Source organism: Nitrospirillum amazonense, assembly GCF_007828045.1.
GTDB lineage: Bacteria > Pseudomonadota > Alphaproteobacteria > Azospirillales > Azospirillaceae > Nitrospirillum > Nitrospirillum amazonense_C.
Genome location: NZ_VITN01000007.1, coordinates 230,686 through 277,971, shown reverse-complemented (window position 1 = coordinate 277,971; position 47,286 = coordinate 230,686). Strand labels below are relative to the sequence as shown.

Here is a 47,286-nt window from a genome sequence, read left to right as displayed (position 1 = left end):
GGGGGGCACAGCGAGGACAAGCCTAGGCGGACGGATGTCCGCCGCCCGGCGACTGAGGGAGCATTTGAACGGTCACGTCCAAATGCCGCGCGTATAATCAGCTCAGGCGCATGTAGCTGCCCATGTCGGCCTTGATGCCCCACTGGGCCAGGAAGGCGCCCGGGTTGAAATCCTGGCGCCGGTATTCCTCCGCCGCGCGGGCCTTGGCCGCGGCCATCGCCTCTTCGCTTTCCCACTGCACCAGGGTGACGACGCCGTAATCGCCGTCGTCCAGCCGCCATTCATAAAGGCCGTGTTGCAGGCAGCCGGGCTGGCCGTGCAGGAATCCGTCGATGAAACGGATGCGCGCGATGAAGGCGTCGCGCGCATCCGCCGGCACGGTGAACTTGTCGATGCGATAGCGGTGGCTGGCGTCCGCGCACGGGGGATTGGGGGTCTGGGCGTTCATGGCGTCTTTCTCCGACAGGCCATTCAGAAGCCCCCGCACGCTAAAACCTCAATATAAGTTGAGATCAAGCAAAAACGGACCGCCCACATCCGGCTTTAAGCGGCCTTGACCTCCAGCAGCTTGACCAGGGCCAGCAGCGCCCGGTTGGCCGGCGTGGGGATGCCCAGGACCCCGCCCCGGCGCACGACGTGGCCGTTCAGGTAATCGATCTCGCTCCGCTTGCCCCGCGCCAGATCCTGGGCGGTGGAGGAGAATTGGTTGGGCATGGCCGCAGCCAGGGCCATGACCCGGTCCAGGATGTCGTCGCCCACGGCGATGTCGCCGGCCCGCGCCACGGCCACGGCCTCCGCCACCACGTCGGCCATGACGGCGCGCACCTCGGGCACGGTCACCATGGTGCCGTAGGTCACCTGTGCCACCGCCGACATGGCGTTGTAGGCGCAGTTGATGATCAGCTTGTCCCACAGGGCGGCGGTGACGCCGGCTGATACCGTGGCTGGAATGTTGGCCGCCCGCAGCATCTCTGCCACCCGTTCACTGTCCGGGCCCGTGCCCAGGATCAGGTCGCCCCGGCCATGGTGGCGCACATGGGCGGGCCCGGCCATGTCGGTCGCGACATATACCACCACCGGCACCACCGGCCGGCCCAGCACGGCGGCCAGCCGTTCGGCGTTGTCGACGCCGTTCTGCATCGCCAGCACCACGGCACCCGGCTTCAAATGAGGCAGCATGGCGCGCCCTGTCGCCTCGGTATCCGCGGACTTTACGCAGAACAGCACCAGGTCGGCATCGGCCAGCGCCTCCGGCCCGGTGGCGGCGCCGATGGCGACCTGCCCGTCGAACCCATCCTTCATCTGCAGCCGCAGGCCATGCGCGCGCACCGCGTCCACCAGGGTCGGCCGGCCCACCAGGGTGACGGCATGGCCGGCGCGGGCCAGCAGCCCGCCGAAGAAACAGCCGACCGCGCCGGCCCCCATGACACCGATGTTCATCCTGAGTTTCTCCCATGTGGTGGCGCGTCTTTCGCTACGCGGCGTTGCGGTTAAGGTGCGGGGGACCGGGGAGCGGCGCAACGGCCCATCGCTCATCCCTCCCCCGCCGAAAGCGCATCCGCCTGACCGGATCCCGCCCTTCACCGTCCCCGCCGGCCGGGCTATCCTTTCGCCCCATGCCGTCCACCCTACCCCACGCCGCCCCCCACGCCGCCCCGGCCCAAAGCGCCCCCTGGCCACCCCAGGCGCTGGCGGGGATGGAGCTGTTCCGGGGTCTTGAGGTGCCCGGCCTGGCGGAGGTGATGGCCGTGGCCCTCATCCGCACCGTGCCCCGCCATACGCCGCTGTTCCATCAGGGCGACCCGGCCCAGCACTGCCACGCCCTGCTGAGCGGCGGGGTGCGCATCAGCCAGACCAATGCCGCCGGCGCCCAGGTGGCGTTGCGCTTCATCGGCGCCGGCGAGATGTTCGGCAGCGTGCCGCTGTTCACCGACCGCCTCTATCCGGCCGACGCCGAAACCGTGGCCGACAGCGTGGAGATCCGCTGGACCGAGGCGTCCCTGCGCCAGCTGATCACCCGCCACCCGGCCATCGCCCTGAACCTGGTGACGGTCATCGGCCGCCGGCTGATGGAGGTGCAGGATCGCCTGCGCGAGGTTACCACCGGCAGGGTGGAGCAGCGCCTGGCCCGCGCCCTGCTGCGCTTGGCGGCCCGCGGCAAGACATCCGACACCGGGACCGCGCTGGCCTTCCCCCTGACCCGCAAGGATTTGGCGGAACTGTCCGGCACCACCTTGCACACCGCCAGCCGCACCCTGGCAGCGTGGGAAAAGCGAGGCTGGCTGTCCAGCGGCCGCGCCCAGGGACGGTCCCGCATCACCCTGCACGACCTGGCGGCCCTCACGGCCGTGGCGGAAGAGGGGCGGGAGTAAGCCCCAGAATCCCCTACCCGCCCGGCCGCACCGCCGCCTATAACGGTCCACCCTGCCCCCTTGCCGGAGGTTTCCCATGCCGCGTACCAGGAAAGCCGTGGCGCTGCGCCATGTGGCGTTCGAGGATCTGGGCCTGCTGGCGCCCGTGCTGGCCGCCGGCGGCTGGGATGTCGACTATCGCGAGGCGCCGGTGGATGACCTGGCCGACCCGGCCATCGCCGATGCCGACCTGCTGGTGGTGCTGGGCGGCCCCATTGGCGTTTATGAGGAAGCGGAACATCCCTTCCTGACCCGGGAGATCGCGCTGCTGGAACGGCGGCTGGCAGTTGGGCGGCCGGTGCTGGGCATCTGCCTGGGCGCCCAGCTGATGGCCCGCGCCCTGGGATCCCGCGTCTATGCCGGTCCCGCCAAGGAGATCGGCTGGGGTGCCTTGGACCTGACCGAGGCCGGGCACGCGTCCTGCCTGGCGCCATTGGGGGAGCCGGGGGCCCAGGTGCTGCACTGGCACGGCGACACCTTTGACCTGCCGCCGGGCGCCACCCGCCTGGCCGGCAACGGCCTTTATCCCAACCAGGCCTACAGCCATGGCACAAACGCCCTGGCCCTGCAGTTTCATATCGAGGCCGATCCGGCGCGCCTGGACCTGTGGTATGTCGGCCATGCGGCGGAACTGTCGGCCGCGCGCCTGTCGGTGCCGGAGTTGCGCGCCGCCGGAACTGTGATGGCCGCCCGCGCCGCCGACCAGGCGTCGCGTATATTCACCCCCTGGCTGGCGCGGCTGGACTGAGCCAGCGCCATCATTCGCCCCCGAGGACGCCTTCCCATGTTCCAAGCCCGCACCAGCGACATCCCGCGCGACAAGGCCACGCTGTACAGCGACCTGAAATCCGACCTGACCGGTCTGCTGACCGATGAGCGCGACGCCATCGCCAACGCCGCCAACCTGTCGGCGCTGCTGTTCACCACCCTGCCCGACCTGAACTGGGCCGGCTTCTACTTCATGCGCAACGCCGCGCCCAAGACCCTGGATGGGGGCAACCTGGGCGGCACGCGCGAGCTGGTGCTGGGCCCGTTCCAGGGCAAGCCGGCCTGCGTGCGCATCGCCGTGGGCCGGGGCGTCTGCGGCACCGCCGTGGAACGGCGCCAGTCCGTGCTGGTGGAGGATGTGCACGCCTTCCCCGGCCACATCGCCTGCGACGCGGCCTCGCGCTCCGAATTGGTGGTGCCGCTGATCCTGGATGGCCAGGTGCTGGGCGTCATCGACCTGGACAGCCCCAACCCGGCCCGGTTCGACGCGCAAGACCAGGCCGGCATTGAGGCCCTGGCGGAGCTTTTCGTCACCGGCAGCGACTGGCCTTTGTAAGTTGGCCCTGCGGGCGCGGGCATCCGCCCGCTTGCCATCCTCGTTTTCCAGTCCGCTGACGCTCCCCGGAAAACTCCGGGGCCTGCGGTCGCAGGCCTGGGGGGGCTTTGATGGGAAACGGCGTTCTTCAGTGGCAGACGTGGGGTTTGCGCCAGCACAACGATGGCCGTCGGTGGAAAGCCCATCCTGAGCAGGATCGCGCCGGGTTCGGCGCTCTTGTCCGGAGGGTTTTGCCATGGCCACCGCGCCCCGTCCTTATGCCGGCCCCATGCTGCTGGCCGAGGGGTTTCGTCCTTTCTTCCTGGCGGCGGCGGTGTGGGCCGCCGTCGCGCTGGGCCTGTGGGTGGCGCTTCTGAGCGGCGCCATCGTCGGGCCCCGTGTCCTGGATCCGCTGGCTTGGCACATCCATGAGATGCTGTTCGGCTTCGTCATGGCGGGGGTGGCGGGCTTCATCCTGACAGCCATTCCCAACTGGACCGGCCGGCCGGCCTTGCGCGGCAGGCCCTTGGGGGCCCTGGTCGCCCTGTGGCTGGCGGGGCGGCTGCTGGCGCTCGCCGCGCTGGTCTCCACACCGCCGGCCATCCTGGTGGGCGCCGTCGACGCCGGCCTACCTCTGGCGCTGGCCGCCTACGCCGCGCCCCAGGTGGTGGCCGCGCGCAACTGGCGCAACCTGGTGATGACGGTGCCCCTGTTGGTGCTGACCATCGCCGATGGGCTGATGGTCGCGGAGGGCGCAGGTGTCGCCGTGCCCAACGGCCTGGGCTGGCGCCTGGGCCTGGCCGCCGTCATCATCCTGATCTCCGCCATCGGCGGACGCATCATCCCGGCCTTCACCCGCAACTGGCTGGTGAAGCGGGGCGCCACCGCCCTGCCCCCGGCCAGCACCGGCCCAGTCGATCGACTGGCACTGGCCAGCCTGCACACCGGCCTGCTGGCCTGGACCTTCCTGGCCAACGGCCGTGGGTTGGGCACCGCCCTCGCCGGTGGCCTGTTGCTGCTGGCCAGCGCCGCCAACCTGGCGCGCCTGGTCCGCTGGCGGGGCTGGACCACGCTGGCCGAGCCGCTGCTGACCGTCCTGCACCTGGGCTATCTGTGGGTGGTGGTGGGGGCGGCCCTGCTGGCCGGCACGCTGCTGAGCGCCGCGGTGCCGACCGCCGCCGCCATCCACGCCCTGACCGCCGGATCCATCGGCACCATGATGCTGGCGGTCATGAGCCGGGCGTCGCTGGGCCACACCGGCCGGGCGCTGACGGCCGACCGCGTGACGGTCGGGATCTATCTGATGGTCAACGGCGCCGCGCTATCCCGCATCGTCGCCAGCCTGATGGGCGGCCTGCCCATGCTGTTGCTGGGTCTGTCGGCCCTGTTGTGGATCACGGCCTTCGTCCTGTTCGCCGGCCGCTACGCCCCCTATTGGTGCCGACCCCGCGTGACGGCCTGAGCGGGTTGACGGGACCGGCGCGGGGGCCGGTCCCGCCGCCGCTTCAATGATAGCCCGCGTCCGCCTTAACCTTGCCGCGGAAGACCCAATAGGACCAGCCGCTATACAGCAGGATGATGGGCAGCAGGAACAGCGTGCCCACCAGCAGGAAGGCCTGGGTGCTTTCCGAGCTGGCGGCGTCCCACAGCGAATACCTGTGGGGCACGATGTTGGGCCACAGGCTGATGGCCAGGCCCAGGTAGGCGGTGATGAACAGGCCGATGCCATAAACGAAGGGCCAGGCGTGATGGTCCCGACCCAGGCTGCGCCAGGTGGCCCAGGCCAGCACCGCGCTGGCGAGGGGCACCGGCGCCAGGAAGACGATGTTGGGCCAGGTGAACCAGCGCTGGGCAATGTCGGGCTCGGCGTAGGGCGTCCACAGGCTGACGATGCCAATGCCAACCAGCACCAGGATCAGCGCCCGCCGCCCCTGCACCCGCGCCCAGTCCTGCAGGCCCCCCTCGGTCTTCAGGATCAGCCAGCCGGCGCCCAGCAGGGTGTAGCCCGCCATCAGGGCCACGCCCGTCATGACGGAAAACGGCGTCAGCCAATCGAAGGAGCCGCCGGTAAACTGCCGCCCCTCCACCTGGAAGCCCTGGATGAAGGCGCCCAGCACCGTACCCTGGGCGAAGGTGGCGACGGCGGAACCGTAGGCGAAGGCGTTGTCCCAGAAGCCCCGGTGCTCCTTGTCCTTGAAGCGGAACTCGAAGGCCACGCCACGAAAGATAAGGGCCAGCAGCATCAGCAGCACGGGGAAATACAAGGCCGGGATGATGATGGCGAAGGCCAGGGGAAAGGCCGCCAGCAGGGCCAAGCCGCCCAGGATCAGCCAGGTCTCGTTACCGTCCCAGATGGGGGCGATGGAGTTCATGATGATGCCGCGCGACGTGCTGTCGGGGTTCAGGCCGTAGAGCATGCCCACGCCCAGGTCGAACCCATCCAGCAGCACGTAGAAGAAGACGCCGGCGCCCAGGATCACCGTCCAGACGCCGACCAGGTCGAGCATGGGGCCGTTCATGGCGTATGTCCCTCCGCAGCATGTCCCTCGGGAAGTTGGGCCAGCGGCAGGGCTGCCACCGGCTGGGCCGGCCGGCCGCTTTCCACCGGCGTGTCGTTCTCCACATCATGATCCAGCGGCCCGTTGCGCACGATACGGCGCAGGAGCAGCAGACCCGTGGGGTAGATCAGCAGGTAGACCGCCATGTACATCAGCAATGACAGGATGACGTCCCCGCCGGTCAGGGATGGCGTCACCGAGTCCGCCGTGCGCATCAGGCCGTAGACGGTCCAGGGCTGGCGCCCCACCTCCGTCGTGGTCCAGCCGGCCAGCACGGCGATGAAGCCAAGAGGCCCCGCCCATTGCAGACCGCGCAGGTACCACCCCGCCGTGTAAAGCCGCCCGGACCAGCGCAGCAGCCAGCCCACGCCGACGATGGCCAGCATGGCCAAGCCCACCCCCACCATGACGCGGAAGGCCCAGTAGACGACGATCACCGGCGGCCGTTGGTCGGCGGGGAAATCCTTCAGCCCCTTCACCGCCCCATCCCAATGGTGGGTGAGGTACAGGCTGCCCAGCTTGGGCACGGTGATTTCGAAATGGTTGGTTTCCGCCTTCTGGTCGGGGAAACCGAACAGCGAAGCCGGGACGCCCTGCCCGCCCTCCCACAGCCCTTCCATGGCGGCCAGCTTGGCCGGCTGATGTTCCAGGGTGTTCAGGCCATGCATGTCGCCCAGCACGATCTGCAGCGGCACGAACAGGGTGAGGAAGCCCAGCGCCATGCGCATCATCACCCGTCCCTCATCCGGGAAACGGCCCTTGCGCAGGGTATAGGCCGCCACCGCCAGCACGACAAAGGCGGTGGTGACATAGAAGCCGCTGACCACGTGGGCCAGGCGGTAGGGGAAGCTGGGGCTGAAGATGATATCCACCCAGCTGGCGGGGAAGAAGCGCCCATCGACGATGGTATAGCCCTGGGGCGTCTGCATCCAGCTGTTCACCGCCAGGATCCAGAAGGTGGACAGCAGGGTGCCCAGGGCCACCATGCTGGCCGCCACGAAATGGGCCCAGGGCGGCACCAGCTTGCGCCCGAACAGCAGCACGCCCAGGAAGGCGGCCTCCAGAAAGAACGCCGTCAGGCCTTCATAGGCGAACAGCGGCCCCACCACGTTGGAGGCGGCGTCGGTGAAACGGCTCCAGTTCGTGCCGAACTGAAAGGGCATGACGATGCCGCTGACCACGCCCATGCCGAAGGTGACGGCGAACAGGCGGATCCAGAACTTGGAAATCCTCAGGTAGACGGGATTCTTGGTCCAGGCGTGCAGCCCTTCCAGCATGGCGATGTAAGAGGCGATCCCCACGGTGAAGGCCGGCAGCAGGATGTGCCAGGCCACCACCCAGACGAATTGCAACCGGGACAGGATCAGGGGATCCAACAGGCGGTCGGTGGACATGGGACTGGTCTCCCTCTCAAAGGCCGCCGGGGGGTGGAGCCTGTCCGCGGTTGAAAATGCCCCTGGCGTTCAGAAGCGCTCAAGATCCGCTTGATCGGGCGAACCGTCCAGCGGTCGAATTGTCTAAGGCACTGAGCCTGGAAATGATTGGTGATTTTTGCGGTAACTTGTCGGAACCGGTTGGCATCGTCCAATTCCGGTCGTCACGATCAGCACCACATGACACCCATAACAAAACCGGCGAACATGACCCTGTGTATGGGGTATAGATGTATTCTTCATGCTGTTTTGAGGGTGCCCATGCGGCTGTCGAGCTATACGGATTACGCGTTGCGCACGCTGGTGTTCCTGGCGCTGAAGTCCGACGGCCTGGCCACCATCAACGACATCGCCCAGACCTACGACATCTCGAAAAACCACCTGATGAAGGTGGTGCATCAGCTGAGCCAGCTGGGATACGTCGAGGCCGTGCGCGGACGGGGCGGCGGGCTGCGCCTGGGCCGCAACGCGGAAGACATCCGCCTGGGCGAGGTCGTCCGCGCCACGGAGCAGGAACTGGACATCCTGGAGTGCTTCTCCAGCGCCTCACCCGCCCTGTGCCGCCTGAATCCCACCTGCGTGCTGAAGTCCGCCTTGAAGGAGGCGCTGCAGGCCTTCCTGGCCGTGCTGGACGACTATACCCTGGCCGACCTGGTGAAACCCCGCCGCACCCTGGCCGGCTTGCTGGATTTGCCGCTGCCCGCCAGCCTGGCCGGGACCGCCTGAACACCCGCCACGCCCTGGCGTCCCGATCCGCGCAGGGTCGCCCCGATGGCAACGATGGTGACAGGGGAACGCCCAGCCCTTACCGTCGGTTTCACCCCACCCGCATCCTTGCCGGATGTCATTCGCGATGCTGAACCGACTGCGCGCCGCCCTCAGGCCGGCCCAGGCCCGTCCCGACCGGACGGCGCCCCGGGCGCCGGATGGGCATGTCCTCTATGCCGTGGGCGACGTCCACGGTGAACTGGGATTGCTGCGCCGCTTGCTTGACGCCATCGCCCGGGACCACGCCCAGATGGTGGAGTGCCACGGCCCCCTGACGGCCGTGCTGATCATGCTGGGCGATTATGTCGACCGGGGTCCGGACAGTCGCGGGGTCGTCGACCTGCTGCACGGCGGCGCCGACCCGGCCGGCCGCACCCTGGACGACATGTTGCCCGGCTTCACCCGCCATTGCCTGCGCGGCAACCACGAACAAACCATGCTGGACTTCCTGGACGACCCCATGGCCGCCCTGCGCTGGCTGGACTTCGGCGGCCCGGCCACCTTGCGCAGCTATGGCCTGCCCGTGGTGCTGGAAGGGCCGGCGGTGCTGCAGGCCATGGCGCTGAGCGAGGCGCTGGCCGCCCAGCTGCCCCCGTCGCACCGCCGCTTTCTGGACAACCTGGCTTATCAAGTCGTCTACGGCGATTATGCCTTCGTCCACGCCGGCATACGCCCCGGCCGGCCCTTGGCCGAACAGACGCCGGAAGACATGCTGTGGATCCGCGCCCCCTTCATGCTGGCCGAGGGGCCGCACGAGAAGGTCATCGTCCACGGCCACACCATCGTGCCGGACGTCGATATCCTGCCGCAGCGCATCGCGGTGGACACTGGTGCCTACCGCAGCGGCCGCCTGTCCGCCGTGGTCCTGCACGGACCTGACATCCGTGTCCTGGATGCCCAGCGGGCCGTATCGTTGTAATTGCCCTATTCGACCCTATCGCCCGTATCCAGCGTCACCGTGCCGGTGGCGCGGGAAACGCAGACGCACATCTGGCGGCCCTCCGCCTTTTGCCGGTCGCTGAGGAAGACGTCGCGGTGGTCCAAGGTGCCGCCGGCCACATCCACCACGTCCAAGGCGCAGAGTCCGCACTCCCCGCGGCGGCAGTCGTACATCAGGTCCGCGCCGGCCTCCCGCAGGGCCGACAGCAGGGTCTGGTCGGGGCGCACGGTCACCGTCAGGTTCAGGCGCGGCACCCGGGCGATGAAGGGCTGGGCTGGCGCGGCGCCGCCGGCGCCAAACGTCTCAAGCCGGAAATCGGACGGCGGGCGGCCCAGGGCGGCCCACGCCTGGCGCGCCACCGCCATCATGGGCGCAGGGCCGCAGATATAGACCTCACCCCCCGGCGCCACGCGCGCCAGCTCGGCCCTGAAGTCGATGGCCTGGCCCTCGGCGTCCAGAAAGACCTGCAGCCGGTCTCCGAGCAGCGTCCGCAATTCCTCCGCGAAGGCCAGGTCCATGGCGCGGCGGGCGGCGTAGAGCAGGCGGACGGCGGCGTCCCGGCGCACCAGCGCGCGCGCCATCGCCAGGATGGGGGTGATGCCGATGCCACCGGCGATCAGCAGGTGATCGGGCCGGCCGGCCGACAGCTGGAAATGGTTCAGGGGCGCGCTGATGGTCAGGCGCGCGCCCGGCGTCAGGCCCCACATGTAGGCGGAACCGCCCCGGCTGTCCGGCAGCCGCTTCACCGCGATGCGCAGGATGCCGTCGCCCGGCTCCCCCACCAGGGAATAGTGGCGCACGTCCGGCCGGCCGCCGATCAGCACCTGAACCTGGATGTGCGATCCAGGGCCGTAGGCCGGCACCGGCCCCTCCGGCTGGATGTCGAATTGGCGGATGCCATCCGCCAGTTCGCGGGTGGCCAGCAGACGCGCCGACCCCCATTCCGCCTTGAATCCCATAGGTCGTTTTCCTCCCGTAATGTCTCAGCGCCGCGCCACGGTCACGGCCACGCCGCCGCCAGTCGCAGCAACGATCCGCCGGGCAGGCCGGTCAGCTTGTCCCGGTCGCTCAGGGCGGCGCGCAACCGGCGCTGGGCCACGCGGGCATGCTCGGCGGCCAGCGCCTCGGCCCGCGCCCCTTCGCCCCGGCTGATGGCCTCCAGCAGTCGGCGGTGCTGTTCCTGGGCCACCACCAGGGTGTCGCGGCCCGCCGCCTCGGTGGCGTGCAGTTGCACGAAGGCGGAAGGGCCGGCGAAGGGCTGGGCCGCCGCCTGCTCCACCGCGCGGGCCACGACGCCGCTGCCGGCCAGGCGCACCAGTTCCTCATGGAAAAAGGCATTGAGGCGGACGTACTCGTCAAAGTCCGCTTCGCTCAGCACGGGCTGGGCCACCACCCGGTCCAGCGCCGCCACACAGTCGCGCAAAGGCCCGAGGGCACCGGCGGTGGGCCGGCGCTCCGCCGCCAGGCGGGCGGCCAGGCCCTCCAGCGTGCCGCGCACCTCGATGGCGTCGGCAAGATCAGCGGCGGTGAAGGCGCGCACGATGAAGCCGCCGCTGGCCCCGGGCGCCACCAGCCCTTCCTGCGCCAACCGCTCCAGGGCCAGGCGCACCGGCGTGCGCGACACGCCGAGCCGCTCGACCATGGCCGGTTCGGACACGCGCTTGCCGGGCGGCAGCTCACCCGCCAGGATCAGCTCACGCAGGCCCTGCTGCGCGCGCGCCACCTGCATGCCCCTGCCCTCTTCCTCCGCCACCATCGCCTTCATTCCGCCGCCATCCGCTGGGGCCGCTCGGCCGCGATCATGCGGTCGATCAGGCGGCGGGCCCACATGCCACCGGCATCGATGTTCAGATTGTAGAAGCGGCGGTCCGGATGGCTTTCGATGGCGCGCTGCTGCGCCTCCAGCACCTCTTCATCCTCACCGAAGATGCGGTGTACGCCTTCACGCAGCTCATGGGTCAGGCGCTGTTCGGTCACGCGGTAGTTACGGCAGAAGGCCCAGAAGTAATGGCAGCTGCCATCCGTCTCAGGCGTGATGGTGTTCAGCACATAGCCGTTGACACCCTGGCTGCGGTCGCCCTCCGGCGCGCCGGTGCCGGCGGGGGCCACGCCCACGTCGATGGCGATGGTGCAGGGCGCCTCGAAGGTGATGATCTGCCAGCGGTCGACCTTGCCCGGCTTGCCCAGTTGGGCCGCCCAGAAGGGCGGCGGGTCGATACCGTGCATCCAGCGGGTGACGGTGGCGGTCTTGTCGGTATGGGTCACCTGGAAGGGCGCCTCGGCCACCGCGTCGTTGCCGATGCTGGAGCCGTGCACGAAGGTTTCGTGCGTCAGGTCCATCAGGTTGTCCAGCACCAGGCGGTAGTCGCACTTCACCGTGATCAGGCGGCCGTCGCCGGCCCACTCGGGGTCATGGTTCCAATGCAGGTCGGGGACCAGGGCGGGGTCGGCCAGGGCCGGGTCACCCATCCACACCCACAGGAAGCGGTGGCGTTCCACCACCGGATAGGACCGCACGCAGGCCGCCGGGTTCAGCGTTTCCTGGCTGGGCATGTGGGTGCAGCGGCCGTTGGCGGCGTATTCCAGGCCGTGATAGCCGCAGCGCACGCCATCGCCGACCAACCGGCCCTTGGACAGGGGCACCAGGCGGTGCCAGCAGGCGTCGGCCAGAGCCACCGGCGTGCGGTCCAGCTGACGGTAGAACACCAGTTGCGTGCCGCAGATGGTACGCGGGAACAGCGCCCGTCCCACCTCATGGTCCCAGGCCGCCGCGTACCAGGCGTTGTCCGGCCAGGCCTTCGCCGCCGTTTCCGGTCCAGAGGCCCCAGCCCCGGAAACCAACGAACGCCCCGTCACCCAGGACTGGCCCTCACCCTGCGTGCGATCGTCCCGACCCATGGCACCGCTCCTCCACATTCGTTATGAGGCATATGTACCTCATCGCGGAAATGCATGCAATGTGAGTCTCTTTCGCCCAAATATCGTCCGAAATACCAATTTCTGTATACATCACGTCCGACAGACATAGGGCCCGCAGGCCAAGATGATGCCGCCCTCCTCCCGCGTGGCATCCAGGACGAAGATGCGATAGCTGTCACCGCCGGGGGCGACCCGCACCACCACGTGGCCCTGGCGGCTGCGCAAGGCGGGCAGGAAACGTTCGTTGATCTGGGCCGCCGCCGGCAGCAGTTCGGTGGCGAAGACGTCGCGGGGCATGGCCCCCGGCCAGGCGTTGGTCAGCCGTTCCATCTGCGCCATACCCGGGTGGGTGGCGTGCCAGGAGGGAATGACATAGGCCTGGGCGTCCAGCAGGCGGACGAAATCCGGCCCGCAGGCGTCGAAATAGCCATGATGGTCGGCCACCGCCACCTCCACCCGGCCGCAAGCGGCGGCCACGGGCGTCTCGACATCCATCCAGGGGAAGCGGCCGTCGCGGGTGGACGCCGTCAAATCACCGCCGGTGAAATAGCCGAAGCGGCCATAGTCCAGGCGCAGGGCCAGGGACATCATGTTCTCCACCGGCCGGTCGGCGGGCGCCAGGGTAGCGCCGTCGGGGAACAGGGCCCGGCTGTCCTGCCCCTGCCCCGTCCATACACGGCCGTTGCCCGCCACCACGCGGATGGCGAAGCCCGGCAGCGGGGTGCGCGGCCGGATCTGGTCCACCGACCCCACCCGCGCCGCCGCCACCGCCCGGCCCGACCGCGCCCGGGCATCCAGCCAGGCGCGGTAGTTGGTGGCGAAAGGCGCCGACAGGGGCGGCAAATCACCATAGTCGGGATAGGCGCGATCGATGACCATGGCCGCCGGCATGAAGCGGTCGACCTCGCTGAGGCCCGTCAGGCGATAATCACCGTCCGGCGCCTGGGCCAGGTCCGGCGTCACGTCGCCGATATGGTCGGGGTGGATGTGGGTGGCGACCATGTAGTCCAGGCTTTCCCGCCCGGCGGCCCGGGCCTGGCGCAGGGCATAGCGCGCCACCCATTCCCCCGGCTGGCGGCTGGCGTCCGGCCTGATGGGGGCGGAGAGGCCCGGCCCGTCATGGTTGGTGCCGCAATCGACCAGCAGCGTGGTGCCGTCGGGTGCCAGGATGAAGGTGGCGTTGCCCCGGCCGGTGTCGATGTGGTGGATGTCCAGCGTGCCCGGCGTCCAGGGCGGCAAGGCCCCGTCCACTGCGCCCTCGGCCTCCCCCCCGGCCGCCCGCAGGCCCCGGGCGCGCCCCAGCAACAGCCCACCGGCCAGGCCGCCACAGAATTGGCGGCGATCCATGTGCGCCCCATCTTAAAACGACGCCGACAGGGTGAAACCATAGGTGCGCGGCGGACCCAGATATTCCGACAGCACACCGGCCGTGGACGGGGTCTGCAGGAAGGCGGTGTCGAACAGGTTCTTGCCCCATAAGGTCAGGCGATAGCGCCGGTCGGGCGTTTCGAACGACAGGCTGGCGTTGACCAGGTCATAGGCGGGGACGAACAGCTGCGGGCTTTTGGTGGCGCCGGTGTAGTAGTCGTCCAGCCAGGAATAGCTGACATTGCCGCTGAGGAAGCCCAGCGTGCCCACCGGCGTCTCATAATTGGCCGTCAGCGCCACCTTGTGCTTAGGCGAGGAGCCCAGGGGATGGCCGGTGTTGTTCACCACCCTGGCGATGAAGAAATCGTCATAGGCGGTGTCCAGATAGGAATAGGCGGCGGTCAGGTCCAGTCCCCGGACGGGATGCAGGCCCAGTTCCAGCTCCGCCCCTTGCGAGGTCGCCTTGGCGGCGTTCAGGATGGTGCCGATGCCGGTGACGGTGTTCTGCACGAATTCCTGCTTGTCGCGGTAATCCAGGTGGAACAGCGACAGGTTGGCGGTCAGGCGCTGGTCCCACCAGCCGGTCTTGGCCCCCACCTCATAGTTCGTGACCTTCTCAGGGTTGAAGGGGGTGACGATGGCGGCAAGGCTGCTGGCCTCGGTGTTGTACCCGCCGGAGGTGAAGCCCTTGGCCATGCTGGCGTACAGCATGGTGTCGGGGACGGGGCGCCACGACAGCACGGCGCGCGGCGTGAACTGCGCCCAGGCGCTGTTGAGGTCCCCGGTGCGAAAGCCCGCCGCCGGCGCCAGGTAATTGGTGCGGACCAGGTTGCCCTGCTTCTGGTCCAGGGTGTAGCGGCCACCCAGCGTCAGCTTGACATCCGCCGGCAGGTTGACGGTGCCATCGAGAAAGCCGGAGATGCTGTCGGTACCCACCGACTGATTAGCCAGCTGGTTGGTGGTCAGCACGCCGGTGCGCGCCGCGTAATTGCGGGTACCCAGCTGCCGGCTGGCGTCCTCGTTCAGGTAATAGACGCCGGCGACGAAGGTACCGAGGTCCCATTCCGGGCTGGTGTAGCGCACCTCTTCAGAGAAGTCCTTAACATCGTCGGCATCGTCGTTCATCTGCTGGCTGCCGGTGGTGAGGAAGGCGTAGTTGGTGCCGGTGGAGGAATAGCGCTCCACCGAGCGCGACAGGCGGTAGGCGGTGATGGCCGTGACCGTGCCCTGGCCCACGTCGATCTCGGTGTTGTTGGCGAAACCCGCCATGTGCCGGGTAAAGCTCTGCGGGAAGCCCAGCTCGGAGGTGCGGGGGTTGCCGTCATTCCCGCCGCCCAGCGACGACAGGGTGCGGCCGCCGTTGTGGTCGTCGCCGTAGTCCAGAGTGAACAGGGTCTGCACCCGGCCGGCGCGGGCGCGCAGCTGGCCCCGCACGCTGGTGCTGTCCAAATCATCCTCCGCCCTACCGGTCAGGCGATCCTCGCCATAGCCGTCATGGCTGCGGCGGGAGACCACCAGCTTGGCCGCGACGTCGTCGCTGACCGGGCCGCTGACCAGGGCGTTGAGGTCCACCGCGTTGTAGTTGCCGTAGCCGACGGAGACGGACCCCTCCGGCGTGGTGAAGGACGGCTTGCGCGTGTTCAGCAGGATGGCGCCGCCGGTGACATTGCGGCCGAACAGGGTGCCCTGCGGCCCGCGCAGCACCTGCACCGAATCCAGGTCGAACAGGTCGAACATGGCGGCGGAGCTGCGGGTGATGAACACATCGTCCAGCACCACCGCCACCGGCCGGTTCACGCCGATCTGGGTGAAGGTGTTGCTGGACCGCGGATGGCGATGGTGGGGCTGCTGTAGTTGAAGGAGGAGACCAGCAGCCCCGGCGTCACCCGCGACACGTCCTGCAGGTTGGTGATGCGCTGATCGCGCAGGGCCTTCGCCGGCAGGGCCGTCACCGCCACCGGTACGTCCTGCAGCTTTTCCTCGCGCCGCTGGGCGGTGACCAGAATTTCCGTCAGGTCGGCGGCGGCGTACTGGGCCGCCTCCCCCGCCGCCGCGTGCGGCACGGCCTTGCGCACCACCAGGCCGCCCCCGGCATCCGGCACCACCTCCAGCCCGCTGCCCGCCAGCAGGCGGACCACGGCGTCCCACACGCTCATGCGGCCGTCCACCGCCGGGGCGGTGCGGCCCGCCACCAAGTCGGGCGCGAACAGGATGTTGGTGTCGGTCTGACGCGACAGCGCCTCCAGCGACGCCGCCAGCGGCTGGGCGGGCAATTGCACCTGTGCCTGTGCCTGGCCAGGGCCCGCCGGCGCTTGAGCCTGGGCCTGGGCGGCCCCCACCGCCAGGCAGGCCAGCGCCGTGCCCACGATCAAGGACCAGCGCAACCGCCCGGCCGCCATTTTCCTATAATGAAACGCCATGATTTTCCCCCGAGTGGCAGGGCTGATTTCCAGCCTCTTCCTCTCGACGTCGGGGGCCCGCCTTTACCTCACCCCCCTTTGGGAAATTTCACGAAACTGTCATTGCGTGTTCCCTCAGGCGCCGGGCGCCAGCATCCGCTGGCTTGGCTTCCTCGCTCCGCCCCCCTTTGAGTTAACCCAGGGGGTGCTCGCTCCGGGGCCGGCAGTCGCCGGCCTGGTCTTGGCAAGCGCTTCTATCGGACCAATGTCAGCCGGTCCCCCTGCCCCACCACGCGCAGGGCCAAAAGGGTGCCGACGGAGCGGGCGAAGGCGGCGTTGTCGCCCACGCGATAGGTGCCGCTGACCCGCAGGGCCGCCACCTCGGGCGCCACCGCCAGCTTCACGGCGCTGTAGCGGTTCATCTCCGCCACCGCCGCCGCCAGCGTGTCGTCGCGGAACACGGCGCGCCCGCCCTGCCAGGCGATGGCGTCGGCCACGTTGGGCTGGCTCAGCCGCACGCCGGCGGCTTCCGTCGCCAGCTGCTGGCCCCCGGCCAGGGTGACCGGGGCGGCGTCTCCCGGCAGTCCCGCCACCTGGGCGCCGCCCTCCACCAGGGTGACGGTGACATCGTCGGCATCGCGGCGGATATCCAGCTGGACGACGCCCGGCTGGACCTGCACGTGACGGCCGGCGGCCTCCACCTCGAAGGGGCGGGGGTCGGTGGCGGCGGTGGTGAAACTGGCACGGCCCCGCACCAGGGTCACAAGGCGGGCCCTGTCGTCCAGGCGCACCCGGATCCGGCTGTCGGTATCCAGGATGACGCGGGTGCCGTCAGCCAGGGTCACGCGCCGCTGTTCACCCACGGCGGTGCTGTAGACGGTGGCGCCCGCCCGCTGCCAGAAGCCGACGCCGCCCACGGCCAGGACCAGCCCGCCGGCGATGCCGGCCAGGACCAGGCGGCGGCTGGGCGCGTCAGGCGCCGGTGGCGATGACAGGCTGGCGCGCTCCGCATGCAGGCCACCGGCCACATCCCACACCAGGGTCATGTGTTCGAACGCGGCGGCGTGCGCCGGATCGGCGGCGCACCAGGCGCGGAAGGCCGCCACGGTGTCCTCGGTGCGGTCGGGCGCATGCAGGCGCGCCATCCAGGCGGCGGCCTCGACATCGGCCCGCTCATGCGGCGGCGCGCTATGGGATTGTGCCCGGGCCACCTGTCTCACCACCCCTTCGCCCATTCGGCCAAGGCCAGGGCCGCCTTGGCGATGTGCTTTTCCACGGCACTCTGGCTGATGCCGAGGCGGGCCGCGATCTCATGGTATTTCAGCCCATCCAGCCGGTGCATCAGGAAAATCTCCCGCGTGCGCGGCGGCAGGCGGGCGATGCCCTCGCGCACCCGGTCCAGACGTTGGCGGGCGGCATAAACCTCGTCCTGCAGGGGGGCGTCGTCGGCCAGGGTGTCCGCCAGGCCCTCGTCCAGGGGGGCGACGGCGGTTTGGCGACGGGCACGGCGGTGCTCATCCAGCGCGCTGTTGGCGGCGGCCCGCACCAGAAAGGCCTCGGGATTACGCACCTGTTCCCGGGCGCGGTACGCCTCCAGCTTCATAAAGGCGGCGTGCAGATGGTCGTCCACGTCCTGCGCGCCCGTCAGGCGGATCAACTGCCGGCGCAGGCGCGCCCACAGGGTGCGGCTGGCCAGGGCGTCCTTCTGGTGCTGGTCCATGGGCGCGGGAGTCCGTCGGCGGTATGTCGGGGATACACGCGCGTATGATACCGCAGCCGGCGCATCCCGGGAAAGATGCGCCGCGCGAGCCCCCCCGCACCGCCTTGCGGGAGGGTCCTCGTTTGTCGGACCAATGGGATCAGGCCCGGCCCACCTTGGCCGGCGCGTCCTGCGGCGCGTTCACCAGGGCGTCGGCATGGTCCAGCAGGTGCTGGCGGATCTGGCGGCCGCTGAGGCCGGTGTCCGCCAGGCTGTGGCTGTTGAACACGGTGCGGTCGTTGTCGCCGCGCCGCAAGCCATGGGCCCACAGGTAGAACTCTCCGGTGGTCGCTTCCACCAAGATGTCATCCAGGCCGGCGCCCAGGCGCTGCATTTCCGCCGGGCTCAGTTCGGCCACGAAGATGATGAAGCGGCGCACGGACTCGTCGTTCTCGCGGTTGATGCGCAGGATGTGGCGGATGCCCTGCTCCATCAGCGCGTTGATGCTGGTGCCGTCCAGCGCCGCACGGATCTTGATCTGCCGCAGCAGGTCGGGTTCCAGGCGGAAGGTGGTCATGACCCGCTGGTCCCCGGGGCGGTCCTTAAGCTTGGGGGTGGCTTTTTCCGGCATGACGGTCTTGGCTCCTCTTCGGGGGCGGTCTCGTCCATCAAGCTTTCATGATGGCATCGGGACCTTGGAAAAGGCCCGGCCCCCGAGGGAGCCGGGCCAGGTTGTGATTTAGAACGGGTAGTAACGGAAGGCGGTGTAGAGAACCGTGTCGTCGGTGCTGGGGCTGCCGCCCACGCCCTGGAAAAGGTCGCGGCGGATGTATTCGCCCTGCATGCCGAACTGCATGGTGCCCATGTTGCCGTGGTAGAATTTCCACCAGAAGCCGGCCGTCGCCTCACGCACCGAACGGGTGTTGCCCGCGCAGGCGAGGGGCGAGTTCTCGGTGTAGCAACCGGTGTTGACGGCTAGGCCGCTGCCGTAACCGTAGGCCTTGCCGGCGACCGTGAACGCCTTGCTGTCCTCCTGTTCCAGGCCGTAGTAGGCGTACAGATCCCAATCGGACGTGGGGTGGCCGATGACGCCGGCCATGGCCGTGACCTCGGTGATGGGCGATAGGCGGCCGTAGGGGTTGACCGTCACGTCCGGCAGGCTGGAGGAGCCATAGCGGCCGATACCCTGGCCAGCCATGGTGCTCAGTTGAATGTCCACATACTTGGGCACCACCGGCAGGATAGCGGCGGCACCGACGCCGAAGCCGGTCTCGGTGTAGTTCTGGCCGGCGGCACGGCTCTGGAACTCACGCGCCAGGCCAAACACCTCGTAATGGCCCCAGCCGGGCTCGGCCACAGCCTTCACGATCAGGTCGGGGGCGATGTCGGTGGAGTAGTTGGCCGTGCTGTTCAGCAGCGAGCCGCCGGGACTGGTGTTGCTGTTGGACACCAAGGCGGTCGAGCCGTTGATGGACGCCTGCGGGCTTTCCAACGCCACACCCAGCCAATAATGGCGGTTCCAGTCCTTGACCACGCGCAGACCCCAGTTGCGGGTCCAGTCAAAGCCGGCGGCGTACTGGGCGTCCGGGCCCATCGGCAGCGCTTCGGTGCGGGGATCGATGCCGGACTTGTTGGTGGTGACCAGGCTGAATGACTGGCCGGCCAGCAGGTGCCAACCGGTATCCTTCCAATCGGCGGTCAGATAGCCCTGGCGCAGGCGCGGAACGTAGCTGTTGCTCTGCCCGCTGTTGGAGGACGTGCCGACACCCAGGAAGTCGGACTCGAAGTAGGCGCCCAGGTGGGTATCGGGGCCGACGTCGCTTTCAGCCAGCATGGTCACGCGGCTCTGGCGCGCGCTGCCGCGGAACTCGCCCCGGTCGTAGTTGGAGGAGTTTTTCAGCGGAATGGCGGCGTAGGGGGTGGCCACGTCCGCGGTCATGTTGCGCGAGCGGTAGACGCTGGCCGCTTCGATGAAGCCGCCGAAGGTCAGCTTCACGCCCTTGCCCAGGCGCAGGCTGTTGTCGTTGGGGTCGGTCACCTTCTGCTGCTGGGCGACCTGGGTCGCTGCGGCGGCGGCCTTCTCGGCGGCCGCGCGGGATTCCACCACCGCCTTGGCGTTGGTGTCCTGCTGGGTCGCCAGCGCCTGCAGCTGGGACTGCAGCGCCTGGATCTGCCTGTTCAGGGCGTCGATCTGCGCCTGGGTCGCCACGATCTGGGTCGGGGTGGCGGCGGTGGCGGCAGCCGAGGCGGCCTTCTTATGCTTCGTGGTGCTGGCGGCGTCTTCCGCGCGCGCCGCCGTCGATGCACCCATCAGGGCCGCACCCGTCAGGGCGACGCAGGCCGTGGTCATGAACGCGGCACGCGCCAGGGCGCGGCCTTTCCGGATCTGATGCGGCGGATGGGTCCATCCGTTCCGCGCTTCAATAGACATTACTGTCCACTCCCATCAACTGATTAGCTTCTTATCCGCACCCGGACAGGCGCGATGGCCCTTTAAAGCAGTTGTCGATTGAAGAAATGTGGCGGTCGACTAAAGGATCTTTTAGATAACTAAATTCATTTTTAAGATCCGATGAGAGATGTTCGGCCGCATGCACGGCAATATGCCAATATACATCACGATATACTGCTATATTACTAGCTGAAGACCGCGCCCCACCGCCGGGTTTTCTGGGGGATGCAACCGGCAGCGGGGCGGGCCGACAGGCCCTGGGTGGTTTTGCGGGGGCCACCCGGGCCGTACGACGGATCCCCAGACAGGCGGGACGGGGATCCGTCGATGGCGGGCGATGGCGGGAAGCGCCTTAGTTGATGGGCACCAGGGTCTGGGTCATGGCGGCGTCAAGGTTGTCGACGCAGCGGGCATGTTCCCCCGTGCCCGGGGTGAAGCCGACCTCGGCGCAGGCGCGGTTCTCTTGCGCCAGCCGCTGGGTGGCGAAGGAGGGGCCGGCGCAGGCGGCCAGGCTGCCGCCGATACCGGCGACGAGGGTGGCGGCAGCCAGGATGGCGGCCCAATGGGCCTTGATCAGGCGGCGGCTGATGGCGATGGTCATGGGTCAGTTCCCCCCGGCGATGTCGATCGGGTTTTGGGTGGAGTGATAGGCGGCGACATGGGTGGCGTTGCCCAGGACCTTGTCGCGATAGTTCAGCACGCACATGGCGTAGTCCGGCGTATCCGGGGTCAGGCCCTTCTGGCTGCACGCCGACTGGCCGGCCAGGTTGGCGGAAGCCTCCGCCCGGTTCGTGGCGGCTTCGGCCAGCGATCCGGTCAAGCTGTCCACACAGGCGACGTAGTCGGTGTTGGGCGCCGTCAGGCCCATGGTGTCGCGACACACGCGCTTCACAGTGTCCACCTGGGTGGCGGGAACCGTCGCGGCATGGGCGCAAGCCGCCACCCCAGCCCATACCAGCAGGGCTAGTCCGGCCTGCTGTACTTTAGCATTCTTCAGTATACGCTGCATCTTCCACTCCAACCGTCAAGTGAATGACTGATGGGTTGAATGTTATCGTCACGGACTCACGCGACAACTAAAGCTTAGTTTATTTATTAAAACTGATTTTATGTTTTTAATAGATGAGTCAATCAGCTTACCAAGCATTGCCTTGGCAAACTTACGCTGACAGTAACCATATCGGTCGCACCATATCGGAATTTTAAAAATTTCCGCGATGGATTTGTGGGGTTTTTCACAACTAAATATCATGATATATTGCGGCATTAGATCACATCCCGGACTTTCACCGGGTAATGCGTTATCACAGCGCTCGCATAGCCAAAATTATAATTTTTTTTAAAAATCATTCGCCCTTTTTAATTGGCGACGTTAATCAAACGAGCCGAAAGTTGCGGCGGCAACGTCCCCGCCAGGGGACCGCCGTCGTCCGTTTCCCGCCCCAGCGGTATCGCCGCGTTCGCCCTGTTTGGTGGTTGCCACCGGCACGCCCTTGGCGGATGGTCTGGCCTTCGCCTTGGATGCGCACGCGCCCAGGGTATTGGCGTAACGGCTGATGACGGAACCGGCGGATGGATATCGACACATTCGACGATCAGGGATGGCCCCCCGTGACTTCCAAAGCTCACATCCTGCTGATTGAGGATGATCGGGAAACCGCCGATGAGATCATCCGCGATATGGCCGACCGCGGGTATATGATCAGCCACGCCGACAACGGCCGCGTGGGCCTGGAACGGGCGCGCGAAGGCAAGTACGACCTCAAGTACGACCTGCTGATCCTGGACCGCATGCTGCCGGAGGTGGACGGCCTGTCCATCATCAGCCAGCTGCGGGCGGAAGACGTGCCCGTGCCCGTGCTGTTCCTGAGCGCGTTGAACGACGTGGACGAACGCGTGCGCGGGCTGAAGGCCGGTGGCGACGATTACCTGACCAAGCCCTTCGTGCTGTCGGAACTGTCCGCCCGGGTGGAGGCCTTGCTGCGGCGGCCGGCGGAGCCGCGCACCACCCGCCTGCGCGTGGGCCCGCTGGAGCTGGACCTCATCAGCCGCGAGGCCAACCGCGACGGCCGTCCGGTGGAACTGCTGCCGCGCGAGTTCAAGCTGCTGGAGTACCTGATGCGCCACCCCGCCCAGGTCATCACCCGCGCCATGCTGCTGGAAGACGTGTGGAACTACCGCTTCTCGCCCCAGACCAACCTGGTGGACGTCCACATCGGCAAGCTGCGGCGCAAGGTGGACGCGCCCGGCGACTTCCCCATGATCTACAACATCCGCAACGTGGGCTTCGTTCTTCGTGAACCTCAGTGATATCGGCGGTATTCGATCGTGACCGCTGAAATGCCGCCTTGCGCAAGTGCCGGGCGCCGCCATCCGGCGACTTGGCTCGCGCGCCTCACGGCGCGGCCAGCCAGCCGGCGCGCCCCGGCACCACCTTCCCATGACCGCTGGTACGAGATAGCCCGCACCACCAGTTTCCGGCTGGCCACGGTGTTCGCCTGCTTCTTCGCCGGATCGTCCCTGCTGTTGTTCGCCTTCATCTACTGGCGGGCCACGGTGTTTGAGACCAATCGCATCGATGCCCTGATCACCGAGGACGCGCGCACCCTGGCCAGCGAGGACCAGGACGCCATCCTGGCCCTGATCAACACCCACGTGACGGGCGACTTCCACCGCGTGGGCTATGCCGCCCTGTTCGCACCCAACGGCAATCGCATCGCCGGCAACCTGGAAGGGGTGCCGCCCGGCCTTCCCATCGACGGCAAGGTCCACGTGGTGAGCGCCGCGCGCACCGATCTTCCGGCCATGGGTGCCATCGACGTACGCCTGGCGGCCCTGCGCATCGCCAACGGCAACATCCTGGTGATCGGCCGCAACGGCCAATACATGGTCGTGTTGCGCGAAGTGGTGATGCATGCCCTGACCATGGGCGCCATCCCGGCCATGGGCTTGGCGCTGGGCGCCGGCATGTTCCTGGCCTGGCGCACCCAGCAGCGCCTGAAGGAGGTACACCGCGCCGCCGAGCGCATCATGGGCGGAGAGGTGCATGAGCGCCTGCCCATCGCCGGCGTAGGGCCCCGGGACGAGCTGGACCGCCTGTCCCTGCTATTCAACGGCATCCTGGATGAGACGGAACGCCTGCTGGGCGAGATCAAGGCCACGGGCGATGAGATCGCGCATGACTTGCGCACCCCCTTGACCCGTGTTCGCGCCCGCCTGGAACGCACCCTGAAGGGCGACATGGGGCCGGAGGAGACGCGGGAGACGGTGGGCAAGGCCATCGGCGGCCTGGACCAGGCGCTGGCCATCATCACCGCCCTGCTGCGCATCCGCGAGCTGGAGAACAGCAAGCGCCAGCGCGGCTTCACCACCCTGGATCCGGCCGAGGTCATCCTGCTGATCGAGGAGTTGTACCAGCCCATCGCCGAAACCAAGGACATCGCGTTCACCGTCGATATCGCGCCCGTGCCGCCGATGTTCGCCGACCGCGACCTGCTGATGGAAGCGGTGGGCAATCTGGTGGACAACGCCCTGAAGTTCACGCCCCCGGGCGGCCGGGTCACCCTGGCGCTGGGTCCGCGTGAGGGTGACGGCGCCACCGTCATCCGCGTGGCCGACAACGGCCCCGGCATCGCGGCGCACGAGCGCGACCTGGTCTTCTCCCGCTTCTATCGCTCCGACCGCACCCGCCACCTGGAGGGCACGGGCCTGGGCCTCAGCCTGGTGGCCGCCATCGCCCGCCTGCACGGCATGGCGCCGCGGGTGGGCGACAACAACCCCGGCTGCGTGGTGGAGCTGGCGGCGGAGGGGGCGATCGCGCCCAGGGCGCCGGTGCCCGCCACCCCGGCCGTTTGAATAGTCGCCCGTCCCCGGCGTTCCTGCGTTGCGGCTCTGGCCAGCCCCACTGCCCGGTTGCCAGTCCCCGAGCCAACGGGCAAGGTGACCGGCCTCAAGAAGACGAACGCAGGGACGCCGCGGGCCCATGATCACCATTTTCCCGAATGTCCTGAGCCCCCAGGAAGTCAGCCAGTTGCTGGTGGGCCTGCGCGGCACGCCCTTCGCCGACGGCGCCGCCACGGCGGGGGAGCAAATCCGGCAGGTGAAGAAGAACCTGCAATTGCAGGCGGGAATGCCGGGCTATGACGGCGCCTTCCGCACGGTGGTGCGTGGTATCGAGCGCTGTGAGGATTTTCGCCGCGCGCTGTTCCCCCTGCTGATGGCGCCGCTGGCCTTCAACCGCTATGACGAGGGCATGGAGTACGGCGCCCACAACGACATGCCGGTGATCAACACGCCGGACCGGGGGCCCATCCGCGCCGACATCTCTTTCACCCTGTTCCTGTGCGACCCCGCGTCCTATGACGGCGGGGAACTGGTCATCGACCAGGGCGGGCACGAACAGGGGTTCAAGCCGGCGGCGGGGTCGCTGGTCGCCTACCCGTCCGGCGCCATCCACCGCGTGGCCAAGGTGACCCGGGGTACCCGCATGGCCGCCGTGGGCTGGCTGCAAAGCATGATCCGCCGGCCGGAACATCGGTCCATGCTGCATGACCTGGGCCAGGCCCGCACCCACCTGCACAGCCTGGAAGGCAAGAGCGCGCAATTCGACGCCCTGGCCCGCATCTACGCCAACCTGATGCGCGAATGGACGGAGCTGTGAAGCCGCAACGGCCTAGTCGCCGGCGCTGGCCGCGTCCAGCTTCAGGGGAATCAACCCTTCCCTGTCCACCTTCGCCTGGACTTCGCCGCGCAGGCTGACCCGCTTGGGATCCAGGTTGGGCAGCCGCTGCTTCAGGGCGCCGGCCACCGCCGTCGCCCGGGCCTGTGCCAAGGCTTTCAAGGCTTGTTCCGCCACCGGTTCGGTTTTGGCGACACGATCGCGCAGGGCGGTGACATAGCCCGGCTCATCCAGCACAGGGACCGGTGGGGTCTTGCCGCCGGGGGCAGTCGGGGGCGTGCGGGTGGGAGGCGCGCGGGTGAAGGAATCACGCAACGGCGGCAGCTGGTCGGCGCCCAGGCGCTCACGGAACTGCGCCTCCAGGAACTGGCGCTGGCCTTCCAGGGTATAGTTGTCGGCCAGGGCCCGGGTCATGCGGGCGTCCAGCGCGTCCATCTGCAGTTGTGCCTTGTCCGCCTCCGGCGCCACGACGCCGGGCACCACCAGGGCCAATTGCGGCCGGGCCCCCAGCGCCTGGGCCAGATGGATGATCTTCTCCTGCTCCGGCGGGGGAAGGTCGGCCCGGCCGGGGGCGAAGTCGATATGATCCAGCTTGTCCGCGTCCGCCCCGTCGAACAGCGCGGCCAGAGCGCGGAAGGGGGCGGTGACCAGATTGGTCAGCAGGTCGGCGGCGGCGGCGCGGATGACGCTGCCGATGTCGAAACGTGGGTCGTTGATGTTGCCGCTGACCGGCAGGTCGACGTTGATCTTACCCTCGTCATCCTTCAGCAGGGCGATGGCGAGGTCCAAGGGCAGGTCCAGCGCGCCGGGCACATCCACCCGGTCACCCAGCTTGATATCGCGGATGACGACGCGGTTGGTGCCGTTCAGCGCGCCGCCCTTGACCAGGTAGTGCAAGTCGACGTCCAGCCGCCCCCGGTCGATGCGCCGGCCGGCAAACTTCACCGTGTAAGGCGACAGGTCGGGGAATTCGACGTTGCGGAACAGCATGTTGACGTTGGAATCGCGGCCGGGGTCGAAGGGCACGAGCCGGCCGTCGATGGTCAGCTGGCCGAAGTCGCCCACCTGGCCGCGCAGGGCCAGGCGCGAGGACGCCGTGGCGCTGGAACTGAGCGCCGCCACCTCCCCCTGCAGATTGGTGATGTGGGCCGAGAACGGCAGTGGCAGGGAGGCGTCGCCGTAGTCGGCCTTGCCGGCGGCGACCACCACCCGGCCCACGCTGACCGCCGGGGCCGGTGCTGAAGCTTGTGCGGCCGACCCGGCGGCGGCCTTGGCCCGTGGCACCATCAGATGGTTGAAGTTGGTGGTCTGGTTGGCCGCCACCTGCAGGCGCAGATAGGGCGCCGCCACGGTGACCTGGGAAACGCGCAGATCATTGGCCGCCTGGCTGTATTCAAAGCGGTCGATGCTCAACCTATCCCAGGAGACGACCGGGATGCCGCCGCCCTGCTCCGCCACCGCCAGCGACCGCACCTCGCCCTTGCCGACCACGGTGAGGCCGCCGGGCGTCCCGCCCTCAGGCGGTGTGATCGTGATGTCACCCTCCGCCGACAGATAGCCATCGTTGATGTCCACCCGGGCGCTTTCGCGCACATAGGGCTGGGCGGCGGTGACCGGCAGGTCGGCCAGGGCGGCCGTGGCCTCAAGCTGCAGGGCCGGCAGCGCCGTGACCTTGCCTTGCGCCGTCACCTGGCCCCCGCCGGACAGCGCCGCCGCCAGGGTGAAGGGGAATGCGGCGCCCGCCTGGTTGGAGAGATTGTCCAGGGTGAGATCGATGGGCGTCAGCTCCAGCCGCGCCGGTTCATGCAGCGCCTGATCCTCCACCACCGCCTTGGCCTTGCGCACCTGGACCTTGCCCAGTGTGGCGGTCCATGGCGGCGCGTCGGCCCCCTTTGGTGTCGGCACGGCCGCCGGACCGCCATCCCCAACCAGCCAGGGCATGGGACCGACGCGGCCGTCCGCCTGGCGCCGCACGGCCACGGTCAAGCCGTCCAGGCTGAGGCTGTCGGCGGCGGCGGTCCGTTCCGGCCAAGCCAGGCGCCCGCCGGCCAGGCGCAGTTCCGGCAGGGTCAGGAAAGGCGCCGCCACCCCGGCCTCATGCACCGCCAGGTCGCGCAACACCACACCCGCATGGCTGACCGCCAGGGCATAGGCACCGTCGGCGCGGCGGCTGACCTGATAGTCCAGGTCAACCGCCAGGGTACCGGTCGGCACGGTGACCTTGAAGACGTCGCCGAAATAGCGGGCCGCCAGGGGAATGTAGGGCCCGCGCGCCGCCATATGGCCGGCGGAGACGATGGGGTTCAGGCCGGATGTGCCCGTCCATTCCAGGGTGGCGCCGCCCTCCAGCCCCACCTGCAGGTGCTGTTGCCCCTGGCGTTCCGGCAGGGTGCTGAGGTCGTTGAACTCCATGCTGACGGGGCCGACCTTGGTCTTGAACGGTGTGCCCGGCACTTGGTCGGTCACGTCGGCGTCCGCGTTGGTGATGGTCACGTGATGGATCAGCAGGCGCGGCAGGCCCTGGCTGGGCGCTTCGGCCTTGGCCTGGTCATCGCCAGAGGCGGCGGCCTGGATCAGGCGTCCAATGTTGGTGTCGGTCTCGCCATACCGCACCAGCGTCGTCTTCAGCCCATCCAGCTGGATGTCGCTGATGCCCCAGGCCCAGCGCAACAGGCCGCTGGGCGCCAGGCGGACATACAGCCGGTCGAAACCCAGCAGAGGGGCGCCGTCCGCCTCCGTCAGGCGGAAGCCGCTCAATTCGATGCTGAGGGCGTAGGGGTTGACGCGCACCCTGTCCAGGGCGGCCGGGCGCTGGAAGGTGGATTGCGCGACTTTCACGACCTGCCACCGCAGCAGGGGTGGAAGGGCGAAGAAACCCACCAGCGTGTAGAGCGCCAGGATAAGGACGGCCCAGAAACGCTTGCGCCGCACATTCCACCACAGGCGGGGCTCGCCCAGCCGCAGCCGCCGGACGAAGGCACCGGCATGAAGACGCAATCCCCCCTTGGACGGGGGCTGTGGCGCGGACGGGGTGGGAGGTGAGGTCGGCATGGGATAGGGTCCTGCGGCGCGGACCCTATCCTATAATGGCAAAGCTGCAAGGGATATGGGTTTAGTGCCCACCGGACCTACGCGGAAGACACTAACCCTTTGGATTGTATTATAATTCCCCTACTCCTTTATTGGGGATCGCCATAGACGATGCCCCGGCCGTGGGTCCCGACATAGACGCGACCGTACTGCTTGGGATCGCCCGACACCTGCAGGATCAGTCCCCACTGGTGCTGGTCATCGTTCACCCGCACCCAGTGACGCCCGGCATCGTCGGAGCGGAAGATGCCCCGCTGACGGTCGATGGTGCCCACCAGGTAAAGGGCGGCGATGTCGGCCCCGGGTGCGGCCTTGCCGAAGCCGAAGGCGTGCAACTCCTCCACACCGGGAAGGCGGGTGAAGGCCCCGCCATCGGCCGTGCCGCGGTAGAGCCCATCGAAGGCGGCGATCCACAGGTCGCCCTTGCGGCCCGGCGTGGCATACAGGGCATCCTGGCCGCCACGCGGATCGCCCCGGCCGTTGCGCACCGCCGCCGGCGTGGGCAGGCCGTTGGGCAGGGTGAAGGGCCGCGCCTGGAAATGGGCGGCGCGGTCGGTGCTGACGTACAGTTTCCCATCGAACAGCGACAGGGCGTAGAAGGTGTTGGAATCCACGGCGTCGCCGATCACCCGCACGCCGTCCGGCAGGCCTTGGGCGGAGGTCCAGGTGGCGCCGTGGTCGATGGTGACGTAGGCGCCGGACACCAGGCCTTCCTTCGCCCCCTGTGGCGTCCACACCCACGTGGTTCCATCGGCGGAGACGGCGACCTTGCCGCGCTTGGCCTCCGGCACCGGCATCTCCGCCGGCTTCCAGCTATGGCCGCCATCCAGGGAATAGCCGATGTTGGGCGCGGGATAGCGTTCGTCGTGGATGCCCACGCGCACCACCACGCCGGGGTTCAGCGGCGCCGACACCACGCTGTCGGTGTTGCCGAACAGGGGCGAGGAGGCAGCGCCCTCCGGCGCCGGCTTGTCCAGGTCCCAATGCACGAAGCCGCCATAGTCGCCGATGGCGGAAATCAGCGGGGCGCCCTGGACGGGGCTATTGAAGGCCATGCCCACCGTTTCCTCGATGCCGGTGCTCATCACCTGCCAATGGCTGGGCTGGCCCTGGTCCACGGCGGTGAGATCAAACGTCTCCCACCCGCCGTAGCCCGTGGTGAACATGGCATGGTCGGGGTTGGCGGGATCGATCTCGATATCAAACAGCCAGTGGATGGGCGTGGGCCTCACATAGGGCGCCAGGCTGTAGTCGTAGACGCCGCCGTTCTTGCCATCGCCCTTGGGGCCGCCGAACACGCCGTGCCAGGTCTTGCCGCCATCCAGGCTGCGGAAGATGTCCTCCCCCAGCCCGGGATAGGATCCCGGCTGGCGATGCCGGTCGAAGGAGCTGGCGATGACCACCTTGGGATTGTGCGCATCCACCGCCACGGCGGCATAGCCGAAGGCGGCCCCCTTGGCGGCGTCCGGCTTCTCCGGCGTGATGTCGGTCCACGTACCCCGCCGGGTGTCCAGCTTCCACACGGCGCCGTCGGTCATACGGGTGGGGCCGGGGCTGCTGCCGTAAGAGACGTAGAGCGTGCCATCGGCCGCCAGCGCGGCGCGTGTGGGGCGGTTGGCGGTGGGCTGGCCCGGCACGGGCGCCCAGGTCCGGCCGCCGTCGGTGCTGCGGAACAGGTTGTCCCGCCCCTTCAGCGAGGCGCCGACGTAGATCGTGCGGCTGCCCTTGCCGTTCCTGTCAGCACTTTTGGGGTCGAAGATCACGAACACCAGGCCGGCCCCGCCCCGCGCCCAGGGCGACACGCCGGCGGCGGCCTCCTTCGACAGGTCTTCCGTCACGTCGGGGAAGCCGGCCACACGCGACCAAGTGGCCGCGCCGTCGTGGCTGACCCACAGGCCGTCATGGCGGGTGCCAAGGTAGAGCGTATCCGGATCGTTGGGATCGACCGCCAGGCGTTCGCCATTGCCACGGCCGTTCTCGTTGCCGCCGAACTTGATGGGCACGTCGACGCGGCGGAAGGTGCGCCCCCGGTCGTCGGAACGCACGATGGCGCCTGTGGGCGCCAGCGGGTTGGTGTAGGTGCCCAGCGCCATGTAGACGCGGTCGGGGTTGCGCGGGTCCAGCGCGATGCTTTCCACGCCCATCAGGTTGGTGTCGGCATAGGACACCCAGTCCAACAGGGGAATCCAGCGCCTGGCCCCCTCGTCCCAACGGTAGGCGCCACCCATGTCGGTGCGGGCATAGCGCAGGCCGGGCACGGTGGGATGGAAGACGATGCCATCGACGAAGCCGCCGCCGACGATCTGGACGTTCTTCCATTGATAGGGCGCCTGCCCCGTCAACGCGGGCCCCTGCGGCGCCGATGGCGTGGCGGCAGCGGGCGGCGCCTTCTGACCGCCATCCGTCTGGCAGCCGGCCAGCGCCAAGACGGCTACCGTGGCGAGCAGCAGGCGTCGCGCCCGCGCGGAATGCGAGTTTCCTGTCATGACAGCGTTCCCAACCCCATTTGTAATCGTTTTCGCGGCCACTGTTGCCCAAGTTACCGGTAACATCAAGGATGCCAATCACGTCCGGATGTCGCAGGCGGCGGAAGCCGGCCCAGCGGACGTTCGTCGTGCGGCATCGCCACGGGCCGCCATCAAATCTTCACAGCTGTCACGGCATTGGCATGGCACGGTCGTTGGCACGCCCCCGCATCATCCTGGCGGCCCCGGCGGGATATCATGTGAAAGGAAGCCCATGCCCACCCATACGCCGCCGTCCCCCACGCCCGGCCAAACCGGGACCACCGGCCCCGCCAAGGTCAATGACCGGCATGTCGACCAGCTGCTGGACGAGGCGCTGGAGGAAAGCTTTCCCGCCAGCGACACGCCGTCGGTTCCCCCGTCGCGGGAACCATGACGGGGTTATTGTGCGGTGCGAAAGGAGTCTTGACAGACCGCCTCGCCAGCCGTTAATCACCGCCCATCATTGGGGAGTAGCCGCCCGCCGATTTTGAGCGGGCGCCGCGTCAACAGACTTGGGCCCCGCCGGTGCCTTACCGGTGTCGCCCATGGCGCGTGCGACCGATCCGCCCCCGCGCGGATCGCTGGCGAGACCAGTGGCATGTCGCGTCCGCCCTGGCCGGGCCGGGCGCGCATCGCTGCTGTCGTCCGCCTGGCCTGTCGTATTGCCGCCCCCGAGGTCCATCATGCCCATCACCACGTCCTTCGCCCTGGCGTTCAGCCTGTCCATGGACGCCTTCGCCGCCTCATTGGGCAAGGGCGCCAGCCTGAACCGCCCCGGCGTGCGGGAGGCGGCCCGGGTGGGCGCCTATTTCGGCCTGTTCGAGCTGGCGGCCCCCATCCTGGGCTGGGGCCTGGGTCTGTCCTTCGCCCATTACATCGAGGCCTACGACCACTGGATCGCCTTCGGCCTGCTGCTGATCGTGGGTGGGCGTATGGCCTGGCTGGCGTGGAAGAACGACGACGAAGACAAGCCCAAGGCCGACCGGCATTCGCCCCTGGCGCTGGCCATGACCGCCATCGCCACCAGCATCGACGCCACCGCCGTGGGCATCACCCTGGGCTATATGAATGTCGATGTGCCCACCACCATCGCCCTGATCGGCCTGGTGACGTTCACCATGGCCTTCGGCGGGGTGATGCTGGGCCGGGCCGCCGGTCCCGTGCTGGGCCGCTGGGCCGAGGTGCTGGGCGGCCTGGGCCTGATCGGCATCGGCGCGAAGGTGCTGTACGACCATACTCTCGGCGGCTTCGGCGGCTAAAGCGCTATAGCGTCCAGCTTGGCCAGATACGGCGCCTGGGCCGCCGCGTCCAGGAAGGAGCCGGTGATGCTGTTGCGGGCCAACCGCGCCAGCTGCGCCCGGTCCAGTCCCAAGGCCGCCGCCACGCGGACGTAGTTGTCCAGCAGGTAGCCGCCGAAATACGCCGGGTCGTCGGCGTTGACCGTCGCCCTCAGGCCCAGCTCCAGCATGCGCCGCAGGGGATGCGCCTCCAGACTGGGCACGACGCAGAGCTTGAGGTTGGACAGCGGGCACACCGTCAGCGTCGTGCCCTGGTCCACCAGGCGGCGGGTGAGGTCCGCATCCTCCAGCGCGCGGTTGCCATGGTCCAGGCGATCCACGCCCAGGATGTCCAGCGCCTGCCAGACATAGTCGGGCGGCCCCTCCTCCCCCGCGTGGGCCACCAGCTTCAGCCCCCGCTCCCGCGACGCCTGGAACACCCGGGCAAACTTCGACGGGGGGTTGCCCACCTCGGATGAATCCAGGCCGACGCCCTTGATGCGGTCCAGATAAGGCTCCGCCGCCTTCAGGGTGGCGAAGGCCGCCTCTTCATCCAGATGGCGCAGATAGCAAAGGATGAGGTGGGAGGTGACGCCCAGCTCCCGTTCCGCCGCCGCCATGCCGGCCAGCAGGCCATCGGCCACGACCTGGAAGGGGATGCCGCGGTCGGTATGGGTCTGGGGGTCGAAGAAGATCTCGGCATGCACGCCGCCGTCGGCCGCCAGCCGGCGAAAATAGGCCAGCGCCAGGTCGTGGAAATCCTCCTCCGTGCGCAGCACCTGGGCGCCCTGGTAATAGATGTCCAGGAAGTCCTGAAGGTTGGTGAAGGCGTAGGCCGCCCGCACCTCCTCCACCGTGCGGAAGGGCAGCGCCACGCGGTTGCGGCGGGCGAACGCGAACATCTGCTCCGGTTCCAGGCTGCCTTCGATGTGCAGGTGCAGCTCCGCCTTGGGCAGGCCACGGATGAAATCGGAGAGAGGATCGGTCATGGAGCGGCCTTTCGAGGTCACAGGAAGTGATCAGTGTAGCCCCGGCGCCGCCACCGGCAACAGCCCTTCCCGCAGCGCCGTTAAAACAGCGGATACATCCGAGGAGGGTATATCAATCATCCATGCTCGTTTAACGGGTGGATTGGCGCCAAGCATCTGCTAGATTGCACCCCAACAACTCAACCAGAGGCGGCATGGGCCGCGAAGAGGGGGTGGAGCATGCAAAGACATCCGGCGCGCGGCGCGTCATTGAATTGGAGCCTGGGAACCGGCGTCGCCGCCCTGAGCCTGATGCTGCTGGCAGCCGCCCAGCCCGCCGCGGCGCAAAGCACCTTCGCCAACCCACCCAGCCTGCCGCAGACGGCGCCAGCGACGGGCTCGGCCAACGTTCCCGGCCTGCCCAGGGCGCCGTCGGCCATCAGCCTGGCCACCGCCCCGGCAGCGCACGCCGGCAAGGAACGGGCCTTCGACCTGCACATCCAGTACACCGACGGCGCCCTGTATGACCCAGGGGAGCAGCGGTACCAGCGCGTGCACCTGCGCAGCTATGTCGGCACCGGCGTGTCGCCCGGCACGCCCTATGTGGCGCCGGAGATCAACGTGACGCCGGGCGACACGGTGCGCGTCACCCTGCACAACGACCTGCCGCCCGACCCCAGCTGCAGCGACCACAGCATCCCGGTGGACCAGCCGCACTGCAACAACGGCACCAACCTGCATTCGCATGGCCTGTGGGTCAGCCCCACGGGCAACAGCGACAATGTGCTGATCTCCCTGAATCCGGGTGTCAGCTTCCAGTATGAATACAACATCCCCGCCGACCATCCGGCCGGCACCTTCTGGTACCACCCGCACCGGCACGGCTCGACCGCCCTGCAGGTGGCCAGCGGTATGGCGGGCGCCCTGGTCATCCATGGCGACCGCAAGCCCACGCCCCAGGTGAACGGCGACCTGGACACCCTGCTGGTCGGTCCTGACGGCAAGGCCTTCAAGGACCGCACGGTGCTGTTCCAGCAGATCCAGTATTACTGCCTGGACGATAAGGGCCAGCAGACCTGGAACTGCAAGGCCAACCAAACGGGCATCATCGAGAACATCGACAACTTCGGCCCCGGTTCCTGGCAACAGTCCGGCCGCTGGACCAGCATCAACGGCGTGATCATGCCGACCTTCACCGACGCCCAGGCGGGCACCGTGGAGCGCTGGCGCCTGATACACGCCGGCATACGTGAGACCATCAATGTGGAATTCCACAAGATGGTGGATACCACCGCAGCCACCGCCCGCCCCACCAAGGACAGCATGGGCAACTTCATCGATACGGTGTGCACCGGCCCCGCCGTGCCCTACCAGGTGGTGGCCGCCGATGGCCTGACCATGGGCAACACCCTGACCAATACCAACACCGTTCTGCAGCCGGGCTATCGCTACGACGTGCTGGTGGTCTTCCCCCAGGCCGGCAATTACTGCGTGACGCAGAAGGCGCAGACCGCGAGTAACACCGTCAGCCGGTCCGATACGCTGCGCAGCCTGCTGGGGGTGGTGACCGTCCGTGGCGGCACGCCCACGGCCAACCCGACGCAGACCCTGGTGAACACCCTGGTCGCTTCCGCCCAGCGCACCATGCCGGCCGACGTGCGCGCCCAGATCATCGCCGATCTGACCGCCAAGGACGGCATGAAGCTGAGCCGCTTCGTTCCCCACCCGACCATCACCGATGATGAGGTCAAGGGCGTGCCCGAAGAGGACATGGTGTTCTATCTGGGACCGGGCGTCCCGGATGACCCCAACAAGCAGCCCTATACCGGCCTGACGGCCACCAAGTTCACCGTGGCCAACAACTTTGAGATGGTGCAGTACGACGGTCAGAACTGGGTGCCCAAGGGCACCGCGCCCTATAACCCGGCCCAGATCGACCGCAAGCTGGTGCTGGGCACGGCTCAGCAGTGGGAATTGCGGTCCTACAGCATCAGCCACCCCTTCCACATCCATGTGAATCCCTTCCAGATCGTCGCCATCTATAACGACAAGGGCCGGGACGTCAGCCTGCCCGGCGCCGTGGACGACGATGGCGACACCCAGTTCGCCGGCCTGAAGGGCGCCTGGAAGGACACGTTATGGGTCAAGACCAACGACAGCGCCTTCGCGCCCCCTGGCTTCAAGCCCAATCCGAACCCGCCAATCCATTATTACCGCCTGATCGTCCGCACCCGCTATGAGCGGTACATCGGGGAGTTCGTCCTGCACTGCCACATCCTGGACCATGAGGACCAGGGCATGATGCAGAACGTGGAGATCGGTATCAGCGACGGGGCAGGCGGCCTGGCCCACGCCCACCACTGACCAGTCCCCGTTCCTGAACCCTTCTTTATGACGGCCCAGCCCCTGGCTGGGCCGTTTTCTCTGGGGCCCCTGTAAGACGCATCGACACTTTAGCCATCCTCATGAGTCGCCGCTTGAAGGGCCCGCCGGCCCGCCACAGGCCGTTGCCCAAGGATTTCAGGCATTTATGCGAAATAAGGCCCGTTTTTATGGGAGGCCCGGCCTGATGCTTCCATGGCAAGCCGTATTGGTTAATTTCTCGGCCCTTTTTCAGAAATTGCCCTGGAAATTCAACCGACAACCTACAGGGATAAGCAACCATGGAATGTCAATATAAATGCAATATAAACGCATTATGATCACATTTGATCTTTATTTATTATCCAAAAGTAGATGTTATCTACGTCTCTTTTCATATTAATATTGCCTTAAGACTCCCCGTCCTATTCTTTGGGTTAGGGCCTTGACTTGGGGCGGAAGGGATGCCGCCACGGGACCATCGGCCTTTATCCTTGGCGGGGAAAGAAATGGTCGCTTTCTATAAGCAAATCATAGATTTAGACAGGCTTGCGGAACTGGTGGAAGCGGACGACGCTTCCCTGGGAAAGGTCTGCCTAGCCTCCGATGGGCGATATCAGGTCAGGGAATTCCATTTAGACGGCTTAACCGACCAGGTTGCCTCCTACCTGGCTGCCGGCTTCGGCGGGCGGACGGAACAGGATTTCCCCCACCTGACCTGTGCCTGGGGACGGGCCCGTGTCGGCTCCACGGCCATGGCCAACCTGTTCGGCGTGGCCGGCCTGCCCTCCTACTACCAGCCGACCAAGGCGGTCATGCGCCATGTGCTGGCGGCCGACCACCCCGGCCCCTGGGCCATTCCCCTGGCCGACCAGGCGCCGCATATATTCTGCAAGGACGTGGCCGGGCCCTATCTGACGGCGGAATGCCTCTATATCCCGCTGCAGATGCTGGTCGAAGCGGGGTATCCCGCCAGCCGCCTGCACCTGGTGATGCTGGACCGCGAGCCGGTGCACGCCCTGGCATCCTGGCTGCGCAAGTGGTCGCATCGGATCAGCCGGGACCAGTTGCTGGAGAACTTCGTCATCGCCACCCTGAACGCCGTGCGGGTCGAGAACTACGCCCGCCGGCAGGGCGTGCCCGTGACCCACTACGTTCATGAGGCGGCCCGGCAGCCGGTGCTGTCGGCCGCGGCCCTGTTCCACCGGCTGGGCCTGTCCGATTACTTCACGCCGGAAACGGTGACCTGCTGGCAGCGGATGGACAGCCTGGACGACAGCCAGTCGCGCATCCTGTTCCCGGTGGAGCCGGAGGCCTATGCCGCCCCGGGCCTGCACCAACAGGCGGGCGGCATCGGCTGCTATGCCTATCAGGACCGGGACCGGGGGGCGGTCACGGACGCGGACATGGATCTGCTGCGCCGTCATGGCGTGGATGAGGTCTATGCCCGCAACGCAGCCGCCTGCGCCCGCGACCTGGACCTGCCCCGCGGCCTGTTCCGCGACGACGCCACCGCGTCCGCCGCCGCCGTCGCCTGACCCCCTACGCCTGCGCGAGAGATCCCATCATGCTGAACAAACTAAAGATTTCCCACCGGCTGGCGCTGTTCATGCCCATGCTGGTGCTGGCCCTGGGCTTGGCCGTCAGCTTCGCCCTGACCGCGTTGCGCCACACCCTGACCGAGGACCGCAAGGAAGAGCTGAAGCAGATCCTGATGGTCACCCGCGGGGTGGCGCAGAACTGGTACGACCGCGAGCAGTCGGGCGAGCTGACCCGGGCCCAGGCGCAGAAGGGCGCCCAGGACGACATCCGCAAGCTGCGCTTCGGCAATGGCGAATACGTCTACGTCAACCAGTACGACGGCCTGACCGTGGTCCACATCAAGAGAGAGTTCGAAGGCAAGAACCGCATGGACTTCAAGACGGCCGATGGCGTCGAGACCGTGCGCCTGGGCATCGAGGCCGCCAAGCAGGGCGGCGGGTCCTTCACCTATACCTACCCCCGGCCGGGCAGCAAGGGCGGCCCCGCCGAGAACTTCCCCAAGATGACCTACAGCCTGGGCTTCGAGCCGTGGCAATGGGCGCTGGGCACCGGCATCTACGTCGACGACATCGACGTCATCTATCATGATATATTGATGGATATGCTGATGCTGACGGCCGTTGTGGTGATCTTCGGCGGCCTGGTGGCCTACCTGCTGGCGCGCAGCATCGCCAAGCCCCTGAAGCTGATGACGGAGCGCATGGGCCGGCTGGCCGATGGCGACCTCACCGTCGACATCCCGCTGCTGAACGACCGCCATGAGATCGGCCGTCTGGCCCGCGCGCTGGAAGTGTTCAAGCGCAACGGCCTGCGCAACGCCGAACTGACCCAGGCCCAACAGGCCGAGCAGCAAGAGAAGCTGCGCCGGCAAGAGGCGGTGGAAGCCTCGCTGGCCGATTTCCAGCAGCGCACCGCCCGGGTGCTGAGCAACGTGGTGCATGCCTCGGAAGACGTGCGCAACCACTCCTCCGGCCTGGCCGACATGGCGACGCAGAGCCGCGGCATGGTGGAAATGGCCAACCACGCCTCGGCCGAGACCACCGGCAATGTGCAGATGATCGCCAGCGCCGCCGAGGAACTGGCCGCCGCCGTGGGCGAGGTCAACAGCCAGGTCACCCGCTCGACCGACATCGCCGAGCGGGCGGTGGCCCAGGCCGAGCAAACGGGCGTCACCATGCAAGGCCTGGCGGATGCGGCCCAGAGCATCGGCAACATCATCCAGGTCATTCAGGAGATCGCCGGCCAGACCAACCTGCTGGCGCTGAACGCCACCATCGAGGCGGCCCGCGCCGGAGAGGCGGGCAAGGGCTTCGCTGTGGTGGCCAGCGAAGTGAAGACCCTGGCCAGCCAGACGACCAAAGCCACGGACGAAATCCAGGGCTACATCACCGGCATCCAGCAGGAAACCACGCGCGCGGTGGAGGCCATCGGCAGTATCGCCACCGTGGTGGGCGACATGCGGATGATCGCCACCGCCATCGCGTCCGCCATGGAACAGCAGGGCGCCACCACCTCGGAAATCGCCCGCAACATCAACCAGGCCGCCATGGGCACCCAGCAGGTATCGACCAACATCGTCGGCGTGGCGGGGGCGGCCGAGCAGACCAGCCAGTCAGCCAACGTCCTGCACACGGCCTCGGAAGCCCTGCGACAGGACGCGGACGCCCTGAACGCCGAGATCACCGGCTTCTTCGCCCGCCTGCGCGCGATCTGAGACCCGTTACGGGGGAGGAAGGGCGGCGCCTCAGCCGGGGCGCCGCCTTTTCTATTCAGCCGCGAAGGCCACCGAGAATCGCTGAGCCAGTCCGTTCAGACGCTTGTCCCGGGTCCATAGCAATGCCCCGGGCGTCAATCTGACAGCCACCAGCAGATGTGCGTCGATGTATCCAATCCCAAGCCCGAAGAGGTTCTGCTGCGTGATGAACTGCATGACCTCCTCATCATAGGCGACAACCGCCTCGGAAAGGTCTTGAAGGCTTGCAATAACGACATCCCGCTGACGCAGCGATCCCAGAGCCAGTTCACCAACCACAAAGGGATGGGTTAGGACTTGTCGTTTGGATAGCAAATCAGCAAGCGTCGGCTCGCCGGCCCGCAGATGGTCGATCCAGACCGAGCTGTCGACTAGAATCATGCTGGCATGGAACGCCGCCGGGGGGCCGTCACCAGATCCGGCTCACTGCCACCAAGCAGCGCCAATCTTCTAGCACTTTCCCGCTCGATCAGCGCCTTCAGCGCCTCCCGCATAAGCGCGCTTTTCTCGGTCACGCCAGTTAGCGACTGAGCCCTTTTTACCAGATCATCATCAAGCGCCAACGTCGTACGCATCGTGCACCTTCTATCGATAGGCACAAATATGATCATCAAATGATGACATTATTCGTGCCTATTTCAAGAGGCGATACGGCCATTCCTCACGGCGCCTTCGTCTTCTCTGGCAGGCTGGTCGCCTCCTCATCCGAGGGCAGCGCCCCCACATCCCACCCCCCGCCCAGCGCGCGGATCAGGGCCACGTCGGCCTGTACCTGGCGGGTGTGCAGATCCAGGCTGCTCTGCTGCGCCTCCAGCAGGGCCGTCTGGGCCGTCACCACCTCCAGGTAGCTGTCGGCGCCGTCGCGATAGAGGTTGGTGGCCATGTCCAGGGTGCGCTGGGCCGCCAGGGTGCCGGCGTCCTCATCCTTGGCGGCCGTCCCCAGCCAGCGGATGGCGGCCAAATTGTCCTCCACCTCGCGGAAGGCGTTCAGCACCGTCTCGCGATACTTGGCGGAGGCCTCGTCATGCTGGGCCACCGCCTTGGCCAGGCCGGCATCCAGCCGCCCGCCCTCGAACAGCGGCAGGGTGACGCCCGGGCCCACGGACCAGAAGGCCATGGGCAGCTTCAGCAGGTTGAAGCCCGTGTCCTGGAAGCCGCCCACCGCCTGCAACGACAGGTCGGGATAATAGGCGGCGCGGGCCACGCCGATGCCGGCGTTGGCGGCCAGCACATCGCGTTCCGCCGCCGCCACGTCCGGCCGGCGCTGCAGCAGGGCGGAAGGCAGCCCCGTGGGCACGGCCGGCAGGGTCGGCGTCCACCGCACGGGCGCCAGGGTGAATTCCGCCGGCGCCAGGCCCACCAGGGCCGCGATGGCGTGCTCCATCTGCGCCCGCTGCGATGCCACCTGCGAAACCTGGGACCGGGCGGTGTCCAGCTGGGTTTCCGCCCGCGACACGTCCAGCCCGGCCACGATGCGGCCCTGGAACATGGTCTGGGTCAGGCTGAGCTGCTTCTCATAGGCCGTGACCGTGTCGGCCAGGATGTGGGCGCGCTCGTCCAGGCCACGCAGCGCGAAATAGTCGCTGGCCAGCTCGGCCTGCAACCCCAGCCGCACCGAGGCCAGATCGGCGGCGCTGGCCTGCGCCTCCGCCCGGCCGGCGGCCACCTGGTTGCGCACCTTGCCCCAGAGGTCGATCTCGTAGGAGGCGGAGGCGCCGATGGTGTTGGCGCCGTAGACATCGCGCTGCCCGGCACCGCGCAGGGGCCGGTCCTTGGACTGGCGGTTGGTGCTGAGGCTGGCCGTACCATCCACGCGCGGCAGCAGACCGGCGGAGACGGCGGCCGCATCCGCCCGCGCCTCGTCATAGCGGGCCAGCGCCACGGCCAGCGTGGGGTTGGTCGCTTCGATCCGTTCCTCAAGGCCGCTCAGCACCGGGTCGTTGAAGGCCGTCCACCAGGGGCCGCGCGCCTGCTGGTCCGCCGGCTGCGCCGGCTGCCACGGGGCGCCGCCGGCCTCCTTGAAGGCGGGCGGCAGGTCTAGGTGCGGCGGCTGATAGTCCGGCGCCAGGTTGCAGCCCGCCAGCGCCAGCAGCGCGCCACCGGCCATGAGAGACTTCGTGAAAGACATGGCTGTTACCGGTCCGCCTTCGCCGTGGTGCCCGTGGCCGCTTCCGCCACCTTGCCCGCCCCCTCACCCGCCCCGGCCAGGCGCACCACGTCGCCCGACACCAGTGTTTCGGGCGGGTTGTCGATGACCTTGTCCGTGGGCGCCAAGCCGGCCACGATCTCAACGCTGTCACCCATGTCGCGGCCGATGGTCACCGGCTTCAGCTGGGCCTTGCCATCGGGGCCCACCACGGCCACCTCGGCCCCCTTGTCGCTGGGCACCAGGACGGTCGCCGGGACCTTCACCATGTCGGCGTTGCTGGGCACCTGGAAATGCACCTCGGCAAAGGTGCCGGGCGTCAGCAGCCCGTCCGGGTTGTCGGCCTGCAGTTCCACCAGCATGGTGCGCGACGCCTGGCTGACGGCGTTGGCCGTGGTCACCAGCGTGGCGTCGAAGTGCCGGCCGGGATACTGCGGCAGGTCGAAGCTGGCCTTGACCCCCGGGGTCAGCAGGCTGGCGAAGGCCTGCGGGATCTGCACGTACAGGCGCATGCTGTGCAGGTCCGACACCTGGAACAGTTCCTGCCCGGTCCCGCCGCCGGCATTGATCAGGGCGCCCACGTCGGTGGTGCGGGCGGTGACGACGCCGTCGAAGGGCGCCACGATACGCTTGAACGCCGTCAGCGCCTCCAGCCGGCGGACGTTGGCGGCAGCACTTTCCACCGCCGCCCGCTTGGCGGCGCTGTCGCCCACCTTCTCATCCGCCGCCTGCTGTGACACCGACTGCGAGGCCACCAGCGCCGCCCAGCGCTTGGCCGTCAGGTCTGCCAGCTCGGCGGTGGCCTTGGCCTTGGCGAGATCCGCCTTGGCCTGTTCCAGCTGCTGGTCCAGGTCGGGGGTGTCGATGGTGCCCAGCAGGTCACCCGCCTTCACCTTGGCGCCGATATCCTTGTCCCAGCTTTTGAGGTAGCCGCTCACCCGGGCGTAGATCGGCGCCTGGGTATAGGCCTGCAGCGTGCCCGGCAAGGTCAACGTCTGCTGCGCCGCCCCCCGGCTGACGGGCGCCAGCGCCACGGTGGGAACGGCCTGGTCGGCATTCCACTGGACCAGTTCGCGGGTCGCACGGGCTCGGTCGGTCAAACCGACGACGACGATGGCGCCGGCGGCAAGCAAGGCCACCCCCCCCAGCAAGGCCAGGCGGCGGGGATTAGGCGTGGTGATTTGGGCGGTGGACATGATCGGGTCGCTCCTATCCGGGACGGCGGCTGCGGCTCAAGGGACGGGTTGGGATCGGGGAAAGGCTTAAACGGGGGCCGGTGCCGCCTGCCCGCCGGGCTCACGGGCCCGTTCATGGTCGCGGGCATGCACCAGGCTGAACAGCGCCGGCACCAGGAACAGCGTGGCCAGCGTGGCGAACACCAGGCCACCGATGACCGCACGGCCCAGGGGGGCGTTCTGCCCCGGCTCGATGGCCATGGGCGCCATGCCGATGACCATGGCCAGCGCCGTCATCAGCACGGGGCGGAAGCGGGTATGCCCCGCCTCCATGGCGGCGGTCAGGGCATCCACGCCGGCGGCCAACCGTTCCCGGGCGAAGCTGATGACCAGGATGCTGTTGGCGGTGGCCACGCCCATGCACATGATGGCGCCGGTCAGCGCCGGCACCGACAGGGTGGTGCCCGTGCCGAACAGCATCCAGATGATGCCGGCCAACGCGCTGGGCAGGGCCATGACGATGACGAACGGGTCCATCCAGGACTGGAAGTTCACGACGATCAGCAGGTAGATCAGCACGATGGCGAAGGCCAGGCCGATGAACAGCTGGTGGTAGGCACTGGTCATGGTGGTGACTTGGCCCTGGATTTCCACGTGGCTGGCCCGCGGCAGATCCGCCGCCATGCTGTCGACAGCTTGTTGCACGTCGGCGGCGATGGCGCCCAGGTCGCGATCCTTGGGCGTGGCGTAGATGTCGATGGTCGGGCGCACGTTGTAGTGGGTCACCACCGCGTCCTGCCGCCCCCGGCTGATTTGCGCCAGTCCGCCCAGCAGCTGGCCGGACTTGCCGGCGGCGGCCGGCGTCAGCGGCATGGTCTGCAGCCCGGCCATGGTGTCGATGTCCCGCTGCGGCGTCTGGATGGAAACCGGGTAGGAGATGCCGTTCTTGTGGTTCAGCCAGAAGGTCGGCGCCGTCTGCGTGCTGCCGGCCAGGGTGTCCAGCATGGTGACGGCGGCATCCTTCTCGGTCAGGCCCACCAGGCCCGCCAGCGACCGGTTCACCGCCACCTTCAGCGAGGGCAGCTGGAAAGCCTGTTCCACCCGGGCGTCGGCGACGCCGGGGATGCGGGCGATCTTGGCCAGCAGCTTATTGGTGTAGGCGCGGTTGGCCTCAAGGTCATTGCCAACGATCTTCACGTCCAGCGGCGCCGGCAGGCCGAAGTTCAGCACCTGGGTGGTGATGTCGGCCGGCAGGAAGGCGAAGGTGGTGCCGGGGAACAGGCGCGGCAGGTCGTGCCGCAGGATGTCCACATAGTCGTCGGTGGGCGCGTGATCCTTGTTCAGCGCGATCAGGATGTCGGCGTCCTCCACCCCGATGGTGCCGCTGTTGCCATAGGCCATGTTGATGCCGCTGACCGGTAGGCCGATGTTGTCGACCATCCCGCCCAGGTCCTTGGCTGGGATCACATGGCGGATGGCATCGCCGACATGGTCGCAAAGGCGGCTCATCTCTTCGATGCGCAGGCCGGTGCGGCCACGGACGTGGATCTTGATCTGCCCGCCATCGACGGCGGGGAAGAAATTCTGGCCCAGGAAGGGCGCCAGCCCGAACGTGCCCAGGGACACGGCCAGGAACCCGCCGATCATCCAGCGGCGGTTCTGCAGGCCCAGCAACAGCAGGCCCTGGTAGGTGGACCGCACCGCCTCGAACCCGCGTTCGAAGGTGCGCTGGAACTTCACCAAGGGATTGCGCGTGGCCGCGCCGTGGACATCGGTGTGCAGGCCATGGCCGGCGTGGGTCTGATTGCGCAGCAGATAGTTGGCCAGCGTCGGCACCAGGGTGCGCGACAGCACGTACGAGGCCATCAGGGCGAACACCACCGCCTCCGCCATGGGGCGGAACAGGAAGCCGGCGACACCGCCCAGGCCGAACATGGGCACGAAGGCGATGCAGATGCACAGCAGCGACACGGTGGCCGGCACCACGATCTGCTTGGCGCCGTCCAGGATGGCGGTTTCGATGGGCTTGCCGTGTTCCAGGTGCCAGTTGATGTTCTCGATGGTCACGGTGGCGTCGTCCACCAGGATGCCCACGGCCAGCGCCAACCCGCCCAGGGTCATGACGTTGATGGTCTCGCCCAGCACGGACAGGGTGGTGATGGACGCCAGGATGGCCAGGGGAATGGACACGGTGATGATGAGCGTGGACCGCCAGCTGCCCAGGAACAGCAGGATCAGCAGGCCGGTCAGGCCGGCGGCGATGACACCCTCGCGGATCACGCCGCTGACCGCGTCCTTGACGAAGATGGACTGGTCGCCGATGGGGGTCAGGGTCACGCCGTCGGGCAGGGTCTTCTGAACATCGGGCAGGCGCTTGTAGACACCGGCGATGATGTCGAGGGTGGAGGCTGAGCCGGCCTTGAGCACGGACATCAGCACCGCCTTCTTGCCATCCACGTGCACCACGTTGGTCTGGGGCGGGCTGCCGTCGTGGACATTGGCGACATCCCGCATATAGACGACGGCGCCGTTCACGGTCTTGATCGGCAAATCGTTGAATTTGCTGATGTCGATCGGGGAGTCGTTCAGGTCCACCGGGTATTCCAGCTTGCCGATCTTCTGGGTGCCGGCCGGGGTGATCAGGTTCTGCACCGACAGGGCGGCGGCCACGTCGTTGGCCGACAGGCCGTAGGCGTGCAGGGCCTGCTGGTTCAGGTCGATCTGCACCTGGCGCACCTTGCCGCCATAGACCGAGGGCAGCACGGCGCCCGGCACCGTCACAAGCTGCGGCCGGATGGAATTCTGCGCGATGTCGTTCAGCCGCGTTTCCGACAGGTGGTCGCTGGACAGGGCCAGCTGCAGGATGGGCACGCTGGCGGCGTTGAAGGTCAGGACCTGCGGCGGGTTGATGCCCGGCGGCATCTGCTTCAGCACCGTCTGCGAGATCGCCACCACCTGGGCCTGGGCGGCGTTGATGTTGACGCTGGGCTGGAAGAACACCTTCACCACCCCGAAGCCCTGCATCGACTGGGATTCGATATGCTCCACATCGTTCACGGTGGAGGTCAGGGAGCGCTCGTAATAGCCGATGATGCGCCCGGCCATGTCGTCGGGCTGCAGGCCGTTGTAGGTCCACACCACGGCGATGACGGGAATGCCGATGTCAGGGAAGATGTCGGTCGGCGTCTTCACCGCCGACGATACGCCGAAGATGAGGATCAGGATGGCCATCACGATGAACGTGTAGGGCCGGCGGAGCGCGATCTTGACGATTTCGATCATGACGGCACCCCCGGCAGTGGGCGGGGGCGACGGGCACGGGGCCGGCGATGGTCATTCATGATGCGGTGCGACACGTCTCGTGATCCCTCGAGAGCGGGTTCGTGAACCCAACACCTTGGGAAATAGGGGACGTCTCAACGAATTGGGATTAAATAATTTTTTTGGTTGCGCCGCAAAATGTCGCCATAAATGGCGCCGAACCTACGGCCAAGCGCCTGGGTTTCCAACCCCTTCGCCATCTGCTGCGCCGCAAATAAGCGCAATGACGGCGCCCAAATCGCTGCCGTCAATCACCAGTTTGAAGCCATGCAGGGCCGCGATGGCCTGCACCAGCGACAGGCCCAGGCCGTTGCCCTGGATGTGGCGGCTTTTATCCAGGCGGTACAGGCGGCGGACCACGGCTGCCCGTTCCGCCGGCGGAATCCCAGGCCCGGTGTCCGACACCTCCACCACCGGCACAGCCTCCTCCCCGCCGGTACCGCCCATGCGGGTGCGAATGAGGACGCGCCCGCCCTCGGGCGTGAACTTCACGGCGTTGTCCACGAGGTTAGCCACCGCCTCGATCAGCAGATCACGGTCGCCGGTCACGAACAGGGGCCCCTTGTCCTCCCGCGCCAGGGTCACCCCCTTGGCTTCGGCCAAGGGTTCGTAGAGGTCGAAGACCTCGCCCGCCACCTCCGCGAGATCCACGGTGGTGAAGCCCGCCTGGCGGCGGCTGTCCTCCAGCTCTGCGATGCGCAGCAGGGCCGTGATCATGCCGAACGCCTTGTCCAGGTCGGCCAGCGCCGCCTCCGCGCCCCGGCGCAGTTCCTCGGGTTCCTCGGCGGCCAGCCCCCGTTCCAGCTTGGCGCGCATGACCGACAGGGGGGTGCGCAGGTCATGGGCAATGTTGTCGCCCACCGCCCGGATCTCATCCAGCAGATGGACGATGCGGTCCAGCATCTGGTTCACCCGGGCCGACAGCTGGTCAACCGCGTCGTGGCTGCCGGACAGGGGCAGGCGTTCGCGCAGGTCGCCACCCATAATGCGGCCTATGGTCTGCTGTACCGTCTGTACCCGGCGGCGGGCCCGCGCCCCGCCCAGGACGCCGGACGCCAGCACCAGGGCCACGGCGGGCAGCAGGCCGGCGATCAGAGTGCGCGCCACCACCCGCTGCAGGGCCAGTAGCTCATCCATGGCGCGGCCCAGCACGACGGTACCGCCATCCGCCCGTTTGGCCGCGGTCAGGATGGCCGGCTGGGGCACGTCGGTGTCGTTGGTCCGGATATCCAGGCGGTGGCCCTTGTCATCGATGGGCAGGTCCGGCGGCAAGGCGTTCAGGTTGCCGTAGCGCCGCTTGCCGTCCGCGTCGAACCAGGCGGCCACGGTGACGCGGTGATAGTCCGACATGATGCGAACCTGCAGCTGGTACAGCAGGATGTCGTCGCGCGTCTGCGCCGCCACCGCTGCCTCCTGCACCAGGTCGCGCTGCATGCGCCGCGTCTCCACCTCGCTGGTCTGCCAGTAGATGAAGCCGAAGATCAGCAGCATGCCCACCGACAGCGCCGTGGCGAAGCCCAGCGCCAGCCGGAACGGCCCCGCGCGGAACAGCTCAGTCCGCCGCACGGAGCATGAACCCGGCGCCACGCACGCGATGGATCATGGGCAGCTCCCCCATCTCATCGATCTTGTGTCGCAGTTTGCCCATGTGCACATCGACCACGTTGGTCTGCGGCACGAAGCGATAATTCCAGACATCGGTCAACAGCATGGCCGGCGTGATCACCTGGTCCGGCCGGCGCATCATGTACTCCAGCAGCTTGAATTCCCGGGGCAGCAGCGGCACCTCCCGCTGCCCCCGCCGCACGGTGCGGCTGAGCAAATCCATCTCCAGCGATCCCACCCGCAGGGTGGTGGCGCGGGTATCCGGCGGGCGACGGCGCAGCGCCTCGACGCGGGCCACCAGTTCCGCCACGGCGAAGGGCTTGGTCAGGTAGTCGTCGCCACCGGCGTTCAGACCGCGCACCCGGTCATCGACCGAGCCCAGGGCGCTCAAGACCAGGATGGGGGTGGCGATACCCTCGTCCCGCAGTTCCTGCACCATGTCCAGCCCATCCATGCCGCCGGGCAGCATGCGGTCGGCGATGACCACCGCCACGCTGCGATCGGCGCGCAGCACCTCCAGCGCCGCGGCGGCGGTGACGGAATGGCTGACGGTATACCCCCTGGCTTCCAGGCTGGTGACGATCTCCCGCGCCATGTCGGGCTCGTCTTCAAC

General features: G+C 67.9%; 40 protein-coding genes and 1 riboswitch (1 of these 41 only partly in view). Of the genes, 14 read left to right on the top strand and 26 right to left on the bottom strand.

All coding sequences use genetic code 11. The annotated features are described in order from the left end of the window. Positions 1-97 precede the first annotated feature (97 nt). Positions 98-448 carry an antibiotic biosynthesis monooxygenase gene (locus FBZ89_RS14140; protein ID WP_145750601.1) on the bottom strand — a complete coding sequence of 117 codons (351 nt, stop codon included), beginning with the start codon at positions 446-448 and terminating at the stop codon, positions 98-100. A 95-nt stretch (positions 449-543) separates the two neighbouring features. Beyond that, positions 544-1,440, bottom strand: a complete 897-nt coding sequence (locus FBZ89_RS14135) for a ketopantoate reductase family protein (RefSeq protein WP_145750600.1) — start codon at positions 1,438-1,440, stop codon at positions 544-546. Positions 1,441-1,616: 176 nt separating this feature from the next. Here FBZ89_RS14135 and FBZ89_RS14130 point away from each other — a divergent pair, with 176 nt between their 5' ends. The 4 genes from FBZ89_RS14130 to FBZ89_RS14115 all read left to right on the top strand — a co-directional run bounded on the left by FBZ89_RS14130 (position 1,617) and on the right by FBZ89_RS14115 (position 5,176). Further along, positions 1,617-2,372: a Crp/Fnr family transcriptional regulator gene (locus FBZ89_RS14130; RefSeq protein ID WP_246172196.1), complete on the top strand. Its 756-nt coding sequence runs from the start codon at positions 1,617-1,619 to the stop codon at positions 2,370-2,372. A 76-nt stretch (positions 2,373-2,448) separates the two neighbouring features. Beyond that, a complete protein-coding gene (locus FBZ89_RS14125; RefSeq protein WP_145750599.1) occupies positions 2,449-3,159 on the top strand; it encodes a glutamine amidotransferase in 711 nt (236 codons plus the stop codon). A 36-nt stretch (positions 3,160-3,195) separates the two neighbouring features. Beyond that, positions 3,196-3,735: a GAF domain-containing protein gene (locus FBZ89_RS14120; RefSeq protein ID WP_145750598.1), complete on the top strand. Its 540-nt coding sequence runs from the start codon at positions 3,196-3,198 to the stop codon at positions 3,733-3,735. Between the two features lie 235 nt (positions 3,736-3,970). After that, positions 3,971-5,176 carry an NnrS family protein gene (locus FBZ89_RS14115; RefSeq protein WP_145750597.1) on the top strand — a complete coding sequence of 402 codons (1,206 nt, stop codon included), beginning with the start codon at positions 3,971-3,973 and terminating at the stop codon, positions 5,174-5,176. A gap of 43 nt (positions 5,177-5,219) precedes the next feature. Here FBZ89_RS14115 and cydB read toward each other — a convergent pair whose 3' ends face one another. Both cydB and FBZ89_RS14105 read right to left on the bottom strand, forming a co-directional pair. Next, the gene (gene cydB, locus FBZ89_RS14110) at positions 5,220-6,233 is read right to left on the bottom strand and encodes a cytochrome d ubiquinol oxidase subunit II (protein ID WP_211115226.1); all 1,014 of its coding nucleotides are present in this window, start codon (positions 6,231-6,233) and stop codon (positions 5,220-5,222) included. Continuing rightward, positions 6,230-7,666 (bottom strand): cytochrome ubiquinol oxidase subunit I, encoded by a 1,437-nt coding sequence (locus tag FBZ89_RS14105; RefSeq protein WP_145750596.1) that lies wholly within the window; start codon positions 7,664-7,666, stop codon positions 6,230-6,232. Before FBZ89_RS14105 ends, cydB begins: the two co-directional genes overlap by 4 nt. Before the next feature lie 300 nt (positions 7,667-7,966). Here FBZ89_RS14105 and FBZ89_RS14100 point away from each other — a divergent pair, with 300 nt between their 5' ends. Continuing rightward, a complete protein-coding gene (locus tag FBZ89_RS14100) occupies positions 7,967-8,431 on the top strand; it encodes an Rrf2 family transcriptional regulator (RefSeq protein WP_145750595.1) in 465 nt (154 codons plus the stop codon). Positions 8,432-8,558: 127 nt separating this feature from the next. Continuing rightward, complete coding sequence (locus tag FBZ89_RS14095) at positions 8,559-9,392, top strand: metallophosphoesterase (protein WP_145750594.1); 834 nt, start codon at positions 8,559-8,561, stop codon at positions 9,390-9,392. Between the two features lie 5 nt (positions 9,393-9,397). Here FBZ89_RS14095 and FBZ89_RS14090 read toward each other — a convergent pair whose 3' ends face one another. The 12 genes from FBZ89_RS14090 to FBZ89_RS14035 all read right to left on the bottom strand — a co-directional run bounded on the left by FBZ89_RS14090 (position 9,398) and on the right by FBZ89_RS14035 (position 21,259). Next, the gene (locus tag FBZ89_RS14090) at positions 9,398-10,372 is read right to left on the bottom strand and encodes a PDR/VanB family oxidoreductase (protein WP_145750593.1); all 975 of its coding nucleotides are present in this window, start codon (positions 10,370-10,372) and stop codon (positions 9,398-9,400) included. Between the two features lie 41 nt (positions 10,373-10,413). Further along, positions 10,414-11,178 carry a GntR family transcriptional regulator gene (locus FBZ89_RS14085; RefSeq protein WP_246172194.1) on the bottom strand — a complete coding sequence of 255 codons (765 nt, stop codon included), beginning with the start codon at positions 11,176-11,178 and terminating at the stop codon, positions 10,414-10,416. Continuing rightward, the gene (locus FBZ89_RS14080; RefSeq protein WP_145750592.1) at positions 11,175-12,311 is read right to left on the bottom strand and encodes an aromatic ring-hydroxylating dioxygenase subunit alpha; all 1,137 of its coding nucleotides are present in this window, start codon (positions 12,309-12,311) and stop codon (positions 11,175-11,177) included. Before FBZ89_RS14080 ends, FBZ89_RS14085 begins: the two co-directional genes overlap by 4 nt. 111 nt (positions 12,312-12,422) lie before the next feature. Further along, a complete protein-coding gene (locus FBZ89_RS14075; RefSeq protein ID WP_145750591.1) occupies positions 12,423-13,679 on the bottom strand; it encodes a ComEC/Rec2 family competence protein in 1,257 nt (418 codons plus the stop codon). 12 nt (positions 13,680-13,691) lie between these two features. Continuing rightward, complete coding sequence (locus FBZ89_RS14070; RefSeq protein ID WP_186457358.1) at positions 13,692-15,497, bottom strand: TonB-dependent receptor; 1,806 nt, start codon at positions 15,495-15,497, stop codon at positions 13,692-13,694. Then, on the bottom strand, positions 15,494-16,120 hold the full coding sequence (locus tag FBZ89_RS14065) for an STN domain-containing protein (RefSeq protein WP_145750589.1): 627 nt from the start codon (positions 16,118-16,120) through the stop codon (positions 15,494-15,496). The genes FBZ89_RS14070 and FBZ89_RS14065 overlap by 4 nt, the downstream gene beginning before the upstream one ends. A gap of 233 nt (positions 16,121-16,353) precedes the next feature. Then, on the bottom strand, positions 16,354-17,310 hold the full coding sequence (locus FBZ89_RS14060) for a FecR family protein (RefSeq protein ID WP_186457357.1): 957 nt from the start codon (positions 17,308-17,310) through the stop codon (positions 16,354-16,356). Positions 17,311-17,315: 5 nt separating this feature from the next. Continuing rightward, positions 17,316-17,819, bottom strand: coding sequence for an RNA polymerase sigma factor (locus tag FBZ89_RS14055; protein ID WP_145750587.1), 504 nt, complete (start codon positions 17,817-17,819; stop codon positions 17,316-17,318). Positions 17,820-17,958: 139 nt separating this feature from the next. Continuing rightward, the gene (locus tag FBZ89_RS14050; RefSeq protein WP_145750586.1) at positions 17,959-18,429 is read right to left on the bottom strand and encodes a hypothetical protein; all 471 of its coding nucleotides are present in this window, start codon (positions 18,427-18,429) and stop codon (positions 17,959-17,961) included. Between the two features lie 108 nt (positions 18,430-18,537). After that, entirely contained in the window at positions 18,538-20,148 is a 1,611-nt protein-coding gene (locus FBZ89_RS14045; RefSeq protein WP_145750585.1) for a hypothetical protein, read from the bottom strand. A 454-nt stretch (positions 20,149-20,602) separates the two neighbouring features. After that, positions 20,603-20,851, bottom strand: coding sequence for a hypothetical protein (locus tag FBZ89_RS14040; protein ID WP_145750584.1), 249 nt, complete (start codon positions 20,849-20,851; stop codon positions 20,603-20,605). A 3-nt stretch (positions 20,852-20,854) separates the two neighbouring features. After that, entirely contained in the window at positions 20,855-21,259 is a 405-nt protein-coding gene (locus FBZ89_RS14035; protein WP_145750583.1) for a hypothetical protein, read from the bottom strand. A 602-nt stretch (positions 21,260-21,861) separates the two neighbouring features. Here FBZ89_RS14035 and FBZ89_RS14030 point away from each other — a divergent pair. The 3 genes from FBZ89_RS14030 to FBZ89_RS14020 all read left to right on the top strand — a co-directional run bounded on the left by FBZ89_RS14030 (position 21,862) and on the right by FBZ89_RS14020 (position 24,910). After that, positions 21,862-22,560, top strand: a complete 699-nt coding sequence (locus FBZ89_RS14030; RefSeq protein ID WP_281292018.1) for a response regulator transcription factor — start codon at positions 21,862-21,864, stop codon at positions 22,558-22,560. A 30-nt stretch (positions 22,561-22,590) separates the two neighbouring features. Further along, complete coding sequence (locus FBZ89_RS14025) at positions 22,591-24,105, top strand: sensor histidine kinase (protein ID WP_145750581.1); 1,515 nt, start codon at positions 22,591-22,593, stop codon at positions 24,103-24,105. Between the two features lie 127 nt (positions 24,106-24,232). Next, positions 24,233-24,910, top strand: a complete 678-nt coding sequence (locus FBZ89_RS14020) for a Fe2+-dependent dioxygenase (RefSeq protein WP_145750580.1) — start codon at positions 24,233-24,235, stop codon at positions 24,908-24,910. A gap of 12 nt (positions 24,911-24,922) precedes the next feature. Here FBZ89_RS14020 and FBZ89_RS14015 read toward each other — a convergent pair whose 3' ends face one another. Together FBZ89_RS14015 and FBZ89_RS14010 are read right to left on the bottom strand one after the other, a co-directional pair. Further along, the gene (locus tag FBZ89_RS14015; RefSeq protein WP_145750579.1) at positions 24,923-27,979 is read right to left on the bottom strand and encodes a DUF748 domain-containing protein; all 3,057 of its coding nucleotides are present in this window, start codon (positions 27,977-27,979) and stop codon (positions 24,923-24,925) included. Between the two features lie 128 nt (positions 27,980-28,107). Continuing rightward, positions 28,108-30,504 carry a WD40/YVTN/BNR-like repeat-containing protein gene (locus FBZ89_RS14010; protein WP_246172193.1) on the bottom strand — a complete coding sequence of 799 codons (2,397 nt, stop codon included), beginning with the start codon at positions 30,502-30,504 and terminating at the stop codon, positions 28,108-28,110. 253 nt (positions 30,505-30,757) lie between these two features. On the opposite strand from FBZ89_RS14010, the gene FBZ89_RS30875 reads away from it, so the two are divergent. Both FBZ89_RS30875 and FBZ89_RS14005 read left to right on the top strand, forming a co-directional pair. Further along, positions 30,758-30,919 (top strand): hypothetical protein, encoded by a 162-nt coding sequence (locus FBZ89_RS30875; protein ID WP_186457356.1) that lies wholly within the window; start codon positions 30,758-30,760, stop codon positions 30,917-30,919. A 59-nt stretch (positions 30,920-30,978) separates the two neighbouring features. Then, a riboswitch (yybP-ykoY riboswitch) is annotated at positions 30,979-31,089 on the top strand. Between the two features lie 119 nt (positions 31,090-31,208). After that, positions 31,209-31,784, top strand: a complete 576-nt coding sequence (locus tag FBZ89_RS14005) for a manganese efflux pump MntP (RefSeq protein WP_145618358.1) — start codon at positions 31,209-31,211, stop codon at positions 31,782-31,784. On the opposite strand, the gene FBZ89_RS14000 is transcribed toward FBZ89_RS14005, so the two are convergent. Next, positions 31,781-32,791, bottom strand: a complete 1,011-nt coding sequence (locus FBZ89_RS14000) for an adenosine deaminase (RefSeq protein WP_145750578.1) — start codon at positions 32,789-32,791, stop codon at positions 31,781-31,783. The genes FBZ89_RS14005 and FBZ89_RS14000 overlap by 4 nt on opposite strands. Before the next feature lie 219 nt (positions 32,792-33,010). On the opposite strand from FBZ89_RS14000, the gene FBZ89_RS13995 reads away from it, so the two are divergent. The 3 genes from FBZ89_RS13995 to FBZ89_RS13985 all read left to right on the top strand — a co-directional run bounded on the left by FBZ89_RS13995 (position 33,011) and on the right by FBZ89_RS13985 (position 38,387). Further along, positions 33,011-35,134: a multicopper oxidase family protein gene (locus tag FBZ89_RS13995; protein WP_145750577.1), complete on the top strand. Its 2,124-nt coding sequence runs from the start codon at positions 33,011-33,013 to the stop codon at positions 35,132-35,134. A 506-nt stretch (positions 35,135-35,640) separates the two neighbouring features. Then, the gene (locus FBZ89_RS13990) at positions 35,641-36,669 is read left to right on the top strand and encodes a sulfotransferase family protein (protein ID WP_246172192.1); all 1,029 of its coding nucleotides are present in this window, start codon (positions 35,641-35,643) and stop codon (positions 36,667-36,669) included. Between the two features lie 29 nt (positions 36,670-36,698). Continuing rightward, positions 36,699-38,387, top strand: a complete 1,689-nt coding sequence (locus tag FBZ89_RS13985; protein WP_145750576.1) for a methyl-accepting chemotaxis protein — start codon at positions 36,699-36,701, stop codon at positions 38,385-38,387. Positions 38,388-38,438: 51 nt separating this feature from the next. On the opposite strand, the gene FBZ89_RS13980 is transcribed toward FBZ89_RS13985, so the two are convergent. The 7 genes from FBZ89_RS13980 to FBZ89_RS13950 all read right to left on the bottom strand — a co-directional run. Next, on the bottom strand, positions 38,439-38,807 hold the full coding sequence (locus FBZ89_RS13980) for a type II toxin-antitoxin system VapC family toxin (protein ID WP_145750575.1): 369 nt from the start codon (positions 38,805-38,807) through the stop codon (positions 38,439-38,441). Continuing rightward, positions 38,804-39,001: a type II toxin-antitoxin system VapB family antitoxin gene (locus FBZ89_RS13975; RefSeq protein ID WP_145750574.1), complete on the bottom strand. Its 198-nt coding sequence runs from the start codon at positions 38,999-39,001 to the stop codon at positions 38,804-38,806. Before FBZ89_RS13975 ends, FBZ89_RS13980 begins: the two co-directional genes overlap by 4 nt. An 86-nt stretch (positions 39,002-39,087) precedes the next feature. Further along, on the bottom strand, positions 39,088-40,554 hold the full coding sequence (locus FBZ89_RS13970; protein WP_145750573.1) for an efflux transporter outer membrane subunit: 1,467 nt from the start codon (positions 40,552-40,554) through the stop codon (positions 39,088-39,090). A 5-nt stretch (positions 40,555-40,559) separates the two neighbouring features. Then, a complete protein-coding gene (locus tag FBZ89_RS13965) occupies positions 40,560-41,768 on the bottom strand; it encodes an efflux RND transporter periplasmic adaptor subunit (protein ID WP_186457355.1) in 1,209 nt (402 codons plus the stop codon). A 66-nt stretch (positions 41,769-41,834) separates the two neighbouring features. Then, positions 41,835-45,029, bottom strand: a complete 3,195-nt coding sequence (locus FBZ89_RS13960) for an efflux RND transporter permease subunit (protein WP_145750572.1) — start codon at positions 45,027-45,029, stop codon at positions 41,835-41,837. A 201-nt stretch (positions 45,030-45,230) separates the two neighbouring features. Then, positions 45,231-46,634 carry a sensor histidine kinase gene (locus tag FBZ89_RS13955; RefSeq protein WP_145750571.1) on the bottom strand — a complete coding sequence of 468 codons (1,404 nt, stop codon included), beginning with the start codon at positions 46,632-46,634 and terminating at the stop codon, positions 45,231-45,233. Next, positions 46,621-47,286 carry the 3' portion of a response regulator transcription factor gene (locus tag FBZ89_RS13950; protein ID WP_145750570.1) on the bottom strand. 36 nt of this gene lie beyond the right edge of the window, so the window shows 666 of its 702 coding nt (coding positions 37-702); its start codon lies beyond the right edge, outside the window — the gene reads right to left on this strand; the stop codon is at positions 46,621-46,623. The genes FBZ89_RS13955 and FBZ89_RS13950 overlap by 14 nt, the downstream gene beginning before the upstream one ends.

What these genes read in the sequence shown, in the direction of transcription:
- FBZ89_RS14075 (WP_145750591.1), bottom strand. Translation starts at nt 13,679, where the DNA reads ATGGATCGCCGCCAATTCTGTGGCGGCCTGGCCGGTGGGCTGTTGCTG.
- FBZ89_RS14015 (WP_145750579.1), bottom strand. Translation starts at nt 27,979, where the DNA reads ATGCCGACCTCACCTCCCACCCCGTCCGCGCCACAGCCCCCGTCCAAG.
- FBZ89_RS13985 (WP_145750576.1), top strand. Translation starts at nt 36,699, where the DNA reads ATGCTGAACAAACTAAAGATTTCCCACCGGCTGGCGCTGTTCATGCCC.
- FBZ89_RS14135 (WP_145750600.1), bottom strand. Translation starts at nt 1,440, where the DNA reads ATGAACATCGGTGTCATGGGGGCCGGCGCGGTCGGCTGTTTCTTCGGC.
- FBZ89_RS13995 (WP_145750577.1), top strand. Translation starts at nt 33,011, where the DNA reads ATGCAAAGACATCCGGCGCGCGGCGCGTCATTGAATTGGAGCCTGGGA.
- FBZ89_RS14085 (WP_246172194.1), bottom strand. Translation starts at nt 11,178, where the DNA reads ATGAAGGCGATGGTGGCGGAGGAAGAGGGCAGGGGCATGCAGGTGGCG.
- FBZ89_RS14095 (WP_145750594.1), top strand. Translation starts at nt 8,559, where the DNA reads ATGCTGAACCGACTGCGCGCCGCCCTCAGGCCGGCCCAGGCCCGTCCC.
- FBZ89_RS14050 (WP_145750586.1), bottom strand. Translation starts at nt 18,429, where the DNA reads ATGCCGGAAAAAGCCACCCCCAAGCTTAAGGACCGCCCCGGGGACCAG.
- FBZ89_RS14055 (WP_145750587.1), bottom strand. Translation starts at nt 17,819, where the DNA reads ATGGACCAGCACCAGAAGGACGCCCTGGCCAGCCGCACCCTGTGGGCG.
- FBZ89_RS14045 (WP_145750585.1), bottom strand. Translation starts at nt 20,148, where the DNA reads ATGACCACGGCCTGCGTCGCCCTGACGGGTGCGGCCCTGATGGGTGCA.
- FBZ89_RS13990 (WP_246172192.1), top strand. Translation starts at nt 35,641, where the DNA reads ATGGTCGCTTTCTATAAGCAAATCATAGATTTAGACAGGCTTGCGGAA.
- FBZ89_RS14000 (WP_145750578.1), bottom strand. Translation starts at nt 32,791, where the DNA reads ATGACCGATCCTCTCTCCGATTTCATCCGTGGCCTGCCCAAGGCGGAG.
- FBZ89_RS13970 (WP_145750573.1), bottom strand. Translation starts at nt 40,554, where the DNA reads ATGTCTTTCACGAAGTCTCTCATGGCCGGTGGCGCGCTGCTGGCGCTG.
- FBZ89_RS14090 (WP_145750593.1), bottom strand. Translation starts at nt 10,372, where the DNA reads ATGGGATTCAAGGCGGAATGGGGGTCGGCGCGTCTGCTGGCCACCCGC.
- FBZ89_RS14120 (WP_145750598.1), top strand. Translation starts at nt 3,196, where the DNA reads ATGTTCCAAGCCCGCACCAGCGACATCCCGCGCGACAAGGCCACGCTG.
- FBZ89_RS14125 (WP_145750599.1), top strand. Translation starts at nt 2,449, where the DNA reads ATGCCGCGTACCAGGAAAGCCGTGGCGCTGCGCCATGTGGCGTTCGAG.
- FBZ89_RS13965 (WP_186457355.1), bottom strand. Translation starts at nt 41,768, where the DNA reads ATGTCCACCGCCCAAATCACCACGCCTAATCCCCGCCGCCTGGCCTTG.
- FBZ89_RS14065 (WP_145750589.1), bottom strand. Translation starts at nt 16,120, where the DNA reads ATGGCGTTTCATTATAGGAAAATGGCGGCCGGGCGGTTGCGCTGGTCC.
- FBZ89_RS14005 (WP_145618358.1), top strand. Translation starts at nt 31,209, where the DNA reads ATGCCCATCACCACGTCCTTCGCCCTGGCGTTCAGCCTGTCCATGGAC.
- FBZ89_RS14020 (WP_145750580.1), top strand. Translation starts at nt 24,233, where the DNA reads ATGATCACCATTTTCCCGAATGTCCTGAGCCCCCAGGAAGTCAGCCAG.
- FBZ89_RS14115 (WP_145750597.1), top strand. Translation starts at nt 3,971, where the DNA reads ATGGCCACCGCGCCCCGTCCTTATGCCGGCCCCATGCTGCTGGCCGAG.
- FBZ89_RS14140 (WP_145750601.1), bottom strand. Translation starts at nt 448, where the DNA reads ATGAACGCCCAGACCCCCAATCCCCCGTGCGCGGACGCCAGCCACCGC.
- FBZ89_RS14100 (WP_145750595.1), top strand. Translation starts at nt 7,967, where the DNA reads ATGCGGCTGTCGAGCTATACGGATTACGCGTTGCGCACGCTGGTGTTC.
- FBZ89_RS14080 (WP_145750592.1), bottom strand. Translation starts at nt 12,311, where the DNA reads ATGGGTCGGGACGATCGCACGCAGGGTGAGGGCCAGTCCTGGGTGACG.
- FBZ89_RS13980 (WP_145750575.1), bottom strand. Translation starts at nt 38,807, where the DNA reads ATGATTCTAGTCGACAGCTCGGTCTGGATCGACCATCTGCGGGCCGGC.
- FBZ89_RS13975 (WP_145750574.1), bottom strand. Translation starts at nt 39,001, where the DNA reads ATGCGTACGACGTTGGCGCTTGATGATGATCTGGTAAAAAGGGCTCAG.
- FBZ89_RS14040 (WP_145750584.1), bottom strand. Translation starts at nt 20,851, where the DNA reads ATGACCATCGCCATCAGCCGCCGCCTGATCAAGGCCCATTGGGCCGCC.
- cydB (WP_211115226.1), bottom strand. Translation starts at nt 6,233, where the DNA reads ATGAACGGCCCCATGCTCGACCTGGTCGGCGTCTGGACGGTGATCCTG.
- FBZ89_RS14130 (WP_246172196.1), top strand. Translation starts at nt 1,617, where the DNA reads ATGCCGTCCACCCTACCCCACGCCGCCCCCCACGCCGCCCCGGCCCAA.
- FBZ89_RS14010 (WP_246172193.1), bottom strand. Translation starts at nt 30,504, where the DNA reads ATGACAGGAAACTCGCATTCCGCGCGGGCGCGACGCCTGCTGCTCGCC.
- FBZ89_RS13960 (WP_145750572.1), bottom strand. Translation starts at nt 45,029, where the DNA reads ATGATCGAAATCGTCAAGATCGCGCTCCGCCGGCCCTACACGTTCATC.
- FBZ89_RS14105 (WP_145750596.1), bottom strand. Translation starts at nt 7,666, where the DNA reads ATGTCCACCGACCGCCTGTTGGATCCCCTGATCCTGTCCCGGTTGCAA.
- FBZ89_RS14035 (WP_145750583.1), bottom strand. Translation starts at nt 21,259, where the DNA reads ATGCAGCGTATACTGAAGAATGCTAAAGTACAGCAGGCCGGACTAGCC.
- FBZ89_RS30875 (WP_186457356.1), top strand. Translation starts at nt 30,758, where the DNA reads ATGCCCACCCATACGCCGCCGTCCCCCACGCCCGGCCAAACCGGGACC.
- FBZ89_RS14025 (WP_145750581.1), top strand. Translation starts at nt 22,591, where the DNA reads ATGCCGCCTTGCGCAAGTGCCGGGCGCCGCCATCCGGCGACTTGGCTC.